This window comes from Bifidobacterium choerinum, assembly GCF_002761235.1.
In the GTDB taxonomy this organism is placed as follows: domain Bacteria; phylum Actinomycetota; class Actinomycetes; order Actinomycetales; family Bifidobacteriaceae; genus Bifidobacterium; species Bifidobacterium choerinum.
This window is the reverse complement of the sequence record NZ_CP018044.1, coordinates 1,095,447-1,153,117: the sequence shown is the minus strand read 5'-3', so window position 1 is coordinate 1,153,117 and position 57,671 is coordinate 1,095,447. Positions and strand designations below refer to the sequence as shown.

Sequence of the window (57,671 nt, the reverse complement as noted above, 5' to 3'; positions counted from 1 at the left end):
GCCAAGCTCGCGTTCGCGCAGAACGGTGTACATCCTGGCGATGTCGTGCTTGACCGCCTTGAGGCGAGCGGTGTTCTCAAGCTGACCGGTCGCGTGCTGGAAGCGCAGGTTGAACAGCTCTTCCTTGGACTTCTTGAGGAAGCCCTCGATCTCCGCGTTGGTCTTCTCGTTGAGATTCTTCATCGTGTATTCTTCGGATCCGACTGCCATCAGATGTCACCGCCTTCACGAGCAATCACACGGCACTTCATGGGGAGCTTGTCGATTGCGCGGCGCAGGGCCTCGCGAGCGACATCCTCGGAGACGCCGCCGATCTCGAACATAACGCGTCCGGGATGGACGTTGGCGATCCAGAATTCCGGGGTACCCTTACCGGAACCCATTCGGGCACCGAGCGGGTGCTTGGTGAGCGGACGATCCGGGAAGATCGTGATCCACACCTTGCCGCCACGCTTGATGTAACGGGTCATCGCGATACGGGCCGCCTCGATCTGGCGGTTGGTGACATAGGCCGGAGCCATTGCCTGGATGGCGAAATCACCGAAGTTGATCTCGTTGCCGCCCTTGGACATGCCATGGCGATCCGGGCGGTGCTGCTTACGGTATTTGGTCCTCTTTGGGATAAGCATCTTCAGCTCACTCCTTAGTTTCCGATGCCGGTGCAGCGGTGGCGTCCTGCGCGACCGGGGCTTCGATCGGCTGATCGGCGCCGGTCTTCACCTGGTTCTGCTGGTTGCCGCGCTGACCATTGCGCTGGCCACGGCGCGGGCGGCGATCGCCGCGGCGGCCGTTGCGGTTGTTGCCCTGCTGCGCCTGCTGCTCTTCGAACTCACGCTCGGTCATGTCGCCCTTGTAGATCCACACCTTGACGCCAATGCGGCCGTAGGTGGTCTTGGCCTCGAAGAAGCCGTAATCGATGAGGGCGCGGAGCGTCTGCAGCGGGACGCGGCCTTCGCGGTAGAACTCCGAGCGGCTCATTTCGGCGCCGCCGAGACGGCCCGAGAGCTTGATGCGGATACCCTTGGCGCCGGCGCGCATGGCGTCCTGCTGAGCCTTGCGCATCGCGCGACGGAAGGTCACGCGGTTCGTCAGCTGCTCGGCGATGCCCTGAGCGACGAGCTGGGCGTCGATGGCCGGGTTCTTCACTTCGAAGATGTTGAGCTGGACCTGCTTGCCGGTGAGCTTCTCGAGCTTGGCGCGGACGCGCTCGGCCTCGGCGCCGCGGCGACCGATGACGATGCCCGGGCGGGCCGTGTGGATGTCCACACGCACGCGGTCGCGGGTGCGCTCGATGACGATGCGGGACACGCCTGCACGCTCGAGATCCTTCGTCATCTCCTTGCGGATGGCGTCGTCTTCGAGCACGAAGTCACGGTAGCGTTCGCCAGCCTTGTTGGAATCGGAGAACCACTTCGAACGATGGTCCTCAGTAATGCCCAGGCGATAGCCAAAGGGATTAATCTTCTGACCCATCTTTAGCGGGCTCCTTCCTTGGTGGCGACGACGACCGTGATGTGGCTCGTACGCTTGTTGATACGAGCCGCACGGCCCTGTGCACGAGCGCGGAAACGCTTGAGCGTCACGCCTTCGTCCACATAGGTCTCCTTGATGTACAGGTCGTTCTCGCGGAACGGCTCGCCGGCCTTGTCGGCCTTCACGCGAGCGTTGGCGATGGCGCTCTCAAGGACCTTGAGCACCGGGGTGCTCGCGTCCTGCGGAGCGAACTTGAGGATGGTGATTGCATCTGCCGCCTTCTTGCCTCGGATGAGGTTGACCATACGGCGAGCCTTGCGCGGCGTCACGCGGACGTGACGGGCGATTGCTTTAGCTTCCATGTGTCCTTACTCTCCTACTTTCAGCGGCGCGACTTCTTGTCGTCCTTGACGTGACCCTTGAAGGTGCGCGTCGGGGCGAACTCACCGAGCTTGTGACCGACCATGGCCTCGGTGACGAACACCGGGACGTGCTTACGGCCATCGTGAACTGCGAAGGTGTGTCCGATGAAGTCAGGGGTGATCATCGAACGGCGCGACCACGTCTTGATGACGTTGTGCGTGCCCTTCTCATTCTGCTCGTCGACTTTCTTCTGCAGGTGGGCGTCGACGAATGGGCCCTTCTTGATGCTACGAGTCATCTGTTCGACACTCCCTTACTTACGGTTCTTGCCATTAGGACGACGACGAACGATCATCTTGTTCGAAGCCTTCTTAGGACGGCGAGTACGAACCTCACCCTTGCCCCACGGGGAGACCGGCGGCTTGCCGCCACGGGTACGACCACCATGCGGGTGATCGACAGGGTTCATGGATTCACCACGGGTGATCGGGCGCTTGCCCATCCAACGTGCACGACCTGCCTTGCCGAGCTGGATGTTGGCGTGGTCGGAGTTGCCGACCTCGCCGACCGTCGCGCGGCAGCGGGCGTCCACGTTGCGGATCTCGCCGGACGGCATACGCAGCTGGGCGTAGGCGCCGTCCTTCGCGACGAGCTGCACGGCGGCACCGGCGGAGCGGGCGATCTTCGCGCCGCCGAGCGGGCGGAGCTCGATCGCGTGGACCACGGTACCGGTCGGGATGTTGCGCAGCGGGAGGTTGTTGCCCGGCTTGATGTCGGCCTTGGCGCCGGTCTCGATGCGGTCGCCCTGCTTGACGCCTTCCGGAGCGATGATGTAGCGCTTCTCGCCGTCGGCGTAGTGCAGCAGCGCGATGCGGGCGGAACGGTTCGGATCGTACTCGATCTCGGCAACCGTCGCCGGCACGCCGTCCTTGTCCCAACGCTTGAAGTCGATGAGACGGTACTGGCGCTTGTGGCCGCCGCCGCGATGGCGGGAGGTCATGCGGCCGTACGAGTTGCGGCCGCCAGTCTTGCTGTTCTTGCGTACGAGCGACTTCTCAGGCGTGCGGCGCGTGAGGTCGGAGAAGTCCGACACGGACGCGTTGCGACGGCCAGGAGTGGTCGGCTTATAAACGCGGATAGCCATAATCTAGTTCTTCCTTTAACTTTTGTCGGCTAACCTTCAGTTACCGAAGATGTCGATCGACTGGCCCTCGGCGACGGTCACGATCGCGCGCTTCTCATTGACGCGGCGGCCGTAGCCGGTGCGGGTGCGCGTGCGCTTGCCTGCACGGTTGAGGGTGTTGACGTTCGTCACCTTGACCTTGAAGATCTCCTCGATGGCCTGCTTGATCTGCACCTTGTTCGAGTCCGGGGCAACCACGAAGGTGTACTGACCCATATCGGACAGGGCGTAGCTCTTTTCGGAGACGACAGGCTTGAGGATGATATCGTGAGCTGGCTTGTGAACTGCGACCATGAAAATCAGGCCTCCTTTTCTGCCGGCTTCTTCGCCTCGAGGAACGCTTCGTAGCCTTCCTTCGAGAACACCACGTACTGGGCGGTCACCACGTCGTAGGTGTTGAGCTGATCGGCGAAGATCGGATGAACGGTCGGGATGTTGCGCACGGAGAGCCACTCGTTGATGTTGTCGCGGGACAGCACGATGGTCGTGAAACCGTCGCCGACGATCGGCGTGAGCGCGGAGATCGCGGTCTTGGTCGACGGCTCGGTGATGCCGAAGTCGATGACGGCGACGCGGCCGTTGTTCGCGCGGTCGGACAGCACGTACTTGAGCGCTGCGGCCTTCATCTTCTTCGGGGTGCGCTGGCTGTAGTCACGCGGAACCGGTCCGTGGACGACGCCGCCGTGGTACCACTGCGGAGCGCGGATCGAGCCCTGACGAGCGCGGCCGGTGCCCTTCTGCTTCCACGGCTTGCGGCCGCCGCCGGAGACCTTGGCGCGGTTCTTGACCGCGTGGGTGCCCTGACGCGCGGCGGCGAGCTGCGCGACGACGACCTGGTGGATCAGCGGGACGTGCTGCTCGACCTCTTCGGCGGTGAAGCCGAAGAAATCAGCGGGCGCCTCGATCGAGCCAGCGGCCTGGCCTTTGTTGTCGGTGACGTTCAGAGTAACGTTTGCCATGATCTATCAGGCTCCCTTCACTGCAGAACGGACGAGCACGATGCCACCCTTCGGGCCCGGGATGGCGCCCTTGATGGCGATGACGCCGTTCTCAACGTCCGAGGAGACCACGGTGAGGTTGAGGACGGTGTTCGTGGCGTGGCCCATGCGGCCAGCCATGCGCTTGCCCTTGAGGATACGGCTCGGAGTCGCGCATGCGCCGACCGAACCCGGACGGCGTTCGTTCTTGTGGGAACCGTGCGTGCGGCGATAGGACTTGAAGCCCCAGCGCTTGATGGTGCCGGCGAAGCCCTTGCCCTTGGTCGTGCCGGTCACGTCGACCTGCGCGCCCTCCGGGAAGAGTTCGGCGGTGAGTTCCTGACCCGGCTGGAAATCCTCGACGTTGTCGGTGCGGATCTCAGCGAGGTGACGGCGCGGCGTGACGCCGGCCTTCGCGAAATGTCCGGCGAGCGGCTTGGTGACCTTGCGCGGGTCGACCTGGCCGTAGCCGAGCTGGACGGCCTTGTAGCCGTCGGTCTCGTCGTTCTTGACTGCGGTCACGACGTTCGTGGAGACGTCCACGAGGGTGACGGGGACGAAGAATCCGTTCTCGTCCCAAACCTGCGACATACCGAGCTTCTTGCCCAGCAGTGCGGTGCGCTTGGCGTTCGACATAGCGATTCCTCCTCCCTTACAGCTTGATCTCGATGTTGACGTCCGCAGGCAGATCAATATGCATGAGGGAGTCCACAGCCTTGGGGGTGGGATCCACAATATCGATGAGACGCTTGTGAGTGCGCATCTCGAAATGCTCGCGGGAATCCTTGTACTTATGCGGAGAACGGATAACGCAGTATACGTTCTTCTCCGTCGGGAGCGGAACCGGGCCAACCACAGTTGCACCCGCGTTCGTCACCGTTTCGACGATCTTCTTCGCCGATTGGTCGATGACCTCATGGTCATAGGACTTAAGCCTGATGCGGATTTTCTGTCCCGCCATTGCCTTCCGCCCTTTCCTAGCGATTCGTTGACTATTTACCACTAACCTGCTCAGGGCACCGGCGAAGAACACCCAAGAGGCATACGCCTCCCGGCTGATCCACATCAGTGCATGGCCACGATGTCCGTCCCTTGCGGAATGACCCGCGCCACACTCGCTTTTTTGAATTCCAATTATGCGAGCCCTCTTCAGGCAACTGTTATATTCAAGCACCAGCCCCCTACATGACGCAGCCCGGGCGTGTCGCACATGTTCCGCGCATATCCCGAAGCGAAATCCGCCGCCGCCTCTGGCGTGCCGGTGCCCGCCAATCTAGGCTTGGGGCCATGCCCAAGACTTCCCACTCCCCCGCATCCATGCCCGGCCCCCCGACCGGCGCGAGTCCACGACGCGGCAGGCGCCGTTCGCTTCGCGACTGGACCTCGACCGAACCCGGCGCATGGTCGATCGTCCTGTTCCCGTCGCTCGCCGCATGGGCCGCGACCGGCCCGACCTGGACCTCGACGTGGCTCGTCGCGCTGTGGGCGGTTTGCTACTGCGTGCAGTTCACGGCCTCCCGCTGGTGCAAGTCGCGCTTCCGCCGCCGCTATCTGACGCCGATGCTGACCTACGCGCTCATATTGGCGGCCGCCGGCGTCCCGTTCCTCGTGCTGCATCCGGCGATCCTGTGGTGGGCGCCGATCTACGCCGTGCTGTGCGGCGTCTCGCTGCTCGCCTCGTGGATGCGACGCGAGCGGAGCCTGTGGTCGAATCTGGCCGCCGTGCTCGCCTCGTCGGCGATGGCGGTCGTCGTCGCGCCCTTCGGCTCGCGATGCCCCGCGCCGTCGGCGACCGATCGGCTGACGTGGCCGGTCGCCCCGGCGCTGTTCCCGGGCGTCGGCGTCGAAATCGCCGTCAGTTTCGCCCTCGCATTGTTCGGTTCGGTGCTGTTCGTCAAGACGATGATCCGGGAACGCGGCCGCCGTGGCTATCTGCATGCGAGCTGGACCTACCATGCGGTCCTCGTCGCAGTCGGTTTCCTGTGCGACGTGCTCTATGGCGTGCTCGCGCTCGCGCTGTTTGCGCGCGCCGTCGCGCTGCCGCTCGTCGCGCGCCGCCGTCCGGTGCCGGTCAAGGCCGTCGGCATCACCGAATCGGTCATGAGCCTGCTGATGCTCGTCCTGATTCCGCTGGGCGCCTAAGGCCTGGGAGGCGCCGCGCGACCGCGGAGACTCCCGGCGGCAAGGCGATGCGCATATACCGCATATGGATCGCAATGGCTATGGAGCGGCTCCCGTCCAATCGCTTGGACGGGAGCCGCTCCATAGCCATATGCTCACCCGCGGTTCATCCGGCCGCCGCCACCCAGTGGATCACGGCCGCCGGATCCGCCGGTCAGATGCGCTGCGAGGCCTCCTCGGTCGCGTTGACGCCTTCGCGCTCGACGCGGATCTTGTGGCCCTCCTGCTGCGAGACGCCGTAGTAGGCGGCGATCGCGATGTCCATCATGTCCTGGATCTGCGGGATGCGCGGGTTCGCCGGCGAGCACTGGTCCTCGTAGGCGCGCATGCCGATCTGCTCGAGGATGCTCCAGAAGTAGTCTTCGTCGACGCCGCAGTCCTGGAAGGACTTGTTCATGCCGAGCTTGTTGTCGCGGTAGTCCTCGACGGCCTTCGCGAGGTTCTCGACGCCTTCGGCCGGGGTCTTGCCCGGGTCGATGCCGAGGTTCTTCGCGATCTCCTGATAGCGTTCCGGCGCGATGTACTTGTTGTACTTCGGCCACGACGTCGGCTCCTGCGGGATCTGGCCGTTGTAGCGGATGACGTACGGCAGCAGGATCGAGTTGGTGCGGCCGTGCGCGATGTGGCACAGCGCGCCGATCGTGTGCGCCATCGAGTGGCACATGCCGAGGAACGCGGAGCCGAAGGCCATGCCGGCCATCGTCGCGGCGTTGTGCATCTTTTCCTGCGCCTTCGTCTTCGCGACGCCCGGCTCGCTGTTGACGGACTCGGCGAGGTTGTCCCAGATCAGCTTGGCCGCATGCAGCGCCATGCCGTCGGTGAAGTCGTTCGCGTAGACGGAGACATAGGCCTCCATCGAGTGCGTCAGCGCGTCGAAACCCGCGTCGGAGGCGAGGCGGCGCGGCTGCGTGCGCGCCAGCACCGGGTCGACGATCGCGACGGACGGCGTGAGCGCGTAGTCGGTGATCGGGTACTTGTAGCCGGTCTTGTGGTCGGTGATGACGGCGAACGGCGTGACCTCGGAGCCGGTGCCCGACGATGTCGGAATGCACACGAGCTTCGCCTTCTTGCCCAGCGGCGGGATCTTGAACGCGCGCTTGCGGATGTCGAAGAACTTCTCGCGCACGTCGGAGAACGCAATCTCCGGGTGCTCGTAGAGCAGCCACATGATCTTCGCGGCGTCCATCGGCGAGCCGCCGCCGACGGCGATGATCGTGTCCGGCTCGAACTCGTCGCGCATCATCGCGGCGCCGCGCTCGACGGTCTCGACGCTCGGCTCCGGCTCGACGTAGTCGACGATGCGGAAGGTGACGCGGTTGGAACGCGCGCGCAGCTGGTCGATGACCTTGTCGACGACGCCGAGCTGCTCCATGACCTTGTCGCAGACGATGACGGCGCGTTCGATGCCGTACATGTCACGCAGATACTTGATCGCGTTCGGCTCGAAGTAGGTCTTCGACGGGATCTTGAACCACTGCATGTTGTTGTTCCTTCGGGCGATGCGCTTGATGTTGAGCAGATTGATGGCCTGGACGTTGCCCGAGACCGAGTTGCCGCCGTAGGAGCCGCATCCGAGCGTCAGCGACGGCGCGATCGCGTTGTAGATGTCGCCGATGCCGCCGAGCGAGCTCGGCTGGTTCCAGATGATGCGGCACGCGTGCATGCGCAGGCCGTACTCGCGCACGAGGTCGTCGTTGTTCGTGTGGATCGCCGCGGTGTGTCCGGCGCCGTGCTTGAGCATCTCCTCGCACATCTCGAAGCCCTGCTCCTGGTCGTCGAACCTGAGCACGGCGTGCACCGGGGCGAGCTTCTCCATCGTCAGCGGCTCCATCTCACCGACCTCGGCGCATTCGGCCGCGAGGATCGTCGCGTCCTCGGGGATCTCGAATCCGGCCTCGTGCGCGATGAACTGCGGCGACTTGCCCGGGACGACCGAGTTGAGCTTCGGCGTCTTGCCGGAGTAGGCGGTGCAGCCGAACATGTACTGCTCGAGCTTCGCCTTCTCCTCGTCGTTGACGAAGTAGGCCTTGCGGCGCTTGAGTTCCTTGACGAGCGGATCGTAGATGTCCTTGTGCGCGATGATCGCCTGCTCGGTCGCGCAGATCATACCGTAGTCGAAGTGCTTCGACAGAATCAGGTCGTTCGCGACGCGCTGGACGTCGACGTTGGCGTCGATGTAGGCCGGGGCATTGCCCGCGCCGACGCCGAGCGCCGGCTTGCCGGAGGAGTATGCGGCCTTGACCATGCCCGGACCGCCGGTCGCGAGGATCGTCGCGATGCCGGGGTGCCTCATCAGCGCGCCGGTCGCCTCGATCGACGGATGCTCGATCCACTGGATGCAGTTCTCCGGGGCGCCGGCCTCGATCGCCGCGTCGCGCACGATGCGCGCCGCCGCGACGGAGCTCTGCTGCGCGCCCGGGTGGAAGCCGAAGACGATTGGGCAGCGGGTCTTGAGCGCGATGAGCGACTTGAAGATCGCCGTGGAGGTCGGGTTCGTGACCGGGGTGACGCCGGCGACGACGCCGACCGGCTCGGCCACTTCGTCGATGCCGAGCACGTCGTCCTCGCGGATGACGCCGACGGTCTTCTGTCCGGCCATGTAGTTCGTGACATGCTCGCAGGCGAAGATGTTCTTCGTGGCCTTGTCCTCGACGAGACCACGGCCGGTCTCGTCGACGGCCATCTTGGCGAGCACGAGGTGCTTGTTGAGCGCGGCGACGGACGCCTTCGCGACGATGCGGTCCACCGTCTCCTGATCGAGCTTCTCGAATTCGTCGAGCGCCTGCTTCGCCTTGGCGACGAGCGCGTCGACCTCGGCCTGGGCGGCCGCCTCCTTGTCCACAACAGGCGTCGCGGCCGGTGCGTGCTTCGCGGCTTCCTTCACATCCTGTGCAGGGGCCTTCTGCGCATCGTCCTTGCGTGCTTCTGCCATGCGATCCTCCTATAGAATCTGCTTGTCGTGCGTTGGTCCCAACGCATTGCCGTCCGCATCACGGGGGCGTGACCGCCACCGCGACGTGGTGATGTACCCAATCTATCGAACATCCGTCAACTTGTCAGCATGTACCGTGTCGATGCAAACATGTTCGATTCCGTTTGTTTTTTGTGCGTTGTTCTTTCGATATTGACAGTTTTCGCACGGATTTTCCATCAAATGGAACATTTTGTGCGTTTTTCCACCCATCTGAACAACGTCGTCGTCACCATGCGCCGCCAACTTTTACAAAATCTCTTTACAAATGTCTCGACAAATCAAAAACTTCTGTAAAATCGATTTATCAAACTGGACATGCGGCCGCGCCGCCAAACGGTCACAGCGGCCGGCGACGCGCCACCGAACGCGCGGCACAACACACAGCGAGCAAAGGACACCGATGCCCCACGACGACCACATCCCTGCGCTGCCCGACGGCGCCGACGAGATCCTCGCGCTGCTCTACCACGGCGAGCCGATCGCCAAACGCGGCATCGCCGACGCGCTGCACATCAGCGCGCCGACGCTCAACGCGCGCCTGAGCACGCTCGAAGACGCCGGACTGATCGTCGCCGCCGGGCACCGCCAATCGACGGGCGGCCGCCGCGCGCTCACCTACGCCTTCAACTACCGCAGACACTGCGCGATCGGCGTCACGATCCGCTCGACCGAGATCGTCTGCATCGCCGTCGACCTCGACGGCGTGACAATCGACGAACGGCACACGACAATCGCCGCGCACGCCGACGTCACGTTCTACGGCAGGGCGGCGCGCATCATCGACGACTTCGCCGAGCAGGTCGCAGCCGCCGGCACGCCGCCGCTCGGCGTCGGCCTCGCCGTCCCGACGCACATCAACACGGCGAATAGCCTCGACTACGCGGCGATCGCCGAGCGCATCACGCTGCCGGTGACGGCGACCGAACGCTACTGCGCGTACGCGCTCGCCGAGCTGCGCGCGCGCCCCGCGCTGCGCGACGCCGTGTGCCTGTTCCTCGGCAACCACATCGGCAGCGCCGTGCTGCAGGACGGCCGCCCCCACACCGGCGCCGTCGAGCACATGCCGCTCGACCCGGACGGTCCGCGCTGCGAATGCGGCAATGCCGGCTGCCTCAACGTCTACTGCTCGTCGGCGAACCTCACCGAGGAAGGCGAAAGCCTGCCCGGATTCTTCGGCGTGCTCGAACAGGGCGAAATCCACCACCGTGACCGCATGCGCGACTGGCTGCATTCGCTCGCGCACGCAATCGTCGACATCCGCGCCGTCTTCGCCGCCGACGTGCTGCTGTGCGGACCGATCGCCGGATTCCTCGACGACGCCGAGATCGCACATCTCGACCGGCTCGTCGCCGGGCATCCCGCCGCCTCACGCACGGCCGCCGGCGACGACGGCGGCACCGCGGCGCCGCGCATCACGCGCGGGCTGTGCGACGTCTATCAGGACGCCGACGGCGCCGCCTACGCGATCGTGCGCGACCATCTGCGCGCGCTCGCGCTGCCGTGCTGAACACGGCCCGCACACGTCGGCGCGGACGATGTCCATATTCCCGGCATCGCACGGGACGCACGACCTTCGACTGTCTACAATGTTGCCATGCAACTGCCCGAACTTCATCGTTACGCGACGCGCCCAGGACTGTTCTTCACCGACGACGACGGCGCCGACGGCGCCTGGGACCCGCGCCACGGTCTGCGCTTCAATCCGTACAAGTTCCTGCTCGACCCCTACGCGAAAGGCGTCGAAGGCTCGATGACGCTCGACCCGGCCGCCTTCGCCTATGACTGCACGCTGAAGAACGGCCTGATCAAAGGCTCGGCATGGGGCGCGATGAACCGCCTCGACTCGTTGGGCAAAGTGCCGATCTCGGTCGCGATCGACGATCGCGACGTGACGAAGCACGACGCCGATCCGTCGCATCCGCATATGCCGTGGAGCCGCACCGTCATCTACGAGCTGCACGTCAAAGGCTTCACGGCGTAGGTGCCGCGCAGCTCCTCGGGCAGCCACGGCGCCTACGCGGGACTCGCGCATCCGACGACGCTCGCGTATCTGCAAGGCCTCGGCGTCACGTCGATCGAACTGCTGCCGATCATGGCGAAGCAGTCGGAGGTCTTCCTGCAGGAACGCGACCGTACGAACTACTGGGGGTATTCAACGCTCAGCTTCTTCTCCCCCGAACCGTCGTACGCGACGCGCGCCGCACAGCTGCACGGTGCCGACGCGGTGCGTCACGAGGTCATCGACATGGTGCGCGCGCTGCACAGCGCCGGCTTCGAAGTGATCATGGACGTCGTCTTCAACCACACCTGCGAAGGCGGCAACGCCGGTCCGTCGGTGTGCTGGCGCGGCCTCGACAATCTCACGTTCTACCGGCAGCAGCATCAGGGCGGTGAACTCGAGGACACGACCGGCTGCGGCAACACGATCGACTTCACCGACACGCACAACATCACCTTCGCCGTCGATGCTCTCAGCTACTGGGCGAAGCGAATCGGCATCGACGGCTTCCGATTCGACCTCGGCGTCAGCCTCGCGCGGCTCAATGGGTCGTTCACGCCGTACCATCCGTTCCTGTACGCGCTGCGTTCGGAACCGATGCTCGGCAACCTCAAGCTGATCATGGAGCCATGGGATCTGGGCGAGCAGGGATGGCGCACCGGCCAGTTCCTCTCCCCCTTCGCCGAATGGAACGACCGTTTCCGCGACGCGACGCGCAGATTCTGGGTGTGCGAGGTCAACGACGGCGCGCGCGAGGGCGTCGGCATGCAGGAGATGGCGACGCGGCTGTGCGGCTCAGCGGACCTGTTCGCGACCGATCCGGGACGCGGCGCGACGTCGTCGATCAACTTCGTGACGGCGCACGACGGTTTCACGCTCGCCGACCTCACGCAGTACTCGACGAAGCACAACGAGGCGAACGGCGAACACAACAACGACGGCGCGAACACCAACAACTGCGCGAACTTCGGCGTCGAGGGGCCTTGCGACGACCCGCATGTGGCACTGCTGCGCGAACGCGCGCGCATGAACGTGCTCGGCACGCTGATGCTCTCGCTCGGCACGCCGATGATGCTCGCCGGCGACGAATTCAACAACTCGCAGGGCGGCAACAACAACGCGTACTGCCAGGACAACGACATCACCTGGCTCGACTGGGATTGGATCCTGCCCGAGACGAAGACGCCCGAATACATGCGGATGGAGTCGATCTCGCGACTCATCGCGGTGCGCAAGTCGCTCGACATCTACAACCACGAGGACTTCTTCACGCGCCTCAGTCAGCTGGGGCTGCTCAAGCCATCGAGTCGCATCCAATGGCTGCTGCCGGACGGCACGACGCCGATGGAACGCGACTGGTTCGACACGTCGATCCGCTCGTTCACGATGCGCCTGCTGAGCAAGGACGAACTCGACGTCGCGATCGTCGTCAACGGCGGCGACAAACCGCTGCACTTCCACATGCCCCCGGACGCGCATTGGGACGTGCTGTGGTCGTCGGCGGAGACGACCGGTGAGTGGCCGTGCCCAGGCATGCATGAGGAGCGGTTCACTGTCCCGCTCGAGAAGTCGTTCTGGGTCGACCGTGCGATGCGCCGGCAAGGCGACGCCGACGAGACCTTCACACAGATGATGGAGCAGGCGCAGCGCAACGCGGCCGATGCGGCGGCGCGGGACGGCACGACCGTCGCGAGCGGCGCGGCCAGATCGGGTCAATATGTACCGAAATCGGCGCGCATAAGCGCCTCGAACTGGGTGATGCGCGCGACCAGCCGCGGGGACGCAGATCCGACGACGCTCGGACTGCCGAGGATCGGGCACGCGATTCGCAAGAACGTGGCCGATTCGGCGACGCCGTCGTCGCCGATCGGCCACGTCGATGCCGGCCGCCACGGCGCTCAGGCGGACGCCAACGGCGTCGGAACCCACATCTGGACCTTCCCCGCGCTGAGCATCAGCATCCTCATGCAGCAAAACCCTTTCGGCAACGAATAATGGCGATGCTTCACTGAGTGAAAATCTCAGGATACATCGGAACATGGTTCTGGGGGCCATCGACTATGATGCCGAGCGCTTCAGTCGACCATTTGATGGCATCGACTTGTCGTTGCTTGAGTTCTCTGGACATTGTATAGGATCTGATTATCCCAGCGATTTGGTTTCCTATAAAGGGTGATAAGGCTTCAGATTTCTGCTCATCATAGTATTGGTCTATATTGAAAGGCTCCGGTGCATCAAGGCGTCTCAGTTTCTCTTGAACTTCTTGCGGCTGTTCGGCAATCAGATCCTTGACATAGTTGACGCAATGACCAACCTGATCCATTTTTTGTGCATCATGAGATAATAGACTATATTCAATGCAGGAAATGCCGAGCAATATAATCCATGCACAACAGTAACCCAATATCACTACAACCATTTTCGAGATCAAGGTGCTTCGAGTTGTGCAAATCCGAGGGGTATCCTCATCTGTCTTCTCTACATGATGCTCGCTCAACACACACTCCTGTTATATAAAAATACGTCAAATGTTTATGTTCATCATGAAGGAGTTTGCAACACACATCAAACACATATACTACTATTTGACATATTAAATATACCGCAACATTACTTCGTTTCTAAATTATTCTTAATATCTCAACTGCAAACCATACCATTTTGCACCAGGAGCATCTTTAAGAGTATTTTGAAAATCCCAATCATGCCTATTCACTGATTTCTGGCAAATAATAGGGTATGCGTCTACCACCCTCCCATTATCATCTCTTATGACTTTACTGCCCACAACAACCATTGCATGATCGATATGCCCGTCATTCTTCCCTTCTTCCTGCCAGTCGGCATATATTAACGAACCTGCACCAAGACGGTGATAGTTGTTCTCCACATCAAAAATATTTGAATAATTCTTCATATAACGATAATTATTATCAGCGGCACCCCACGTAAAGGAAGTGAAATAATTATGAGGCTGCTTCTTAAATCCCCATCGGTCATCACTTTTGTAATTATGTATGTCTATATCGGTTGCAGGTAAGCCTCCTACATGCAAAACTTGAGAGACAAAATACGTGCATTGAGCACCAGTACAAAATGGTCCAGCAGGATCACTTGGATATTCAGGATTCGTACAATTGCTACCATTTTCTGTCCATTTTTCAGCGTACGTCACAGCTGTGAGATAATCAAACCCTGCCTTTGACTCCATTGCCGCAGAAGGTGCCGCGCTCTCCTCAGTCTGTAGGATAAAAGGAGCATTGTGTGAAACCATTTTAATATCTACCTGTGAGTCCGCAGCTCCAATGATTTCATCTGAAATAATCCGATAACCTGTTTGAACATTTACATCTTTTGCGAGTGTGAGCCTGTGCATATCAGTTGCAGAACTATCTAACACATCACGCTCTTCGTCACCAATAGTAATAGTAACGTTTTTGTTTGGCCTTTGATGTAGAATCGTAGTGATGTCAGCCACGACAGAGTACTCGCCATCATGATCTTCGGCTTTTAATATATTTGCCTTAACTTCCGCACTATCAATTGTCATTGTATCAGGTGTCGCAAACTTATTATAACCATTTTCTTCAGCGAGTTTTTGTTGCGTCGAAGACTCTGACCGAAGCCTTGACCGACTAAACGAATAGGTGCTCTGTATCTGACTGGTGTATAGGTTGACGGTTTGTTCTATTTTTTCTTCAGTATCAGCGAAGGCCTCAGCCGGAGTATAGATAGTGAACATAATTACACCTACGGCAAGACAGAATCTGAAAGCCTTTCTACTTGGCATTATACCCCTTCCCTTGTTTTATACGATAGCATGATTATACTATAGGATATATCCACTATAGATTATTCATATTCCATATACTGAGATAAGAACATAACTGTGTCCCTTGAATCAATATATAGCAATATCTTTCATACGATATACTTTTATTAGGGTTATACGCCAAAAGATGTGTCTTTAATCTGAGCTGATGCCTTTTGCCGATTGGCGTGTCGGGGTGTTCATGATGTGTCCGGTCATTATGGCGCCCGGCCGTTTCGTGTGTCCGAAATGATTCCGGAGCTGTTCTCCCGCTTGGTGTCCGCGTCGGTTCATGATCGCGTTGGTCGACTGGTGCCATGCAACGACCGAAATGTTCGTCCCGCGGAAGGACGATGAAGAAGAACGGCAGGACCTCCGGCGGCAAGATCAGGTACCGGTGCGCGGGCTGCGGCGCGAGTACAAGCGCGAACCCGGACAACGAAGGCCAAGGACCCGTGCACCGCGCTGGACCGGCTCATGTCCAAGGACGCACTCGAGACGCATCATCTGCCGGCGCGTACGCCGCAACGCAAGTGCGAGCCGATGTGGAGCCTGATACCGCCCGTACCCAGAGACGGCGTCGTGCATGCCGCGCCGCACCTCGACGGCATCCATCCGGGTCGCGACGCGGTCGCGCCCATCGCCGTCGACGAGACCTCGCACGTGGCGGGACGGCATGTCGCGCGCAGCGAGACGTCCGCCGCATGGAAACGCCTCCTGCCGCGTCCGGCGCCGCCCGACACGGTCGTGTGCGACGGAGGCGGCGGACCGCTCAAGGCACTGCACGAGACATGGCCCGAGACGCCCGTGCAGCGCCGCCTGTTCCACATCTGCATGAACATCACCCGACCGGCCGGCAGGCATCCCCGCTACGAGCCGTCCAAGCAGCTGCGGAATCCGGCGATCGCACCATCGAAGGCGCACGACCGGGAAACGGTCGACGAGTGGGGCAGGAACCGGCCGAGATGGGAGGCCGCATGCAACACGTCCATCGACGAACACCGCCGCAACGCCGACGGGCGCGAACACGACGCACATGAGCGTCTCGCCAAAGCCAGGCGCATGCCGCGCAGGCTCGTCGTCAAGGACCAGATGCTCACCTTCCCAGGATCGGGGACATCCCCACGACCAACAACCGCATCGAAAGCATGAACTCACTGATCCGCGCCATGCCGCGCCGGCACGGAGGCCTGAGTCCGGAACGTCGGATCAGGGCCGTGTGCCGGTGGCGCCACCGGCACACCATCTGCCCCGAAAGCCGCGAATGGCTCGTCAAGCATGCCGTCACCGACGAACAGCTCGACCAGTGGTACGAGAACGCATGGCAGAACGATCCCCGGACCTTGCACGACCAGACCGGCATGCCGCAGCGATACGGCACAGGCATCGAACGGAACGACCTCCACAAGAACACACCGTGGCAGGACAACAACTAATCAAAGAGGACACACATTTTGGCGTTTAACTCTTTTATTATTTGGCTATGTCACAACAAACAGTTGATAAATAGCCATTTTTATAGGGGAGTATCAGAACTCCCCTACAAACTGTTATTTGCAGTTATCTATACTCATTTGGAATTTCGATATGAAATGTCTCACACAATAACTTCACATCATGTGCATCATTTTCATCAAACTCGTATCCCAGATGGAACATTACTTGACTATATGGTTCAATACAGGAAACCTCTATTTCCTCAATTCTTCCTTTACCCGAAAAAGTTTCTACCGGAAAACAATCCCCATCATAAAGAATTTCACCTTCGTCCGTATATTCAAAACAATGCAAATCAATAATTCTGTTTTTCAAATCTTCCCATACAGTATGGTTCAATGTTGTATATTCCATCTTAATCTCATAAAAGCCATTAGCTTTCATTATTTCTATAAAGTTCTGATAATCGTTCTTTTCTACAAAAATGTCAATATCATTATGGGCTCTTGACTGATATCCAAGAAGAGCATCTACACCCCAGCCACCATCAAGAAAGACTTTAATCTCCGCATCTATTGCAAATTGAAGAATCTGTTTTACATCTGTTATATTGACCATCTTATCATCTCCACAAATTCTAATTAGGCGACCAGAGGAACTGCTGGTCTGTTTGATAAATCTCTGCATTTAGCAGTTTTCAATGTTGCCAAAACAAAAGTTAAGAAGATGTTCCTTTTCTCCATGTCGCTTTCTTTGGCGTAATTTACAAGGTTATTCCACACAAGATAGTTGTTCAGATACTTGGTAGAAACACCGTTAAAGCCACGCATAAACCTCTTTAGCTGACTATGGTAGCTATTGATATGTTGGATATTATAAATGCCTTTCTTGGCTTTGCCAGTCTTTAACTGCACAAGGTCAATACCATTGGCATTTGTAAATCTCACATAGGAGTTCATCTTGTCCGTAACAAGAGTGGAATTGGTCTTAATCCTACCATCATAAATATGATGTAAATCTCTTGTAGAAACTCTACCAGTATTCGTAATCTTGGAGATAGACAAGCCATTCCTATTAACCGCACAAGGAACACATACCTTTTCTTGGGACAAGCCTCTGATATGTGTAGAATGACCACGCTTATGAGCCTTGCGTGGCATAGCAAATGTCTTACTCTTGCTATGATTGCCCTTGTACGAGATGGCGAAAAAAGTTTCGTCAGCCTCAATAATGCCGTCAAGGGTAACATCGTCTGCCATATTCTGAAGTGCATCCAAAATCTTGTGTCTCCAAAGGAATGCGGTGTTTCTGTGAATCCCACAAGCAACAGCAGTCTTACGAATGGATAAGCCATTCATCATACAATCAATGTACTGCTCCCACACGGACAAGTCTTTTCTTGTACCAGACACAATGGAGTTCGTAGCAATCACGAAGGACTTGCCACAATCCTTACATACATATCGCTGTGTGCCATCTTTACGATGACCATTGCGAACCACATGGATACAGCCACAAAGAGGGCATACACGACCATTTGCAAAGCGTTCCTTTGCTACGAAATCTTCAATATTCAAAGACTTTACAAAGGCAGGACTTAAAAGCATTGTTTTAAGGCTTTCCTGCTCTGCGACAGTCAACTTACCGATAATATCTAATGCGTCTTTGATAGTAGGCATATCCAATTACCTCCTTCGGTGGTACTGTTTCTTACTATTATTATACGATATTTCTCGTCAAAAATCAACCATTTGTTGTGACAGAGCCTTTTAAGAAACTGATATATGGGGGAACATATCGAAGCAATCAATAATGCACATTAACAACTAGTCTTTGTTATATTTAAACTATTCGAAAAGGTAATTGGATATTAAGGGAAGACTCTATAGACTTTTTCATATGATTAACGAGTTCAGCCACCTCAGATTCCATTCCTTCCCACTTGTCAACACACTCTCCTAAATAAGCCTCTCTCGCTTTGTTGAGTAAAGTAGCATGCTCATCGGGTAATTGAGGTATCGCCCATTCAGCTGCCAGATCTTTTGAGCGAATTTCACCAGTAGATGCTGTCAGCCACATTCTGGCTAAAGTTAAAATCACATTGCGTTCGTCACCGTTAATGCTAGCTATCAACCCGGGCAACGATTCTTTAATTGCTTTTCGAATATCTGTCATTGGCACAGGCTCAATTACTTCTGTTGCCTTTGGTCCCAAAAGGTTAATACTATTTTTTCTTAGTTGTGCTAAAAGTATTGCTAAATCCGGATCATAAGTCGACTCAGGAATTTCTCCCTTTTCAAACTGCTCTCTTAGCCACTCGCCATACATAAATTCATATTTGGGGGGGAAATGCCAAGGGACAATATCCTTTTGATTTATGACCGTAACTTCAAGAGGCCTCATATCTTTTATGTTTCCTATTTTCCCAGATATAAGCATTAACCTATTTGTAAGATTCCTTCGAGTTTTTTCAGATAAACTTTGATTTGTTATTACCAAAATATCTACATCGCTATTCATACGTAAACCACCCATTACTGCCGAACCATACAAATACACCCCAATTAACATATTATCAAGTAGTTCCGCTATAGTTTTTAATGCTTGAATTGCTTCTTTCGGAATTTTTTTGTTACTTAAATCTATACTCAACTTCGATCTCCTTTCGTCTGAAAACTGTTTTTTAACGCCTCTTAAAATTTATAAAAAAAGAGTAAACATCTTTCGTTGTATTGTAAATTAACGCCATCCAAAATTTTGATTCAAGATTTTCTTTCGGTTTATTATATGTTTGAGCCAATATAAGCTACAAAACTGCTGTCTATCCATTTTTGAGTAACCTCATTTATATCAATCCCAATAGTAGCCAACCCAATAATGCTGCAATCCAATTTCTCTACGAATGGATAAGCCATTCATCATACAATCAATGTACTGCTCCCACACGGACAAGTCTTTTCTTGTACCAGACACAATGGAGTTCGTAGCAATCACGAAGGACTTGCCACAATCCTTACATACATATCGCTGTGTGCCATCTTTACGATGACCATTGCGAACCACATGGATACAGCCACAAAGAGGGCATACACGACCATTTGCAAAGCGTTCCTTTGCTACGAAATCTTCAATATTCAAAGACTTTACAAAGGCAGGACTTAAAAGCATTGTTTTAAGGCTTTCCTGCTCTGCGACAGTCAACTTACCGATAATATCTAATGCGTCTTTGATAGTAGGCATATCCAATTACCTCCTTCGGTGGTACTGTTTCTTACTATTATTATACGCTATTTCTCGTCAAAAATCAACCATTTGTTGTGACAGAGCCTATTATTTATAGACTGAAAGAGTTGATACTCTATATACTCACGATTATTCTCAATACTGTAGCTAAATGATGATGCGCCGGTAAGCTCCATGTGCCATGCTAGAAATCATTACCGCCAGATGTTTCGACGCGTTCCATATAGTTCTCGGTGCACGATTCCGCACTGTTGATTGCATACGCCTGCAGTTGTAGAACTATCCTCCAATGGCGCTGTATGCTCTCTGTGCCACTTGTATTGTAGAGGTTCTCTGACTCGTCCAGCAACAACCACCGCCGCTTCGCAAATCGGTACCCCGCATATACAGCAAGCAGGCCACCCGCTATGCGGATGGCCTGCAGGATTGCGAGCAATGGAACGCACAAATTAACGCTTCGAGAACTGCGGCGCACGACGAGCCTTGTGCAGACCCGCCTTCTTGCGCTCGACGACGCGCGCGTCGCGCGTCAGGAAGCCGGCCTTCTTCAGGGCCGGACGGTTCGCGTCACGGTCGATCGCGTTGAGCGCGCGTGCGACGCCGAGGCGGATCGCGCCGGCCTGACCGGTGGTGCCGCCGCCGTCGACGAGGACGATGACGTCGAACTTGTTCTCAAGCTTGAGCAGGACGATCGGCGAGTTGACTTCACGCTGCTGCAGCTTCGACGGGAAGTACTCCTCGAGCGTACGGCCGTTGATCGTCCACTTGCCGGTGCCCGGAACCAGACGCACGCGGGCGACGGCTTCCTTGCGACGGCCGGTGCCGTAACCCGGGGCGATCGCGGAGGTGCCGGTGCCGGCGCCGGAGTTGGTCTCGGTCGTGAAGGCGACGGTGTTCTCAGCCTCGGTTTCCTGAACCGGGGAGTTGTTGGTGTTCTCAGCCATGATATCTATCTCCTAACGGTTCACTTTGCCTGCTGCGAGACCTGTTCGATCTCGAAGACCTGCGGCTGCTGGCCGGCGTACGGATGCTCCTCGCCAGCGAAGACGCGCAGACGGGTCAGCTGGACCTTGGCGAGCTTGTTCTTCGGCAGCATGCCCTTGACGGCGTGCATGATGATGCGCTCCGGCTTGTTCTTGAGCAGCTCGGCATAGCTGTCGCGGCGCAGACCGCCGGGACGACCGGAGTGGGAGTAGAGTTCCTTGTCCATCTTGTCACCGGTCAACGCGATCTTGTCGGCGTTGATGATGATGACGTAGTTGCCGGAATCGGCGTGCGGAGCGAAGGACGGCTTGTTCTTGCCGCGCAGCAGGTTCGCCGCGGCGACGGAAAGACGACCAAGCACGACGTCGGAGGCGTCGATGATGTACCAGTCGTGAGTCAGATCAGCTGGCTTCGGTGTGAAAGTTTTCACGATATACCTTTTCTTTATATTGTGTTCCGGACTTCCCGGACATGCTTGGTTAGGGCGGCGTCCGTTCGGTCTCATTACCGTGGGCTCCCTGAAAGTCCTTATGGCGAGTGGGAAAGCGCTTTGAAGGACCCCGTAGGGAAACACAACAATCCTCTAGTATATCGGCTGGCTTGACAATGACGGACATGCGACGCGCCGGGATATGCGACGAAACATCGACGACGGGACAAAACCGCGATGTTGAGTGATCATGGATCTGAACCATGTTGGGGACATCGATCAATGGAGGTCGTCATGAACATAGATTCAACCAGTCTGGCTCTCTCAAAGATTCTGACGATGGAGAGCCGGGAGTACTACCATATTCCGCCATATCAGCGGCCATACTCATGGAAGAAGGAACAGATCGATCAGCTGTTCCAGGATATCTATGAGGAGGCGAGCGGATACTATATCGGAAACGTCCTCGTCACCGAGCATAAGTCAAAGGACGATGCCTCCGAGATAGTCTACGAGGTCATCGATGGGCAACAGCGCCTCACGACCTTGTCCCTGCTCCTGCTGGCGCTCTGGGAGATCTGCATCGAACGCAGGGATGACGCCGAACTTCCGGTAGAGGACCAGCATATCGCATCGGATCTGCTCAACGACATCAAGCGACGTATCATCGTGAACCGCAAGGTATCGGATCCGCGCCTGCAACTGCTCAGCGACGATGCGACGATCTACAAGGAACTCATCCGTGCCATCGACAGCAGCACCTCGGCTAAGAAAGAGGAGCCTCACGTCAAAAAGAACCGCGTATTCGTGAAACGATACAACCATATCCTCGATACGTTGAAGGATGCGGAGACGTTCCCCGACATGCAGTCGTTGTCCGACTTCTACGACAAGCTCATCAACGTGATGATCCTGCGAATCACGGCGGAGAGTATCGGGGACGCCTTCAGCATCTTCTCCTCGCTCAACTCGAAGGGCCTGCCGCTGACGCTCGTGGATCTGCTCAAGAGTGAGTTCCTGAGCATGGACAGCAACCAAAGCGACGCAGCACAGGAATCCACGCTGGGGAACGACTGGGAGAAACTTGCCAAGATCTTCACGAACGCCGACGGCGATGTGGATACGAAGGCGTTTACGCAGTTCTTCCTCAACAATTACGACGCCTTCGAAAGCAGCGCGAGGGGATCGATCACGAAAAGCAAAGCGCTGTACCGGTATCAGGATGTGCTCAAGCGCAAGCAGACCGCATCTCGCTTGGGCGGATACGACTATATGCAGGAGATGATCAACCGTGCATGCGCATACACCGTCATCATCCAACTCTCCAGCAAGTCCGGCGAATCGAGCGGCAACGCGCTGCTCGACGATCAGGAGATCCGTCAGCTACTGCAGGGTCTCAAGCAGCTGGAATCGACGCAGGCCTATCCGCTGCTGCTGTTCCTGTTCGTCAAGGCCGATGAACTGCAGCTCGATAAGGACCAGCTCGCCGAGATCCTGCGCGCGTTCGTGACGTTCTATGTGCGCCGCAACATCGTGGAGTATCCGAAATCGTCGAACATTCGTTCCAGGCTCATCGGCGTCATCCGCACCATCGACGGCACGGACGACGCGTTGCGCGGCGAGGACACGTGCACACCCTCGTACTCGCGCTGAAGAAGATGAGTGCGGACGACGAGACCCTCGGCAAGGAGATCCTCAAGCGCCCGATCTACGATCAGAACGCGAAGACCACGCGTTTCGTGCTCATCGATCTGGAACTCGGACTGCAGCAGCGCAACCACGCCAGCTTCTCCACGAAGGCACGGCCCCTCGATCTCGACGACAGGCTCGACAATGGCAAGCCTCGCTGGACGATCGAGCACATTCTCCCCGAAGGCAAAAACCTGCCCGAATATTGGAAGAAGCAGATCTCTCCGAACAATCTGTCCGCCGCAGGCGAGCTCCAGACAGAGTACATGCACCGTTTCGGCAACCTGACGCTCACGCCGTACAACGAGAATCTGCAGCAGAAGCCCTTCGCCGTCCCCGAACATCCGGTCTCCGACAACGACGCGCATTACGACCTGTCGAAGCGCGACTACAAGGACAACGGTGAATTCGTCGGCATACGTCTGCCGCTGCAGATCAACGCGAGCATCCCGGAGGAAGGCGAATCCATCGAGGACAAGGAATCCTGGACGATCGACGATATCAAGCGTCGTTCTGAATGGTTCCGCGACGAGATGCTCAAACGTTACCGCTTCCCCGACGCCCCAGAGGTCCCAGACGTCCCAGACGCCAACTGAGCATCGCCTGAGTCATAACGACGCGACGCGTCCCGCCTACTCGGCAGGGCGCGTCGCGTCGTATCAGCGTTCTTCCAGCATGATCCCGATCCGATCGCAGCGGCGGCCGCTTAGCTGACCACGACGGACGACATATGGACGGGAACGAAAAAAATGTTCGGCGAACTCGACGAAATCGAATTCGGCGTCATCATCCGGCACATACTGCGCATCGCACGCGGCAGCGAAAGCCACACATGGTTCGTCGAGAAGGACGATTTCGCGTCGGACGCGTTCGACGACGGCGACTGGGTGCAGCTGCTGCACGACGTGGCACGGATGGCCACGCGACATCATGTGGCGAATCTCGGTCATCTCATCGAGATTCCAGCACTCGACTGGCGCGACTCCCCGGACTATGCGGCCGCATTCTACGGCGATTTCGTGCTGCTGTTCGACCTACTGACGCCAATCGACCCGTTCAATGACGAGGACGGCGATGACTTGTCATGGGCACAGCGCGCGCGTCATCATCAGCTGGTCGTGCCGCAGACGGCGGTCACGCTGACGTATCAGCAGCGGAGGGAGCACTGAGACCGCCGTAAATCGAATCAACGACGAGACGGCGCTCCTCTACGGCAAGGGGCCCGACGCTTGTATCAAGCGTCGGGCCCCTATGCACGCAACGGCGGAAATCAGGCATTCATGATCTTCGTGATGCTCTGCAGCAGGTCGCCGCGGAACAGATCCTCGAGCATGACCGCATCGCCGGCCGCGTCAGCGAGCGGAACGCGCCAGTTCGGATACTCGTTGTCGGTGCCCGGCTGGTTCTGTGCGCGCTTCTCGCCGACGGCGTCGACGATGGACGCGGCGAGCAGCTTGCACGGCGATCCCTTGAGGCCGCGGTACAGCGCCTCGACGATCTCGGTCTCGTGCGCGGTTTCGTCCTGCAGCACCGACGGATCCAGATACCCCTCGTCGGTGAGCATCTGCAGCATCGCGTTGTGCTCCGCGCGGGCGCTCGCCTCGAAGGCCTCGGCACCCTCCTCGAGCAGGCCGAGACGTTCGCGGATCTTGACGTGCTCGTACTCGAGGTAGCCGGCCGCCGGCGGCATGTCGTGCGTGTTGACCGACGCGAGCGCGTACGGACGCCAATGCTTCGGCGGCGTGAAGACGCCGTCCATCTGCTCGAACCATTCGACGGCGCATCCGAGGATGCCGTGGTCGGACAGCGACTTCTGCACATAGTCGGGCACGACGCCGAGGTCCTCGCCGACGATGATGCCGCCGACGCGGCTCGCCTCAATCGCGAGGATGCCGAGCATGACGTCGTGGTCGTAGTAGACGTAGGTGCCGTCGACGGCCGTGTGGCCCTCCGGGATCCACCACAGACGGAACAGGCCGAGGATGTGGTCGATGCGCACGGCGCCGGCGCAGTCGAACATGCCGCGCACCATCTCACGGTAGGACAGGTACCCGGTGTTCCTGAGCGCGAGCGGGCTGAGCGGCGGCTGGCTCCAGTTCTGGCCCTGCTGGTTGAACATGTCCGGCGGCGCGCCGACGGTGGCGCCCTTCGCAAAGCGCTCCGGGTTCCACCACACCTCGGAGCCGAGCGGATGCACGCCCACGGCCATGTCGGACATGATGCCGATCTTCATGCCGGCGGTGCGCGCCGCCTCCTGGGCGAGGTGCAGCTGCTGCGTCGCCGTCCACTCGAGCCAACGGTAGAACTCGAGCACGTCGGCGTGCTTCTCGCGCAGTTCGATGACCTCCGGCGACTGCTTGTCCATCGCACGCACCCAGTTGTCCGGCTTGTCCTCCGGCGCGCCCCACATCTCGTAGCACAGGCACCAGGTGGCGTAGGCCTCGAGGTCCTCGCCGCAGCGGGCCTTGTACTCGTCGAACTCACGCTGGCGTTCCTGGGACAGGCCCGCATTGAAGATCTCGCGCAGCGCCGACTTCTTCTCGAGCCACATCGCGTCACGGTCGATGAGCTTCGGATCGTTGTTGAACCCCTCTACCTTCGCGTGCGCGGCCTTGACGGCCGCCTTCGCGTCGTCGTCGAGCGTGTTGTATTCGGGGATGTCCTCGGGACGGATGTAGGTGAAGTTCACGAAGCGGCGCGACACCGGCAGATACGGCGACGGCGTGAGCGGCACGACCGGCTCGGCGGCGTGCAGCGGATTCACGAGCAGGAAATCGGCGTCCGTGTAGCGCTTGCCGTCGGTGAGCAGCGTGCGCAGGTCGGTGTAGTCGCCGACGCCCCACGAATCGGCCGAGCGAATCGAGTACAGCTGCGCCATCCAGCCCCACAGCGATCCGTTCTTCATCGGATCGAGCATCTCGATGCGTTCCGGCGCGCTGATGAGCGTCGCATCCTCGGAACGCTCGCCGCTCTCGACGTGCAGCGTGTGGTAGCCGACCGGGAGCTCGGCGGGGAGGACGAGTTCGGATTCGGCGATGAACTTGCCGTCGATCTCATGCACCTTGGCTTCCGGCATCGCGTTGAGCCTGAGCTCGCCTTCGAAATGCTCGCCGTTCTCGAGGATCAGCGTGACCTGCGCCGGCTCGGTGATGCCGGTGCGCAGCGTGACATGCGTCTCCTTGCCGACCGTGTGCAGCACGGTCGGATCGATGAGACGCAGATGTCGCTCACGCGTGATGTCGGCGATCGCCTTCTCAATCGCCTCGTCGGAGGTCGCGTCGATGCCGAGCGCACCAAGGATCGCGACGAGCGTCTCGTCGGAGATCTCATGGAAATCGCGCGACAGACCGGTGTAACTAGTTGCAACGCCCATCATGGACGCCAGACACACGAGAGGGCGTGCGAGGCGCTCCGGGCTTTCTTCCATTTGCTCTGCCATAGTTCCCTAGTGTAGGGCAACAAACGTTGTCAAAACACCGCGACGCGCGCATTTCCCACAGTTTTGCCACAGAACGCGGATTCATTGGCCGAGGCGGCGACGCGCGGCATGCACGACCTCGTCGCTCGAATCGGCGCTCAGTCTTTCGAGAATCTCCTGTGACGCGTTAGGGTTAAGCGCTACAGCGCGGCGCACCATCGACGACAATACAACGTTCGCATCCGGCTCGAGCTCCGCACCGAGACGGGAGAGGAAATCGAGCGTCTCGACATCCATATCCGGGTCCTGCGCACCCTCGAGACGCATCTTCCACGACGTGCGCTTGTTGTGCAGCGCCTTGTCGCGCACGGCGGGCACGTCGTCCTTCGTGAGCCTGCCGACGAGCCAGTTCTTGTCGTCGGCGTTCGCGGCGACGGCCTCGCGCACCGTCGGCGACGCATCCTCGGACAGCTTGACGAGCACGTTCGGGAACGGCATCGTGCTCGCGAGGAACACACGGTCCTCCTCGGGCGTGTGCGGATTGCCGGCGACCGCCTCGAGCAACGCCGTCGCTCGCGAGAACGCCGCCTGCTCGCCGCGGTCCGGCAGCGGACGGCGCGCGAACTCGTGCAGCTCGGCCGCGTCCGTCGAATGCCGCAGCCGCTCGTAGGTCGCCGTCAGCGGCTCGATATGGGGCGCGTCGGCGCCGTCGGACTCGTCTGTATCGTTGGTGTCGATTGCGTCGGCGGCTTCCGTTGCCGCCGCATGCGCCGCGGCGTCGGCGTCCGCCGGCATGGTCGCGTCCGTCGCATCCCCCATGTTCGCGACGTTCGTCGCGTTCTGAGCATCCGTCTGCGCGTCCGCCACAGGCTGGTCGTTCGTCGTCGACGTGGCGTCGTCGCCCATCGTTCCGCCATTCATCGTCTCATCGGTCATCGTCCCACCTCTGTCCGTAGATCGCTCCGCCGCATATGTGCGCGGTCGCATGCACATGCCCGTCCACTCTAGCAACGGCCGTTGCGCGCGACGTCCGCCGCGCACGCCGCGGCCGCGCGTCGGCGCGCGTGTCGCCGCGCGTCGCGCATACGCCACGGCCGGCGCTCGTACGCGCCCGGCTATCGTTCCTCGACGGGCCGTGCGACGAGGCCGAGCGGTTCCGGCACGACGGTCGCGTTGAAGGTCTCGCGCACGCGGTCGGCGAATCGGCCCTCCATATCGGTCGGCACGGCGCAGTCGACCTCGACGTGGTCGGTGAACGCGGCGTCGAGCTGCGCGCCGTCGACGGTCGCGAGCAGCTGCTGGAAGCCGCCGAGCTGCGCGTAGTCGAGGCGGACGTGGAAGCGTCGGCACTGCACGATGCGCGCCTTGCGCGCCGCCTTCACGGCGAGCGACGCGCCGGTCGAATACGCGCGGATCAGACCGCCCGAACCAAGCAGGATGCCGCCGAAGTATCTGGTGACGGCGACGACGCAGTCGGTCAGGTCGTTCGCGCGCAGCACATCGAGGATCGGTTTGCCGGCGGTGCCCGACGGTTCGCCGTCGTCGCTCATGCGTTCCATGACGCGCCCCGTCCCGTCGGTGACGATCGCCGCGTATGCGACGTGCCGCGACTTCGGATGCATCTCGCGGATCGTCTCGACGAAGGCGAGCGCGGCGTCGAGGTCGTCGATGTGGCACGCGTCGCCGATGAACTCGGATTTCTTCTCGACGAACGCGTCATGCGCCGGATTCGCGGCGTCGTCGAGGATCGTGCGCGTCGTCATTTCGTCTCCGGATCGACGACGACGTTCATCTTGCCGCCGGAGAGGAAGGCGACGACGTCTTCGACGCATTGCCGTGTGAGATTGCGGTTCGCGCCGTCGGAGCGCCATGCGACGTGCGGCGTGAGCACGAGGCCGTCGATCGCGAGCAGCGGACTGTCCATAGGCAGCGGCTCCTGGTAGTAGACGTCGAGCGCCGCCGGGATGTCGCCGCGTTCGAGACGCCTGACGAGCGCGCCGGGGGCGATGATCTCCGCGCGCGCCGTGTTGATGAACATCGTACCCGGGCGCAGCGCATCGAGTTCGGCATCGCCGATCATGCCGCGCGTGCCATCGACGAGCGGCATGTGGATCGACACGACATCGGCGCCGGCAAACAGCGCCTTCATGTCCGCGACCGGCGTCACACCATGTTCGGCATGGCGTTCGCGCGGACCACGTCCCGAATCCCAGACGGTCACCTGCATACCGAAGCCGTGGGCGATGCGCGCGACCGTCTGTCCGATGCCGCCGAAACCGACGATCGCGAGCGTCTTGCCGGCGAGTTCGACGCTGCTCATGCCGTCCCAATCGCCGGCGCGCAGTTCGCGGTCGAGCTCGCCGACGCGGCGGGCGAGCTCCAGAATCAACGCGAAGGTGAACTCGGCGACGGCCGCGTCGCCGTAGTGGCGCACGTTGCAGATGCGCACGCCGAGTTCGCGCGCCAGATCGAAGTTCACGTAGCTCGCGACGCCGGTGCCGCCGAATGCGAGGCAGCGCGCCGTCTTCGCAAGGCGACGCAGCATGTCGTCGGAGATGTGCACGCCGATGACGATGACGGCGTCGGCACCCTGCGCGCGCTCGACGAAGAGGTCCTCGTCGAACGTGTAGTCCTCGAACAGACGCACCCGCGCGATGCCGTCAAGCATCGGCAGCGCGGCCTTGAGCGGGGCGATCATGTCCTCGAACACGCATGGGATGGTCACGAGCGGAAGATCGGCGCGGTCGGGCTGGGGGTGGGAGGAGTGCGGTCGGGAAGAGTGCGGTCGGGAAGAGTGCGGTCGGGAAGAGTGAGCGGAGGTGGGGATGACGGGAGTCGCGTCCGCCCGGGTGACTTCGTCCGCAGGTGTCGTGTCTGCGGGTGTGGTGGGTGCAGGCGTGGTGGGTGCGGACGGGGTGGGTGTGGTTGGTGCAGGCGTCGTGTCTGCAGGCGTGGTGGAAGCTGATGTGAAGCTCATGGAAGCGGCAACGGTCGGGCTGGCCGGAGTGGTCGGGATGGCCGAGTGGTTTGGACTGGCCGGGCTGGCTGAACTGGTCGAGTGGGACGGGATAGCCAAGTTGGTCGGATCAAAGGGGCCGGCGGGCAGCGTTTCGGGCGTGCGCATGGTCGCCGGTTCACCGTGTGAGACAGTCGTCGCCGGTTCCGTAGGTTCGATGTGTTCCGTCATGGGTTCCACTGTAGCGCCGCTTCTGTTTCCACCGCACATCGAGCGTCCTGCGTCCCCATCCATCGACCAGTTCGACGGAACGGGACGCAACGGGACCGGTTTCCGGGAGCTTCCATCGACAGGCCCGACGGGTCGGGACGCAACCGGGCCTATCCGCGGGTGCTTTCATCGACAGGCCCGACGGAACGGGACGAAGCGGGCGGTTCTGTCGACCGGCCCGACGGGTCGGGACGCAACCGGACCCGTCCGCGGGCGCTTCCATCGACAGGCCCGACGAAACGGGATGCCAGCAGGCTGGTTTCCGGGCGGAACCATCAGCCAGTCCGACGGAACGGGACACAACCGGACCCGTCCGCGGGCGCCTCCATCGACCGGCCCGACAAAACGGGACGCAACCGGCGGATACGTCAATCGCCCGATATGAAGCCATATCAGGCGACACATCAGACTTGGATCAGCCGATGAACATGCTTGCAGGCATGTGAGCGAATCGTTGCATACATGTCTCATCAATGCATACATGTCTCATGAAACTGTCCATGAAAACGTTTCATGATTTGCAGGGATTTGCAGAACGTACTACAGTGATGCATCGAGGCTGTGGACAAAGGCGTACCGCGGCTTCACCTTTCAGCAAACCAACCATTCGCCCCAATCCAGCAATCCGCGGCAATGAGAAAGCCGGAACCGCAATGCGATTCCGGCTTAAGCTGGCGGAGTCAGAGGGATTCGAACCCTCGAGCCGCTAACGCGACTAACACCTTAGCAGGGTGCCCCTTTCGGCCACTCAGGCATGACTCCACGCCGCACTTCATAAGTGCAACAGGTTACAAGCATAGCAGCCATCCCCGACCAGCACAAATCGTCATCACCGTGCGTGTCCCGCACCCTCCCGAATCCCCTACGCGCCACCCATTCGTCAGCTTTCATGCCCCTACCCTCAGATAAGCTCCCATTGCGTCCCGATTCGTCGGCCGGTTCGACAATCCCACCCGCTCCGTCCCGCCTCATCGACCAGTCCGACGAAACCACCCGCAGACAGGCCCCATTGCGTCCCATTCCATCGACCGGTTCGACAATCCCACCCGCTCCGTCCCGTTTCATCGGGCCGGCCGACGAAAGCACCCGCAGACAGGCCCCATTGCATCCCGTTCCATCGACCATGCCGACGAATCGGGACGCGGATCAGGCCACCAGCGGCCTGTTCCATCGAACCAGTCGATGACCCCACCCGCAAACAGCCCCCAGCCGCGCCCAGATCCACCCCACCCACTTCCATTCGAACAAATGTTCCACTAGACTATCGGTTATGAGCACCGCACCACGCATCGCCGCCGCCAAACGCGACTGGGGCCACGACGAACGTGGCTGCACGGTGCTGCACATCGACATGGACGCGTTCTTCGCGTCACTCGAAATCGCGCGGCATCCCGAACTCGCGAACAAGCCGGTCATCATCGGCACCGGCAACCGCGCCGTCGTGTCGGCGGCGAACTACGAGGCACGCAAATACGGCATCAACTCGGCGATGCCGGCGTCACGCGCGCATCAGCTATGCCCGGGCGGCGTCTTCCTGCCCGTCGACCACCACTACTACAGCCAAATCTCGCGTGACATCTTCGGCACGATCTTCAGTCGCGTGACCGACCAGATCGAACAGGTCTCGGTCGACGAATGCTATATGGACGTCGCCGGCGCGCTGCTCGAATGGGGTTCGCCGCTGCGCATCGGCGCATGGCTGCGCGAACAGGTCCGTGCACGCCACGGCATCACCTGCTCAGTCGGCATTGCCTCGAACAAGCTCGTCGCGAAGATGGCGTCGACGAACGCGAAACCCGACGGCATGCTGCTCATCCCGGTCGCCAGACAGGCCGAATTCGTGCAGATGATGCCGTTGCGCGGCATCCCCGGCATCGGTCCGGCGCTCGAACGCCGTCTGGACGAGCACGGCATCGACTCGGTGAAGGCGCTCGCCGAGATCGATCTGCCGCTGCTCGAAAGCATCGCGGGCTCACGCATCACCGCCGAACGCCTCTACAATGCGGCGCGCGGACTCGACGCGCGGCCAATCGTCACGCATGCGCCGGAGAAGTCGATCGGCGCCGAGCACACGTTCCCGCAGGACGTAAGCGACGCGGCGAGCGTGTGCGGACTGTTGCGGCGCTGCTGCGACGACGTCGCGTCGACGCTGCGACGCAAAGGGTTCGTCGCGCGCACCGTCACCGTGAAACTGCGATTCCCCGACCTGAGCGTCACGACGAAATCGCTGACGATCGAACAGCCGGCCGATTCCGCGAGCGCACTGCTGCCGGTGACGCTCCGACTGCTGCGCGCGATGCTCGACATTCCGGCCGACGCGACGCCGACGCGACTGCCGCGCGCGATCCGCCTCGCCGGCATGTCGGTGAGCGGCCTGAGCGACCGTGCGACGACGGTCATCCAGCCGACGCTCGACGACGTGCTCGCCGAAAGCGGCGCCGACGGCCACGTCTCGACGACGCAGACGCGGCTGCGCGGCGCCGAGGAGGCGCTCGACGCGATCCGCGGCCGTTTCGGTTCCGGCAGCGCGCAGCTCGGCATCTGAATAATTGCGCGGACGCTCATGCGTGCCCGCGCGACGGCGCGCATACGACGGCTGTGCGATTACGAAACCGCGGCCGCCGCATCACCGCATTCGGCCATCGCCGCGCGACGCGCCGCCGTGGCCGCGGCGCGTCGCAACCGCAGCCACGGCGGCACGCACACTCATACAGTCACCGTCGCACAACCGTCACGCAGTCGTCACTCGCCGACCGCGGCCGCCGCGCGCAGTCGGCCGACGGCGGCCGCGATGTCCTCGTCGCTCACCGTCGACGAGAAGCGCAGATGGGAGCCGTCGCCGTAGAACTCGCCGGGGCTCGCGATGACGCCGATCGACGCGAGATCTTCCATGTCCTGCCAGCAGTCGCCGGACTTCGCCTTCACCCACACGTACAGCGCGCCCTGCGGCATCGACGCGTTGTATCCATAGGCGCGCAGTCCTTCGACGAGCGCCTTGAGCCGCGCATGGTAGCGGTTGTGCTGCAGGCGCACCGCGTCGGTCGAGCGCAGTCCCGCCGTCATCGCCGCCTGCACCGGACCGGGGACGATGAGGCCGAGCTGCTTGCGCAGGTTCGTCATGTCGTGCACGATCGCGGCGTCGCCGGCGATGCACGCGGTGCGGTAGCCGGCCATGTTCGACTGTTTGCTCAGCGAGTACAGCACGAGGATGCCGCGGGCGTCGCCGTCGCAGACGTCGGCACGCAGCATGCACGGCGATCCCTCGAGATCCTGCTCGAGCATGCCTTCGCCGTCGTTGTCGTCGTTCCACGCCATCATCGCGTAGCATTCGTCGGACAGCACGACGGCGTCGATCGCGCGCGCCGCCTCCACGATGCGCCGCAGCTGCTCCGCGTCGAGCGTCGCGCCGGTCGGATTGTTCGGCGAGTTCACCCACACGGCCTTGACGCCGGGCACGTCCTTCCACGACGCGACGTCGGCGACGTCGTCCACCTTGTGCACGGTGGCGCCGGCGACCTGCGTGCCGATTTCGTAGGTCGGATAGGACACGCGCGGCTGGACAACGACGTCGCCGGCGCCGAGGTGCAGCAGCGACGCCATCATCGCGACGGCCTCCTTCGAGCCGACCGTCGGCACGACGTCGGCGCCGATCTGCGCAAGTTCGACGTCGCGGCAGTCGCGGAACCATTCGTGCAATGCGGCGCGCAGTTCGGCGGTGCCGACCGTCGCCGGATAGCCGTAGCCGTTCGCGGCGCTCGCGGCGTCGGCGAGCGCGACGCGCACGGCCTCGGGCACATCGTCCACCGGCGAGCCGATCGACAGGTCGATCATGCCCCCGGCGAACTCACGCGCGCGATCCTTGTACTGCGCGATGCGCGACCAGTCGTACGGCGACGAAAAATCATGGAATCCCATCTCATGCTCCTTCTGTCTGCACGATGCATGCGTTATGCGATGCATGTGCCTTATCCGATGCATTGTTGTTCCTGCTCGGTGACTCGGCTACTGCTGACGATTATCGTTTCCCGCATTGACCGGCGTCGCCCGGCGCGTATGCGCACGCAGCGCGAGACGCCAGAACACGCGCCAGCGTCACACGTAGCGTACGCGTACGCAGTGCGAGACGCGCACAGTGCACGGAACAACGCGGATGGCCCGCGCACACCCCGGATAGGGGCATGCACGGGCCATTCCGACGCGGATCGCGCAGACACAATCACACGTGGCAATCACGTGGCGGTCACGCGCCGTTCTGCGGCGGCAGTTCGGCGACGCGCTTCGGGTCCTTGCCGATCGGGCCGGCGGCCTGTGCGCCGCCGAGGTCGCCGACTTCGGCGAAAAATTCGATCGCCGCGTCCTTGTACCACTCCCACTGCGGCGGCAGATCGTCCTCATAGAAGATCGCCTCGGTCGGGCAGACCGGCTCGCAGGCGCCGCAGTCGACGCACTCGTTCGGGTTGATGTACAGCGAACGCTTGCCTTCGTAGATGCAGTCGACCGGGCATTCGTCGACACATGCCTTGTCTTTGACGTCCACGCAGGGCTGGGCAATCACATAGGCCATCTGTGTCCTCCTTAAGACTCCGTTCCAGACTACCGCGCGCCCGCCGCCGAGCAAAGTCGACGCGCGCGGCGATGCGGCGTCGAGTCAGCGTTCCTCGCGCCGGCGTTCGTCCTTCGCGGCGGCCTTCGCCTTCGCTTCGGCCGTCTCGCGCGCCGTCTCCTTGAGCTGGCTGATGCGCTGCTCCTTGTCGAACCGCTCGAGTTCGGCGTCGAGCTCGCCGGTGCCGAGCCGCGCATGGTTGTAGCTGTAGGAGAAGTAGATGGCGAAGCCGACGACGAGCCACACGAGGAAGCGAATCCACGTGAGCACGGTCAGGTTGAGCATGAGCCAGAAGTTCGCGAGCGCGACGAGGATCGGCACCCACGGGTTGCCGGGGATGCGGAAGGTGCGCGGCAGGTCGGGGCGCTTCTTGCGCATGATCGGGATCGCGAGCGCGACGAGCGTGAACGCCGAGAGTGTGCCGATGTTCACCATGTCGGACAATACGTCGATGTTGAAGCAGGCGGCGACGAGCGCGACGACGACGCCGACGACGATCTGCAGCCTCGCCGGCGTGCCGTGTTTGCCGGTGCGCGAGATGCCGCGCGGCAGCAGGCCGTCGCGGCTCATCGCGAAGACGACGCGCGTCAGGCCGAGCAGCAGCACCATGACGACAGTCGCGAGTCCGAGCACGATCGCGAAGCTGATGATCTTGGCCGCCCAGTCGGCGCCGACGAGTTCGAACGCGGTCGCGAGCGACGGGCTGTCGACCTGCGCAAGCTTCTTGTAGGAGACCATGCCGGTCGTGACGATCGCGACAAGCACGTACATGACGATGACGAGCAGCATGCCGACGCCGATGCCGAGCGGCACGTTGCGCTTCGGGTTCTTCGTCTCCTCGGAGGCGGTGGCGACGACGTCGAATCCGATGAAAGCGAAGAACACGAGCGCGGCGCCGGAGAGGACGCCCGACCATCCGTAGACGGTCGGCTGCATGTGCGTGAGCCACTGCCACAGCGGCTGCGCCATGCTGCCGCCGAGCTCGCCGTGCCGCACGACGTCCGCCGGTTCGCTCGGCGGCACGAACGGCGTGTAGTTCGCGGCTTTCACGTAGAAGAAGCCGACGACGACGACGAAGACGACGATTGCGATCTTGAGGATCGTCATCGCGCCGTCGACGCGCGCGCCGATCTTCGTGCCGAAGACGAGCAGCACCGTGAAGAATCCGACGATGATGATCGGCGCGATATCGAGGTGGAAGGAGCCGAAGGTGAGGTTCGTATTCCAGTTCAGGCCCATCAGCCGCATGAAGTCGTTGAGGTAGACGCCCCAGTATTTGGAGATGACGGAGCCGGCCATCAGCATCTCGAGGATGAGGTCCCATCCGATGATCCACGCCATGATCTCGCCGATCGTCGCGTAGGTGAAGGTGTATGCGGAGCCGGCGACCGGCATGATCGACGCGAATTCGGCGTAGCACATGACGGCCGCGCCGCAGACGATGCCGGCGATGATGAAGCTGATGATGACGGCGGGGCCGGCGTGGAAGGCCGCCGCCTGCGCGCCCACCGAGAAGATGCCGGCGCCGACGGCCACGGCGACGCCCATGACGGCGAGGTCCCACCATCCGAGGCTGCGTTTGAGTGAATGGCCGGTTTCGTTCGTTTCGGCTATGGTTTGTTCGACTGATTTCGTCCTGAATATCTGCACGTTGCCACCTGGTCCGCGTTCTTACTCTCTTATATGCAGCTGGCGCTCATGAGCTTTTGGCGTGACCTGCGAACAGGCGATGTGCCAGATACGCAGCCCAAGTGTAGGACGTACCCCGGCGCATCGTTCACTGTGAGCAAGATTGCGCCGTCGCGCGCCGCGCATCCCCGTGTTTTTCCGTGCAGATATGCGCGATGTGAGGGAAAAGGATCCGCCGGCCGCGATTGTGCGGCCGGCGGATCGGGGTCGTCTTCTGTGCGACCGTCGTGCGATCGCCGTCAGGACAGCCTCGTGTTGACCATGACCGGCTCGGGCACGAGCGTCACGTTGAACTGCTTGCGCACGCCGTCGCGGATCGCCGACGCGAGCGCGACGATGTCGTCGCAGGCCGCGCCGCCGCGGTTCGTGATCGCGAGCGTGTGCATGTCGGACAGCGCGGCGCGCGCATCCGGCGACACGCGGTAGCCCTTGTGGAAGCCGGCGTGGTCGATGAGCCACGCCGCGGACAGCTTGACGCCGGTCGAGCCGTCGGGCAGCGTCGCCGGGTACTTCGGCGAGTCGTCGGGCAGTGCGGCGGCCACCGTCGAGTCGACGATCGGGTTCATGAAGAAGCTGCCGCAGCTGTGGCGGTTGTAGTCCTCGTTCTCACCGACCGTCGCCTGTATATGCTCGTCGACGACGTCGGCGGGCGCGTCGTGCCGCGTCACGAAGCGCTGCTGGTCGCGAATCGCACGTTCGACCGCGTCCGGCCGCTTCTCGTCGACCATGACGGGCAGACGGTAGCGCGTCGCGTCCTCGAGCATCGCCTTCGACGCGCGCACGTCGAGCACGGCGTCGCGCAGACGGGCGATCGGGATGCGGTCGGAGAGGTTGACGTGCAGCGCCTGCGCGAGCTGCGGATAGTTGACGGTGCCGCTTTCGGTGTGCGTGAGCGCGAAAGTCACCGACAACACGATGTAGCGCGGCGACGGATAGTATTCCTCGTTCGGCACGCCCGGCGCCTTGTACATGCTTGTCTTGAGCAGGCTCGAACGGTAGCCGAACTGCATTTCGACGTTCGACAACGTCTTCGTCTTGCGGTCCTCGCGGTCCCACACCTCGACCGATTCGACGCTCGTCGCGACCTCCTGGCCGTAGGCGCCGATGTTCTGCACGACGCTCGCGCCGACGTTGCCGGGGATGCCGGAGAGCCCCTCGATGCCCTCGAGGCCGCGTTCGACGCAGAACTCGACGAGGTCGTCCCAGTTGCAGCCGGCTTCGGCGGTCACATGCACGGTGTTGTCTCCGTTCTCGACCGGGTCGGCTTCGTCGGGCACGGTGATCAGGCGGCGCGCGTCGCGCAGCACGAGGCCGTGGAAGTCGTCGTCGGAGGCGAGCAGGTTCGAGCCACCGCCGATGACGCACACGGGGATGCCGTGCGTGTCCGCGTGTTCGATCTCTTCGATGATGCTCGCGCGTGTCGTCGGTTCCATGAAATGATCGATATTGCCACCTACGCCGATGGTGGTGAGCTCTGCAAAAGTTGTCATAGCTCCCACAGTAACAAAAATCGTCGGCGCCGGGCCGGGTTCAGCTGCCACAATATCGACTGCGCGCGGACGGAACGATGGATGGCTGGCGTGGCGACGCAGCGGAGGCGGCAGCGACGATAGCGCCGTGGCGGTGCGGCGCGCGTACGTGGCGACGATGCACGGCGGCACGGCGGAAAACGAAAGGAGCCCGACCTTTCGGTCGGGCTCCTGCAAAGAATCTATGCTCAGCGGGTCTCGCGATGAAGCGTCTGCTTGCCGCAGCGCGGGCAGAACTTCTTCAGTTCGAGACGATCGGGCGTGTTACGACGATTCTTCGTCGTGATGTAGTTACGCTCTTTGCACTCGGTGCATGCCAGCGTGATGCCCGGACGAATGTCTGCGCTCTTGCTTGCCATTTGGTTCACCTCTTGTTGTCGAATATGTGGGCCGGTTTCCCGGCCCTTATAGTAGCGAGAAAGAGACTCGAACTCTTGACCTTACGATTATGAGTCGTACGCTCTAGCCAGCTGAGCTATCCCGCCAGAGAGCCTCGAGTGAGAATCGGACTCACGACCTCTTCCTTACCAAGGAAGTGCTCTACCACTGAGCTATCGAGGCGTGGCGGATAGTGGATTCGAACCACTGAAGCACGAAGCGCCTGATTTACAGTCAGGTCCCTTTGACCGCTTGGGAAATCCGCCATCGTTTTCGGTTGAGGTTCAACCGGCAACTTGGCTAGTATGCCACGGGAAGGTAACTTTCCGCAAATCTCGGCGTGTCGCGTTGCCGTTCCTCGATTTTCACCCATCGGCGCAACAGCCTTCTCGCGTGCGGCCGCCGGCCGCACATACGGGTCAACAGCAATCCGCCGCCGCTATTCCCGCCCCACGCACAGGCGTGCCGCGGCGTGCGCGACGCCAGACCGCACTCCGGTCGTAGGCGCTCCGCGACCCATGCACAGCGTCCCGCATTGCGCATCAGCACGCCCAGCACACTCCACCGGCGTCGCACACTGCGCACCCATACGCCGGATGAGACGCTTAGCACCCCGCCAGCGTCCCGTACCGCGCACGCGTACGCACACCGAGGCGGCCTGCGCCCAGATCACGACCCACGCTGCGCACGCATACGCAGATCGAGACGCTTAGCCCGCCAGCCGCGACCCACACTGCGCGCATATACGCCAGCCACGTCATCCCCGCACGCCGGATATGCGAAGGCCCCGCGTGTCGGGATGACACGCGGGGCCTTCGTCAACGTGTGGTGCGTGATTCACGCGCCGAATCGAGAATCAGGCGAGGATCGCGAGCACGTCGCGCGCGGCCACGATGAGGTAGTCCTCACCCTGGTAGTGCACTTCGGTACCGCCGTACTTCGAGTACAGGATCTTGTCGCCGACCTTGACATCCATCGGGATGCGCTCTCCCTTCTCATCGCGGCGGCCCGGGCCGACGGCGAGGACTTCGCCCTGCTGCGGCTTCTCCTTGGCGTTGTCCGGGATGAACAGGCCCGAAGCGGTCTGCGTCTCGGCCTCAGCCTGCTTGACGATGATCTTGTCTTCCAGTGGAATGAGTGGGAACGACACGACGTACCTCCTCTTTCTGCATTGCTGCATGCGAACAATCGTTACGGTTTCGCTCGGGAACGAATACGTCAGGCGGCTGACGATTCACTTGCCGCACCCTTTCCGTCGCGCTAGTTGCCTATCCTAGCGCGACCGGTAGCACTCTGCCAACTCGAGTGCTAACGCTGTGAGAGAAAACGTTGCGAATCAACGAAAAACGCCGACCGAAAGAATCGGTCGGCGTCTCAAAACGTGGCATGTCGCGGAGCGGAAACGCCCTGCGACGGCGATGGTCAGTTGCCGCGGCGCGCGAGAATCGATTCGAGGTTCGTTCCGAGCGAATCGCTCGTCTCGTCGGGCGCCTCGACAGCGGCGTTCCGTTCGCTCTCGTGGAACGCGACGGAATCGTTGATCGGCGACGGAGCGGCGGTCTCCGCGTTCGGCGTATCGTCCGCGGAGGATTCGGCGTCCGCAGGCGCGTCACCGGATGCATCCGCTGCGGCGGAGTCGTCGGCGACTGCCTTCGGCTCGGCCTTCGCGACCTGCTTCGTCGACTTGATCTCACGGCTTTCGGGAGCCTGCTGCGGATGGTCGACGCCGTTGCGCGGCGCACCGAGCGAGAAGGAGATCAGATCCTGGTTGATCGCCATGTCGAAGGCGTCGACGGCGGACGCCGGCGAGATCTCGGACAGTTCGTTCGTCTCGTCCGGCGGATAGGCGTTCGCCTCCTCGCGTACGACGAGCTGTGCGTGCACACGCTCGTCCTCGCCGGACGCGGCCGCCTCGATCTGCTCTGCAGCCTCCCCCGGCTGCGGCTCGGCCGTCTCCTGCTGCGCGGCCTGACGGCGCGCGAGCGCCTGCGCCTGCTCGACGCGCGCCTGATGCAGCGCTCGGCGAATCTCACGCTGTTCCATGACGTCGGTGCGCGTCTCCTCGGGCGCCTGCTGCGCCGCGTCGGCGTTCGTCGACGGGGACTGTGCGGCGGCGACGGCCGCGTCGGCCTGACGCTTGACGACCTTCGGGCGCATCCGCTGCCTGCGACGATGCTCCTGTTCCTTCGCGGCGACCTTCGCCTCCCATGCGCGCGCCTGCTTGGACGCGTGGATGCCGAGGCCGCAGACGAGCGCGAGCAGTCCCGCCGGGATGAGCGTGTACCACGGGCTGAAGTGCAGCACGAAGGCGAGGACGAGGACGACGACGGTCGCGGTGAGCAGCGCGCCGGCGATCAGCTTGCGGCGATGCGCGGCGGCACGGCGAAGCTTACGTACGTTGGCCACATACTCGCGGTATTCGCGGTACGCACCGTGTTCCTTCTGCGTCGCTGGCATTATCGCCCCTTTCGTCTTCGGCGAATCGACATCGTTGAACGTCGTGCCGCTTTGCTCATCCACCAGATGCAGCGAAGTGGAGTATCGGTCCGAACGATGCTTCATCACTGTTTTCATGCCGTCGACCGTCTTGCGTGGCAGCCATATCGCCATGATGATTCCGACCATCACCAAGACCACGATCGTGCTCAGTGATTCGTAACCCATAGTTCCTAAGAATAAAAGAATTTAGGACAATGAGGAAACGCGTTCGCCGGGCGTGTCGCCAATCAGACGGCGGGTGAAGCCGTCGGGGGCGTCCTCGGCGAGCAGGCTGTACGATTCGTGGTCGCGCCAGTGCCCATTAATGTACATATATTTTCGTCGGATTCCCTCATATTTCGCACCGATCTTCTGCACGACGCGCCGCGAACGCTCGTTCTGCGGCACGAGGTCGATCTCCACGCGATGCAGCCGCGGTCCGTCCGGATCGAGCATCGCCCAGTCGGCGAGCATCGTCACGGCGAGCGGCGTGAATCCCCTGCCAGCGTAATCCTGATCGATCCAATAGCCGATGATGCCGCTGCGCATCGCCCCGAACATGACCGCGCCGAGCGAGATCTGCCCGACGATGCGGCCGTCGTATTCGATGACGAAGACGATCGCCGACCCCGAGCGTTCGTCACGCCGCTGCATATGTATCCATTGCGGGAACGTGACCGAGCGATGACGCTCGGGGTCGTTGGAATCCCACGGTTCGAGCCATGCCGCGTTGCTTATGCGCACCTGATCCCATTCGTCCTCGTCGGCCGCCGTCATCGTGCGCAGACGGATCGCCGGCGCATCCGCGGGCGCGAGCAGCGTCAGCGGCGTATGGAAGGCGTTCGGGTCGTCGCGTCGCATCCGGTCGCGCAGGGTTCGCAAAATCGTCACGCCCCCATTGTCGCACGCAGCGGCGCGCACGCCGTCTGCATGCAGCCCACGCACGGCCCGCACGGCACATGACGATCTCCATGCCCGGATCATATGCATCCCGCCGAAACCATGGGCAGCTCGCATGCGGTCAGACGCATCCCGCGCACAATCCACATGCAGCCCATACGCAACGCGACCACGCGCGCGATCCATATGCAGTCATACGCGTCCCGTGGGCCATCGCGCAACCGCGCGCCGTCCATCCAAGACCGTATGCAAGCATGTGCAGATCCGCACGCCGTCCCATCCCGCGGTCGGCGCAGCGCCGCCGAGGCCGCGGCGTGGTAGAACCGTGACCATGTCTACGAACCAGCCGAATCCGAACCCGCCGATCGATGCACGCAAACGCGAGCTCCGCCATGAGCTGCTCGCGCAGCGCCGCCACACGACGGACGCCGAACGCGCCGCCGCCGGCGAACGCTGCGCCGCCTCGCTGTTCGCGCTTCCGCTGTTCTCCAAACCGCGCACGACGCCGCTGACGATGGCCTGCCATGTGTCGATGGGCACCGAGATCAGCACATTGCCGATCCTCAACGAGGCGGCGTCGCGCGGCATCGAACTGCTCGTGCCGCGGCTCGGTTCGGGCAGGGAGATCGGCTGGTCCCGGCTGACGTCGCCCGACGAGGTCACCGCGCTGCACCACGAACATGCCGCCGGCGACGGGCATATGCCGCGTCCCGACGAGCCCGACACCGGGACGCTGCCGGCCGAGGCGCTCGCCGACGCCGACATCATCGTGCTGCCGGCGCTCGCCGTCGACCACGGCGGCGGCCGACTCGGACGCGGCGCCGGATGGTACGACCACGCGCTCGAATACGCACGTCCCGCCGCGCCGCGCATCGCGATGTGCTGGAGCTGCGAATTCGTCGTCACGCCGCTGCCGACGCAGCCGCACGACATGCCGGTCGACGCCGTGCTCACGCCGCAACATCTCGTCTTCATCCAGTGACTGCGGCAGTCACCCAGTGACCGCCGCAACCATCCGGCCGCCGCCGCATGATCTTCGCGATCCGACGACGCGCATGCGACGATGCCCAGACCGCGGCGCCGTCACGGCGCGACCGCACCGCGACCACATCGCCGACGGCCTACGCCCACGGTGGATGACCGTAGCCGCTCATGCACACATGTGAGTAGTCTCTGGGGATTAGAACAAGTATGCGCTCGCGCGAACGCGCCCACCCGAAAGGAGCATCATGCCCGTCTACCATTACCGCTGCAAGAACTGCGGCTACGACTTCACCGAACACCAGTCCTTCGACGACGAACCGATCACCGTCTGCCCCAAGTGCGGCGAGCCGACCGTCCACAAGGTGTATTCGGCCGTCCCGATCACCTTCAAGGGCAGCGGCTTCTACCGCACCGACAAAGGCTCGAAGTAAGAGGTTTCCGCGTTCTCCGCATCGGCAAAGGCCACCGCGCGGCCCATCAGGGTCCGGTGGCCTTTGCGCTGTCCACAGTCGTCTGATGGACGTTGTGGATAGGCTATTCGTTCATCCACATCGATGTGGATACGATGTGGACTGAGAGCGAACAATCTTCACAATCCACAGCTTTTCACGGCGTGTCGTCCACATTTGGCCGACGACACACCCTTCCGGTCACATACCCCGCCCGGGCTGGACTCAGCCGACCGCCGGGACGCATTATGCTGCCATGATGCATTTGTTCGACTTTGGTTCCCGCTCCAGACGCGGCGACTCGGCACAGTCCGGCCATCCGCGCACGCCGTGCGGCCGCCGGCTCGACCGCCGCGCGCGCAAATTGCTCGCGGCCTGCTGTGCCGCGCTCGCCGTGCTGTGCACGCTCGAATGCGTCGTCACGGCGACGGCGACGCGCAGAGTGCTCACCGCCGCGCATCAGATCCAGGCCGGCGACGCCGTCGTCACCGCCGATTTCACGATGACGGCGCTGCCGGCGAGCGATGCATTGTCCGACGCCGTCGACGCGCTCGATGACGAGACGGCCTACGCGCTCATCGACATCCGCGAAGGCGACGTGCTGCTGCCGACGATGCTCGGCCGCGTACCGGCCGTCGCGCCGGGGCACACCGTCATCGACGTGCGTCTCGGCGAGCTCAGCCGCCCCTTCTCCCCCGGCACGCATATCAGACTGACGGCGGCGACCGGCTGCTCCCCTCCTGCAGCGGAGACGGCCGGCAACGGTGACGCCGCCGATGCGGCAGGTGCGGCAAACGAGTCGGGTGCGGACGATGCAGCCGGCACGGACAGCGGAGGTGCATCCGGCAGAGGTGCAGCCAGCAAAGATGCAGCCGGCAGAACGGACACTGGCGGCAGAACGGACACGGTCAGCAGAACGACGGACGCAGACGGCAGATCAGGTGCAGTCGGCAAACAGGCAGGTGCACACGGCAAGCCGGACACGGACGGCACAACGGCGGATGCCGACGACGCAACAGCCGTCGGCGCAACGGCGGATGTGAATGCCGGAGCAGCCGTCGGCGCAAACGCACGCGCAGCAGCCGACACCAATCCGGAAGCCGATGCGGCCGCCGATGCCACGATCGTCGCGGACGGGCTGTGCACGGTCAGCGACGACGCGATCGTCATGGGGCCGCCGCGCGACGACGTGGCGGGTGACGGCCATCTGACGCCGGTCGCGATGAGCGCGGCCGACGCGATGCGCACGTTGCAGGCGCAGACGAACGGGCCGATCCTCGCCGTACGCGCAGACGACTAGCGGCCGCGCTCTTGGAAGACGCCCCAATGCGGCGGCAGCTCGCCGAGGATGCGGCGGTCGTCGTCGGCCGCCTGCTGCTCGCGCGTGCGCATGTCGCCGGCCTCAAGCTTGACGCCGTCGGCGTCGAAACGCTCGGTGCCCTTCATGACGACGCGACGATGGCGCCGCGGCGTGCGTCGCTCGGCGCTGTACGCCGGCGCATGTGCAGCATTCGCGGCGGGCGCATCGTCCACGGCGGCGGCGTCCGCGCCGGCATTGCCGGCAGCGTCCACGGAGGCATCGCCGGCAGCGGCGGCGGCAGAGCTATCGACGGCAGTGACGTCGGCAGCGGCGACGGCGACCGTGTCATCGGCGCCGTCGCCGCTGCCGTCGAAGACGCGGATGACGGCGGCGCTCATCGCTGCGACTCCCGGTACAGCGAGTCGAGCTGCGCGACGACGCGGTCGACCTCCTTGTCCGGATTGACGAAGGCGGCGACGCTCCAGATCGTCATGACCGACCAGCCGAGGCCCTCGGTGTCCTGTTCGAGGATGCGATGGCGCTCGCGCGTCGACTGGATGCCCATGAACTGGGCGTCGTCGGTGAACACGGCGAGTGCATACGGCTTGTCCTTGCGACCGACGACCATCGGCAGCCGCACGCCGCCGTCATAGCCGTAGTCGACGGCCACGTCGAGACCGCGCTCGCGGATGCGGGCGGCCAGATCGGTGAGCAGCACATTGTCTGCGTCGGGCCTACCGGCCGCCTCGACCGGCGTCTCGTTGCCAAGCCGCTGCGCCCAGACAAGCAGCGTCTTGAGCATCTTCGGGCCGGCGTGGTGCAGACGGTCGTCCTCGAGGTCGTCGGCGTTGAACGCGCTGACGATGTCGATGTTGTGGTCGGCGAGCGCGAGCGCATCGAGCAGCATGCCCCTGCCGCCGTCGCTCTCGAGCGCGCCGAACTGCTGCAGCAGACGGCCGTGCGACGTCTTCGCGTAGCTCATCGACAGGATGACGTCGGTCGCGTGCGCGCCGGCGACGTCGGTGATGTCGATGATACGCACGTGCCGCAGGAAGCGTCCCATCGGCTCGTTGCGCGTCGCGAGCGCCTTGAGTTCGGCGCCCAGACGGGTGCGGAAGGTCGGCGTCATGCACACGACGGTCAGGATGTAGCTCGCCGGCACGGCGGTGAAGGTCTGCGCGCGGCGGGTGATGAGGGAGACGATCTCGTCGATCTCGCCCTGGCTGCTTTCGACGAGGCCGCTTGCCATGATCGGCACGCCGGTCGCTTCGATCTGGTGGAAGACGAGGTTCCCCTGCACGCCGTCGCGCGCCACGTCGTGGCTGACCTTGCCGTAGCCCTGCGCTTCGAGGAAGCGGTTGACGCGCGGGTCGCGGCGAGTCGGATGCGGCGCGACGGTGACGTGCGGTAGCAGCGAGACGAGCGTGCGCACGCTGTCGGAGGTGATCGTCTGCTCGTGGGCGAGGACGACGACCTGACGGGCGCGGCACAGGATGTTGAGCAGCAGGATCGACGGCAGATGCGCGGCCGCGTCGACGATGACGACGTCGGCGATCGGCGTCGGCTTCGTGACCGACGCGAGCGTCGCCGGCGTGCTCATGATGACCGGCTTCGCGGCGGCGAGGATCTCGGGATGGTCATGGTGGATGCGGCTCAGCGAGATGCCGTTCGAGCCGGCGAGCACCGTGTGCAGCATGTTCGCCTCCTGCGTGCGGGCGAACAGCAGGTCGCACAGCCGGTGCATCGACTCCTGCATGATCATCGGGCCGACCGAGCGCACATGCTCGGTGTCGACCTGCACGAAGCGGTCGGAGGCGCTCTGCAGCGCCGAGCCGTCCTGATTCGAGATGATCGCCGACGAATGCACGATGTCGTCGAAGACGGTCGTCCACCAGGCGAGGCGCAGCTCGTCGCACACGGCGTCGACGGCCACGTGGCGGTTGTGCAGGTCTTCGACGAGCTCGCTCAGGCCGGCGGCGTCGAGCTCACGTTCGAGCGTAGCGCGTTCGGGCAATGTGTCGAGCGCCTTGCGGTCGTCGAGCAGCGCCTTGAGCCGCTCCTCGACGGCGTTGAAGTCGGTCGACTGCAGGTCGCCTCCGTCGGGCGTCGTCGCGAGCACCGTGCCAAGCGCCGTCATGTTGGAGACGAGTTCGTCCTGCGTCGTGATGATGTCGTCGAGCTTCGGCGGCAGCACCGGCCAGCCGCCGTGCGGCACGAACAGGCGCCACTGTTCGGCCTGACGCTGCACGACGCATAGCGCGTCGTGCAGGTTCTCGACCTGCGCGCCGACGCGCAGCAGGCTCTTCGCCTCCTTGACGTGACGGCGGCGTTCCCAGAAGCCCATCGTCGAGCCGTCGGACTTACGGTCCTGCTTCGGCTTCGTCGCCTCGATCATCAGGTCGATGTCGCGTTCGAAGATCTCCGGCTGGAACACGTCGAGTACGCGCCGCAGGTTCTTGAGCACGGTGACCTGGCGTCCCCATTCCTGCGCCGTCGTCGGCACCGAGAATCCGCAGGTCTTCACGGTGTTCGTCACCTGCTCTCGTGTCGCCGGCAGCAACGTGCGCAGCATCGTGACGACGCGCTGGTAGGCGCCGATCGCCTCGTCCTCGCTGTAGAGGGAGGCCTTGTACCACGCGGTGTCCTTCGCGTCGATCGTGTATTCGCCGAGTTCGCCGGCGCGGTCGAGCTTGGCCGCCCAGTCGTCGAGTGACGGGCCGATCGCCTGCGCGACCTCCTTCGACAGGCGCACATGCGTCGACGGATGCGTCGGCAGTTCGGCGATGCTCGCGAGATTCTGGATCGTCTGGTAGGCGGAGACGCCCCACGTCTTGTTGACGCCGTGCAGGTCGCCGAGGTAGCGTGTCAGCCTTGAGCGCACGCCGACGAGTTCGTCGGCGAGCTGTTCGAAGCGCGACGTCGCGACGCCCTGCTGGTATCCGACGGCGCGGATGAGCTGATGGTCGATTGCCGCGTTCGCGTTCGGGTCGGCCACGTCGAGCACCTGGCCGCCGAGTTCGTTCGCGCGCATGATCGACAGGAAACGACGCTTCTGATCGGTCACGCACGGCACATACAGCACGGAACGACCAGCCATGATGCAGCGCGAGGCGATCGCCGCGGCCTGTTCGGCCGTGTCGGTGTCCTCGGTGCCGTCGACGAACAGCGAATGCCCAGCGGCGGCCATGTTCGCGGCGTAGCGCACGGTGTTGTCGACGTCGCCGATCTCGTATTCGGAATGCGGGTCGCCGTCGAACGGGCTGAAGGCGGGCATCTGCTCGTTGCTCAGCGATCCGCGCGCCTCCGGGTAGCCAGCGAGCGCGTCGAGCATGACATTGCCGCTCGGCCCCTTCGCGAGGTGGTCGATGATCATCTGGCTTTCGACGAGGATCTGCGTCGACGGGTCCATGAAGCAGCCGAGGATGATCTGACGCTCGATCAAGAAGTCGGGGAAGACCTGCTGCGCGGCCTTCGAGATCGCGGCGAAGACGGCGGCCGTCTCCGGCGTGCCGGACGCGTAGTTCGAGCCGTCGAACAGCTGGCGTTCATCGAGGCGCACGCCGTGTTCGCGCATCGCGGCGAGGAAGGACGCGTTGAGCCGCACATGGCCGGTGAAGCTGATCGTCGTGTGGTGTTCGACCGGATTGCCGTCGCGCACCACCTCGACCGGGTAGAGCAGCACCGGCATCATGTTGCCCTTCCATGTGGCCACGCCGACGACGAGCGACAGTTCGGCGACGCCGCTGATGCGCCGCTTCGCGCCCTGGTCGTCGAGCACGCGTTCGACGCGGCGCGCGGCCGTGCGCAGCATGCCGCTGTCGCGGAACAGCGAATGCAGCGGCGCGCTGCCGCGGGCGAACAGCTGGGAGATGCCCGACGGGTGCGCGTGCGTGAGGTCGACCTGCGCGGTCAGCTGCGCCACGTCCTCGAGCGGCGAAGGCACAAGGTTCGCCTTGAACTCCTCTCGCCACCGGCGCAACTCGTTGAGCGCACCGCTCGTCTGGGTGGAATTGTCCGTCATCTGCTCGCTCACTTTCCTACTGCCTTGCGGTAGTCCTCATATCCCGGATTGCGGCTCAGCGCCTCGTCGATGTCCGCGTTCGACTGCGCGGCGAGCCATTCGTACAGGTCATCGTACAGCGTCGGGTTCATCGCGAGGAACGGCAGCAGCTCCGCATGGCGCGCCATCTCGAACTGTTCGGTGAAGTCGTCGGAACGGCGTGCGTCGTCGGAGGTGTAGCCGCCGACCTCGATGATTTCCTTCGGCTTGTCGAAGTCGCCGTTCGCGACGCGTTCGAACACCGATCCCGGCTCGAACGCCGGCGTGAAGGTCTGCGTCGCATCGAGCGGCTGCTCGTCGTCGTCATCGTGACGGCGGAAGCGGCTGTAGTCGTCGTCCTCGCGCTGTGCGGCGGCATCGGTAGGCGACGCCGATGCGGCGTCCTGCCCGGCCGGCTGCGCTGTCGTCTGACCGACCGTCGATTCGGTCGTTTCGGCGACGAAGTTCGTCTGATGGGTCGGCGCGGCGACCTCGATCGGCACGGTCGTGTCGGCCGTCGCATGCGCCGCCGCGTCCGGTCCCTGCAGCGTCGATTCGATGACGTCGAAATGCAGCGCGTTGCGCTGTTCGGCGAAGGCATCGGAAGACGTCGGCTGCTGCATCGCCGGCTGCGGCTGCATCGGCTGCTGCGACGGCGACGCGCCACGTGGCATCTCGACGTTGGCGAGCGGCTGCTGCGCCGCAGCCGACTGCACGGCCGGCTGCGGCGACTGCGTGTTCATCGGCTGCCGCATATTCGGCTGCTGCATCGCCGGCTGCGACGACTGCGCCGCCGCATCGTACTGCGGCTGCGCCATCGGCTGCCGCACCGGCTGTGCGGACTGCTCGGATGGCTGCTGCTCGGCCGGCTTCGGCTGCATCGCGACGCCCGTATGCATCGACGTCTGCCACACGCTCGGCTGCTTCGGACGCGACGGCTGCGTCGGATTCTGCGCCGACGCATCGGCGTTCTGCTGCGGGCGCATCGTCGTCGAGATCGACGGCTCGCCGTTTGCGGACGACGTCGGCGATATGGTCGGCGAAATCGGCTCGCGCGTCGCGCCGACGACCGGCTCCTGCGCGACGTTGAGGGATGGGATCGGACGATGCTGCTGCGCGAGTTCGGAGACGCTGACGAGACTGTCGGCGTTGCGATGGTCGGCGTGACGCGGACCGTCGTGCATGCGCGGCACGAACTCCTCCTTCTTCGCGGCCGGTTCGTCGATCTTGCCGGCGGCGACGTCGTGCGCGTCGGCGAACAGGTCGCGCGGCGCCGCGTCCTGCGCGTCATCGTCGTTCGCGTCGTTCACGGCGAGCGGATTGAGCGGCGACGAGAACGGCGCGAAGGTCTGCCGTTCCGCCTGACGCAGCTCCTTCGCGCGCGAGCGCACCTGACCGGCGTTGAAGATGTCGGTCGGCTCGCCGGCGCGCAGGTTGAGGATGTCGTCGATCGACATGTCGGCGACCTCCGGTTCGCTCGGCTGGTTGTCGAGCGCGTAGTCGAAGAGGTTGACGACGTCATCGTCGTCCTTCGTCGTCGTATCGTCGTCGATGAAGCGCACGAAATCGACGGGCACGTCGCCGAACTGCAGACGCACCGTGTCATCGTTCATCGCGAAGTCGGAGCCGCCAGGCAGACGCACGAGTTCGTCGCCGGGACGCACGAGAAAGGTGCCGTTCGTCGAGTTGAGGTCGCGCAGGATCGCATTGCCGTCCGACTTCACCGAGAATTCCGCATGCCGCTTCGACATCGAACGGGTGTCGTCGAGGATCTCGATGCGGCGCATGCCTCCGCTCGGCACCGGACGTAGCGGCTTGCGGCCGATTTCCACGGTTTGCCCTGCTTCGACGCTGGCCAGATTCGAACCATCAACACGTATCATCCATTTCGTTGTCGTTCGTTGATCTCCGCTCACCGTGGGACCTTCCTTTCGCCGTTGTCCGCTCGATGCGCCGCGCGCGCGACGGTGCTTCACCGAGAAGTACGCATACTGAACGACATTTTACGCGGTAGTTCAACAAATCGCCCGATTCCCGCCCAACTCGCCACCATTATCGCACAGAGCTGCAACCGCATCCCGTCTATCTGACTCGCAGCGTCCCATTCCATCGGCCAACTCGACAACCCCACCCGCAAACCAGCCCGTTTGCGTCCCGATTCATCGAACACGCCGATGATCACACCCGCAGCGTCCCAATCCATCGCCCAGCTCGACAACCCCACCCGCAAACCGGACCGTTTACGTCCCACCCCATCGAACCCGCCGACAATCCCACCCGCAAGCACCCGTATCCAGTCCGCACAGCCGTACTCCTACGCGGCCGGCTGCATCATCGGCACGCCGGCGTCGGCGAGCTTCTGCGTCAGCGCCCAGCGATCGGCGAGGTCCTCCATCCTGATACGGATCACCGTCGTCACCCCCGCGCGCAGCAATCCTTCCGTTCGTTCGCGCTCATCGTCGATGGCACCGGCCAGCGTACGCCCCTGCATCATCGCCGGATCCGTATACTTCACCAACCCGTCGAGCTCTACGACGATGAGCCTGCCGTCGGCCGTCCGCCACAGATAATCGACGCGATATCGGCGCCCCGTCTGCGGATCGACGAACTCCACCTGCTGCGCAGGCGGCACGAATCCGCATTCGATGAACACCGCCAGGGTCTTCGCCTCCCCTCCGTTCTCCGCATTCGCGTTCGCATACTGCAGCACCTTGCGCAGGACGTCGTTCATCAGGCTGTTCTCCACCGCGCACATCATGATCATCTCCGCGCGTATTCCTTTGCGCAGTGCGCAGCATGCCAGCGTCATGCCGTCGACGAACGACATCGAGGCGGTGCATTCGGCGACCGTCTGCGCAAGCGACGTCACCCGAACGCCGTCGACGACCACGCTGTGTACTCCCGAACGACATCGCCTATCGATATAGGTACTGCTGCAATGGGTGCCCTCCGGCTTGCTGATGACGGTGACCGAAAGCGCATGCAACGCCTGACGTACAACCCGGTATTCGATCCACAATCCATGCATGCATGCCGCAGCCACGCCGCCAAAGACCCAATCCGGATGCCAATGTGCAAGTGCGCGCACTATATATTTGAACTGGTCGACCAGACCGAGCGATCTCCATAATTGAGCGCGAATGAACAACCCTGGCATCGGCGTTTCGATTTCACCTGTTCGTACTCGTCGCAGCAACGCCTTGCGCACGGGATCGCCCGACGGATGCAGGCATCGGCGTTCCCGTTCGGCTTCATCCAGTTGACGGCTCATTTCGGCGTGATCTCGCATGGGCCAACTCCTTTGTTTGTCTTGTAATGATTCCCGACCCAACCCACGCTACATATGTCGTCTGCGCCTGCACCAGCCTTGATGACCTCTGTGTACGGACGCCCCGGTTATCCACATTTCGCAGTCAGCCGACATTGGCCACTGCCTTGTGGCGTCATAGCAGGCGAAATCCGCCATCCCCCAGTGCCTTGCACCCTGATTCGTTACTCCCGCCGCTGAAATTCCCCATACGCATCGGCATTTCCGTCCCAATCCGTCGATCATTTCGACGATCCCACCCGCATCTGCCCATGTTTGCGTCCCGACCCATCGACACCACCGACAACCCCACCCGCTACGTCCCAACCCATCGGGCGACTCGACGAACCCACCCGCAAACCGACCCATTTGCGTCCCGAACCATCGACACCACCGATGAGCCCACCCGCAAGCGGGTACTTCCGCGCGCAATCTGGCAGGCCGCCGGCCTGCCCGCCCGCCCAGCCAACCCCCGCCTACAGCCAGCCACGGGTTAGACCTGCAGTCCATCCCTCCAGTCCATCATCCCCGACCATCCCCCGAACGCAGGAATCCCCTGCAGTCCGCGGACTGCAGGGGATTCCCACAAAGCGTTCGTGATGTGCGGCTTGAAGCCGCGCGAATCACTTGAGCTCGACGGTGGCGCCAGCTTCTTCGAGCTGAGCCTTGGCCTTCTCGGCATCTTCCTTCTTGGCGTGCTCGAGAACCGGCTTCGGAGCGCCGTCAACGAGAGCCTTCGCCTCAGCCAGGCCGAGGTTGGTGATGGCGCGGACAGCCTTGATGACCTGGATCTTCTTGTCGCCAACGGCGGAGAGGATGACGTCGAACTCATCCTTCTCTTCCTCGGCCGGGGCAGCGCCCGGAGCGGCGGCGGCAGCAACGGCGACCGGAGCGGTGGCTTCGACGTCGAACTTCTCTTCGAAGGCCTTGACGAACTCGGAGAGCTCGACGAGGGTCATTTCACCGAAAGCTTCGAGGAGCTCATCCTGGGTGAACTTAGCCATTATGGCTTCCTTTCAATCGTGGCACGCAGTGTTGTTGGTCGTGTTCCGCGCACCTGAAATTTATTGTTTTCCGTTTTTCCGAACCGATTGCTATGCGGCGAACCGCAGGGCGATCAGGCGGCCTTCTCCTGCTTCTCGCGCAGGGCGTCGATCGTACGAACGACCTTCGTCGGCAGCGCGTTGAACAGGCGGGCGGCCTTGGACATCGTGCCCTTGAGCGCGCCGGCCATTTCGGCAAGCAGTTCCGGACGAGACTTGAGGTCTGCGAGCTGCTTGGCACCCTCGGCGTCGTACACGGTTCCGTCTGCGTAACCGCCCTTGACGATGAGGGCCTTGTTGGTCTTGGCGAAGTCACGCAGCGTCTTCGCAGCCTCGATGAAGTCTCCCTGAACGAAGACAACCGCGGACGGGCCCTTGAGCATCTCGTCGAGACCCTCAATGCCCGCTTCCTTGGCGGCGATGCGGAACAGCGTGTTCTTAGCCACAGTGTAGGAAGTATCGCGGCCTAGCTTTTCGCGCAGATCGGAGATCTGCGGAACGGTAAGCCCGCGGTACTCGGTCAGGTAGACCGCGTCAGCGTTACGGAAAGCTTCCGTAAGCTCGGCGACCACCACTTCCTTTTCGGGCCTCTTCATGGCGTTCCTTCCTAAGTCGGCCGTCGATTGTGAGGCGGAATACCAAGTCGGGCAATAAAAAAGCCCTGCACACAGGCAGAGCAGCATCCATCCTTGAATACTCAAGGAACTATGTTTCTCAACCTGCGCTGGCCTGGCGAACCAAACTTCGTGAAGCCGTGAACGACTTCCAACCAACGGTCTGTGGTTTACAAGAGTGATAATCTACCGACCCCTCGCGACACGCCCCTCCCTCCGGCGTGTCGCAATCATCCCATCCCATCGACCACGCCGACAACCCCGCCCGCAAACAGGCCCGCCTCCGTCCCGAACCATCGACCACGCCGGCAACCCCACCCGCTCCGGCCCAACCCATCGACCAACACGACGAATCCACCCGCAAAACAGCCCGTTTCCGGCCCAACCCATCGACCACGCCGACAACCCCACCCGCGTTCGCCAGCGCGCGTTCGCGCGCCACACCGAACAGACCCCTTATTGCGAATGATTCTCAATTGATGCTACAGTGGACACCAACCAACCATCAATCCGGCCGTTAATGTACGCCGGCGCCCATGTCCGCCATAGGCCTCCGCGGTCTTGGCCCCGGCCGGTCCCGGCCGGCACCAGCGGCAACCAGCGTCATCCGACGCCAGCCGCAGCCAACGGCACAGCGGACGGCAAGTAAAGCCCCGGCGCGACCGAGGGCAACCACACCGACCAACAGAAACGAGGACCCATATGAAGAAACTGATGCGCGCCGTGATCGCGACGTTCGCCGGCGTCATGACCGTCGCCGCCGTGAGCGCCTGCTCGACCACCGGCGGCGCGAACGCCGACAATGCCAACAGCGAAGGCGGCAACGGCAGCGCCGTCATCACCGTCATCGCGTCGAGCAACCAGTGGGGTTCGCTCGCGAAGGACCTCGGCGGCAAATACGTCGACGTGACGAGCATCCTCAACAACACCGGCACCGACGCGCACGACTACGAGCCGACGACGAACGACATCTCGAAGATCCAGAACGCGCAGATCGCGATTGTCAACGGCGCCGGATACGACGACTGGGCGCTCAAGGCCGCGCAGCAGTCGTCGAAGACGCTCGTCGTCGACGCCGCCGACGCCAGCGGCGTCAAGACCGGCGACAATCCGCATATCTGGTTCTCCGCGAACGCGCGCATCAAAACAGCCGACGCGATCACGAAGGACTACATCAAGCTGCAGCCGGAGCACAAGGCGCAGTTCGAGCAGCTGCACAAGACGTGGCTCGAAGAGGAGCAGCAGCTCGACAAGGACCTCAAGGAACTCGCGAAGGACAAGGGCAGCAAGAACTACGCGGCCGTCGAATCGGTCGCGCAGTACCTCGCCGAGGACATGGGACTGACCGACGTGACGCCGAAGGGCTACAAGCAGGCGGCGGCGAACGAGTCGGAGCCGACTCCGGCGGACATCAAGGCCTTCACCGACCTGCTCAAGAAGGGCGACATGCGCATGCTCATCACGAATTCGCAGGAGCCGAGCAAGATGAACGACCAGCTCGTCGCCGCCGCCGATTCCGGCAATGTGCCGGTCGTCGACGTGACCGAGCAGATGCCCGAGCAGTACAAGTCGCTGCACGAGTGGATGCGTGCGCTCGCCAAGCAGATCCAGGAGACGGACGGCGGCTCGAAGAGCGATAAGTAGTCGCCGTCGCGATCATCGCGAGAATTCCTGATGATCGTGCGGATCGACGGCATCGCATACGGCAGGGCCCGCGCCACCGAACAACGGTGGCGCGGGCCCTGCCGTATGTAATTCATATGTGCGACTGTGTGTGCGAACCTGTCCGCGCGACTGCGCGTCCAGCCGCGTATGCGATGCTGCGATTCCGCGCACATGCGGCATCCGCACACGCGCGTGCCGTACGCATCCGCGCGATGCATACGCGACCGCGGCTCACGCGGTCATCGCGCTACAGGATCGCCATGCATGCGAAGTCGAGGATGAACAGCGCGGAGACGATCCAGACGATCGGATGGACCTCGGACGCCTTCTTCTTGCAGACCTTGACGATGCAGTAGGTGATGAAGCCCGCGGCGATGCCGTAGGAGATCGAGTACGCGAAGGCCATGAACACCGACGCGAAGAACGCCGGGATCGCCTCGGAGATGTCGTCCCAGCGCACCTCCTTGAGGGAGGCCGCCATCATGCAGCCGACGATGACGAGGACGCCCGCCGTCGCCGCGCTCGGCACGGCCGAGATGACCGGCGCGAAGAAGATCGACAGCGCGAAGCAGCAGGCGACGACGACCGAGGTCAGGCCGGTGCGGCCGCCCGCGGCGATGCCGGCCGAGGATTCGACGTAGGTCGTCGTGTTCGACGTGCCGAAGATCGAGCCGATCGACGTCGCGATCGAATCTGCGAACAGCGCCTTGTCCATCTTCGACGAGAAGCCGTGGCCGTTCTCGAGCGATTCTTCGTCGGCCTTCGAGAAGATGCCGGTGCGGCGGCCGGTGCCGATGAAGGTGCCGAGCGTGTCGAAGGTGTCGGACATCGAGAACGCGAAGATCGTCACGAGGACGAGCGGCAGCTTCGCCGGGTCGGAGAACAATGTGCCGAAGCCCTCATGGGAGAACAGCGCGCCGAAGGTCTGCGGAAGCTGACCGAAGGCGTCACCGATCGAAATGCTGTTGTTCATCGTCGTCAGTCCCATCGGGATGCCGATGACGGCGGTCAGCACGATCGCAAGCAGCATGCCTCCCTTGACCTTGAGGATCGTGAAGACGATGACGAGCAGCAGACCGATCAGGAACAGCCACAGCGTCGGCGTGTTGAGCGTCGCCATGCCCGGCACGGCGGAGACGGCGCCGCCCTGCGCGGCTGCCTTCGGGTCGTTTGGCGTGAACGTGACGGCGGCCACGTTGAGCAGGCCGACGTAGGCGACGAACAGGCCGATGCCGCCGCCGATCGCATGCTGCAGCGATTCCGGGATCGCCTTGATGATCATCTTGCGCACCTTGGTGACGGTGATCAGGATGTTGATCAGGCCGCACAGGAAGACCATGCACAGCGCCTGCTGCCAGGTGAAGCCGAGGCCGAAGCACACGGTGTAGGTGAAGAACGCGTTGAGGCCCATGCCCGGCGCCTGCGCGTACGGGACGTTCGCGAACAGGCCCATGACGAGCGTGCCGATGATCGCGGCGATGATCGTCGCGAGGAAGACGCCGCCCCATGGCATGCCGGTCTGCTGCAGGATCTGCGGATTGACGATGATGATATAGGACATTGCGAAGAACGTCGTCAGACCGGCCATGCATTCCCTGCCGACCGTCGTGCCGCTCTCCTTGAGGTGGAAGAACTTCTCCATGTAATACCCTGATTCTTCTCGTGGACTCTTGACTGCCGCCCCGTCCCGAAAGACAGGACAGCCCTCAAGCTAGCACGGCCATGTAAAACCGTTCCGTTACATGGCGTTCGCCCACCGAGGAATCGTGCGGGAAACGTCCGGGAATCGCCGACGCCTTCCGCTCCCCCGTTTCCGCATGCTCCCGCGTGCTCCCCGCTCAGCCGAAGCGGCCCGAGATGTACCGCTCGGCCTCCTCGTTCTGCGGATCGTTGAACATCGTCGACGTGTCGGCGAAGTACTCGAGATGCCCCGGCTGGCCGACGGCCTTGAGGTTGAAGAACGCCGTGTAGTCCGCCACGCGCGCCGCCTGCTGCATGTTGTGCGTGACGATGACGATCGTATAGTCCCGTTTGAGTTCGTTGATCAGGTCCTCGACGGCGAGCGTCGAGATCGGGTCGAGCGCCGAGCATGGCTCGTCCATCAACAGCACCGACGGGTGCACGGCGACGGCGCGCGCGATGCACAGCCTTTGCTGCTGGCCGCCCGACAATCCCACACCCGGCTTGTCGAGGCGGTCCTTGACCTCGTTCCACAGATTCGCGCCGCGCAACGCCCACTCCACCAGATCGTCGGCGTCCGACTTCGCGATCTTCTTGTTGTTGAGCCGCACGCCGGCGAGCACGTTCTGCCGGATCGACATCGTCGGGAACGGGTTCGGCCGCTGGAACACCATGCCGATGTCACGGCGCACGGCGACCGGGTCGACGTCCTTTCCATACAGATTGCGCCCTTCGAGCAGGACCTCGCCGGTCACGTGCGCGCCCGGCGTGATCTCGTGCATGCGGTTGAGCGAACGCAGCACCGTCGACTTGCCGCAGCCCGACGGCCCGATGAACGCGGTCACCTGATTCGCGGCGATGTGCAGGTTGACGTCCTCGACGGCGAGGAAGTCGCCGTAGTAGACGTTGAGATGACGGACATCGATTTGCTGTCCCATATTCGTTGACGTTTCCTTTCAGCGTTCGGCGTCGACGGCGAAGACCTTCGCGACGACCCTGCCGATGAGATTGAGGATGAGCACGACGCCGATGAGCACGAGCGCCGCCGACCACGCGCGCTCCATCGGGATCGTCGGCACGCACGCGGCGCCGGCGTTCGCCGGACAGTTCGCGCTGAGCTTCGAGTATTCCTGGTAGACGTACACCGGCAATGTCGTCATCTGCCCGGAGAAGAGATTGACGTTCGTCGTGACGACGTAGCCGGCCGTCATCAGCAGCGGCGCCGTCTCGCCGATGACGCGCGCGATCGCGAGGATCGACCCCGACACGATGCCGGGCAGCGCGGTGCGCAGCACGACCTTCGTGATCATGCGCTGCTTCGTGACGCCGAGCGCGAGCGCCGCCTCATGCAGATCGTGCGGGACGACCTTGAGCATCTCCTCCGACGATCTGCAGACGGTCGGGATCATCAGCAGCGCCAACGCGACCGATCCCTCAAGGCCGTTGAAGGTGCCCGGACCGAAGATCATCGAGAACAGCGACAGCGCGAACAGGCCGGCGACAATCGACGGGATGCCGCTCATGACGTCGACGAGCAGCCGGATCGTCCTCGCCATTGCGCCGCCGCGCGCGTATTCGATCAGGTAGACGGCGCACATGACGCCGATCGGAATCGAGATGACCAT

At 62.3% G+C, this 57,671-nt stretch carries 51 protein-coding genes, 4 tRNA genes and 2 pseudogenes (2 of these 57 cut by a window edge); 13 read left to right on the top strand and 44 right to left on the bottom strand.

Annotation, left to right across the window (positions count from 1 at the left end; translation table 11 throughout):
* The 10 genes in view from rpmC to rpsJ are tightly spaced (at most 36 nt apart) and all read right to left on the bottom strand, a layout consistent with a single transcriptional unit that may run on beyond the window.
* Window positions 1-210 carry the 5' portion of a 50S ribosomal protein L29 gene (rpmC, locus tag BcFMB_RS04480; RefSeq protein ID WP_024540967.1) on the bottom strand. The gene continues 48 nt to the left of window position 1, outside the view, so the window shows 210 of its 258 coding nt (coding positions 1-210); the start codon lies at window positions 208-210; its stop codon lies off the left edge, out of view.
* On the bottom strand, window positions 210-629 hold the full coding sequence (gene rplP, locus BcFMB_RS04475) for a 50S ribosomal protein L16 (RefSeq protein ID WP_022858220.1): 420 nt from the start codon (window positions 627-629) through the stop codon (window positions 210-212). The genes rpmC and rplP overlap by 1 nt, the downstream gene beginning before the upstream one ends.
* Before the next feature lie 7 nt (window positions 630-636).
* A complete protein-coding gene (gene rpsC, locus BcFMB_RS04470; protein ID WP_024540968.1) occupies window positions 637-1,473 on the bottom strand; it encodes a 30S ribosomal protein S3 in 837 nt (278 codons plus the stop codon).
* A gap of 2 nt (window positions 1,474-1,475) precedes the next feature.
* Window positions 1,476-1,835 carry a 50S ribosomal protein L22 gene (rplV, locus tag BcFMB_RS04465; protein WP_024540969.1) on the bottom strand — a complete coding sequence of 120 codons (360 nt, stop codon included), beginning with the start codon at window positions 1,833-1,835 and terminating at the stop codon, window positions 1,476-1,478.
* A gap of 20 nt (window positions 1,836-1,855) precedes the next feature.
* The gene (gene rpsS, locus BcFMB_RS04460) at window positions 1,856-2,134 is read right to left on the bottom strand and encodes a 30S ribosomal protein S19 (protein ID WP_022858217.1); all 279 of its coding nucleotides are present in this window, start codon (window positions 2,132-2,134) and stop codon (window positions 1,856-1,858) included.
* 15 nt (window positions 2,135-2,149) lie between these two features.
* On the bottom strand, window positions 2,150-2,980 hold the full coding sequence (rplB, locus tag BcFMB_RS04455) for a 50S ribosomal protein L2 (protein ID WP_024540970.1): 831 nt from the start codon (window positions 2,978-2,980) through the stop codon (window positions 2,150-2,152).
* A gap of 36 nt (window positions 2,981-3,016) precedes the next feature.
* A complete protein-coding gene (gene rplW, locus BcFMB_RS04450) occupies window positions 3,017-3,313 on the bottom strand; it encodes a 50S ribosomal protein L23 (protein ID WP_024540971.1) in 297 nt (98 codons plus the stop codon).
* 5 nt (window positions 3,314-3,318) lie between these two features.
* A complete protein-coding gene (gene rplD / locus BcFMB_RS04445; protein ID WP_024540972.1) occupies window positions 3,319-3,978 on the bottom strand; it encodes a 50S ribosomal protein L4 in 660 nt (219 codons plus the stop codon).
* Window positions 3,979-3,984: 6 nt separating this feature from the next.
* Window positions 3,985-4,632: a 50S ribosomal protein L3 gene (rplC, locus tag BcFMB_RS04440; protein WP_024540973.1), complete on the bottom strand. Its 648-nt coding sequence runs from the start codon at window positions 4,630-4,632 to the stop codon at window positions 3,985-3,987.
* Window positions 4,633-4,648: 16 nt separating this feature from the next.
* Window positions 4,649-4,957, bottom strand: a complete 309-nt coding sequence (rpsJ, locus tag BcFMB_RS04435) for a 30S ribosomal protein S10 (RefSeq protein ID WP_004268570.1) — start codon at window positions 4,955-4,957, stop codon at window positions 4,649-4,651.
* Between the two features lie 326 nt (window positions 4,958-5,283).
* On the opposite strand from rpsJ, the gene BcFMB_RS04430 reads away from it, so the two are divergent.
* Complete coding sequence (locus BcFMB_RS04430) at window positions 5,284-6,138, top strand: YwiC-like family protein (RefSeq protein WP_232513742.1); 855 nt, start codon at window positions 5,284-5,286, stop codon at window positions 6,136-6,138.
* A 193-nt stretch (window positions 6,139-6,331) separates the two neighbouring features.
* On the opposite strand, the gene adhE is transcribed toward BcFMB_RS04430, so the two are convergent.
* Window positions 6,332-9,061 (bottom strand): bifunctional acetaldehyde-CoA/alcohol dehydrogenase, encoded by a 2,730-nt coding sequence (gene adhE / locus BcFMB_RS04425; RefSeq protein ID WP_029675471.1) that lies wholly within the window; start codon window positions 9,059-9,061, stop codon window positions 6,332-6,334.
* Window positions 9,062-9,551: 490 nt separating this feature from the next.
* Between adhE and BcFMB_RS04420 the strand changes: the two genes are divergently transcribed.
* Both BcFMB_RS04420 and BcFMB_RS04415 read left to right on the top strand, forming a co-directional pair.
* Complete coding sequence (locus tag BcFMB_RS04420; protein ID WP_198405392.1) at window positions 9,552-10,658, top strand: ROK family transcriptional regulator; 1,107 nt, start codon at window positions 9,552-9,554, stop codon at window positions 10,656-10,658.
* A gap of 87 nt (window positions 10,659-10,745) precedes the next feature.
* Window positions 10,746-13,145: pseudogene (locus BcFMB_RS04415) on the top strand (glycogen debranching protein).
* A gap of 10 nt (window positions 13,146-13,155) precedes the next feature.
* Here the strand turns inward: BcFMB_RS04415 and BcFMB_RS09520 are convergent.
* Both BcFMB_RS09520 and BcFMB_RS04410 read right to left on the bottom strand, forming a co-directional pair.
* Complete coding sequence (locus BcFMB_RS09520) at window positions 13,156-13,647, bottom strand: hypothetical protein (protein ID WP_133064567.1); 492 nt, start codon at window positions 13,645-13,647, stop codon at window positions 13,156-13,158.
* Window positions 13,648-13,782: 135 nt separating this feature from the next.
* Window positions 13,783-14,892 (bottom strand): amidase domain-containing protein, encoded by a 1,110-nt coding sequence (locus BcFMB_RS04410; RefSeq protein WP_157775095.1) that lies wholly within the window; start codon window positions 14,890-14,892, stop codon window positions 13,783-13,785.
* A 546-nt stretch (window positions 14,893-15,438) separates the two neighbouring features.
* Between BcFMB_RS04410 and BcFMB_RS04405 the strand changes: the two genes are divergently transcribed.
* Complete coding sequence (locus tag BcFMB_RS04405) at window positions 15,439-16,113, top strand: hypothetical protein (RefSeq protein ID WP_051198364.1); 675 nt, start codon at window positions 15,439-15,441, stop codon at window positions 16,111-16,113.
* Window positions 16,110-16,397, top strand: coding sequence for a hypothetical protein (locus BcFMB_RS04400; RefSeq protein ID WP_051198366.1), 288 nt, complete (start codon window positions 16,110-16,112; stop codon window positions 16,395-16,397). Before BcFMB_RS04405 ends, BcFMB_RS04400 begins: the two co-directional genes overlap by 4 nt.
* Window positions 16,398-16,521: 124 nt before the next feature.
* Here the strand turns inward: BcFMB_RS04400 and lnu(C) are convergent, their stop codons facing one another.
* The 6 genes and pseudogenes from lnu(C) to rplM form a co-directional block, all read right to left on the bottom strand.
* On the bottom strand, window positions 16,522-17,016 hold the full coding sequence (gene lnu(C) / locus BcFMB_RS04395; RefSeq protein ID WP_002837187.1) for a lincosamide nucleotidyltransferase Lnu(C): 495 nt from the start codon (window positions 17,014-17,016) through the stop codon (window positions 16,522-16,524).
* Window positions 17,017-17,039: 23 nt separating this feature from the next.
* On the bottom strand, window positions 17,040-18,077 hold the full coding sequence (locus tag BcFMB_RS04390) for an IS1595-like element ISSag10 family transposase (protein ID WP_002837184.1): 1,038 nt from the start codon (window positions 18,075-18,077) through the stop codon (window positions 17,040-17,042).
* Window positions 18,078-18,240: 163 nt separating this feature from the next.
* A complete protein-coding gene (locus BcFMB_RS04385) occupies window positions 18,241-19,050 on the bottom strand; it encodes an ANT(9) family aminoglycoside nucleotidyltransferase Spw (protein WP_002294509.1) in 810 nt (269 codons plus the stop codon).
* Window positions 19,051-19,293: 243 nt separating this feature from the next.
* A pseudogene (locus BcFMB_RS04375) lies at window positions 19,294-19,638 on the bottom strand (transposase); the annotation flags it as partial.
* Window positions 19,639-20,090: 452 nt separating this feature from the next.
* Window positions 20,091-20,585, bottom strand: a complete 495-nt coding sequence (gene rpsI, locus BcFMB_RS04370; RefSeq protein ID WP_024540977.1) for a 30S ribosomal protein S9 — start codon at window positions 20,583-20,585, stop codon at window positions 20,091-20,093.
* A 20-nt stretch (window positions 20,586-20,605) separates the two neighbouring features.
* Complete coding sequence (gene rplM, locus BcFMB_RS04365; protein ID WP_024540978.1) at window positions 20,606-21,055, bottom strand: 50S ribosomal protein L13; 450 nt, start codon at window positions 21,053-21,055, stop codon at window positions 20,606-20,608.
* A gap of 294 nt (window positions 21,056-21,349) precedes the next feature.
* Between rplM and BcFMB_RS04360 the strand changes: the two genes are divergently transcribed.
* From BcFMB_RS04360 to BcFMB_RS04350, 3 genes are all read left to right on the top strand, one after another.
* Complete coding sequence (locus BcFMB_RS04360; protein ID WP_157775092.1) at window positions 21,350-22,708, top strand: DUF262 domain-containing protein; 1,359 nt, start codon at window positions 21,350-21,352, stop codon at window positions 22,706-22,708.
* Entirely contained in the window at window positions 22,684-23,340 is a 657-nt protein-coding gene (locus BcFMB_RS04355) for a GmrSD restriction endonuclease domain-containing protein (protein ID WP_099721149.1), read from the top strand. The genes BcFMB_RS04360 and BcFMB_RS04355 overlap by 25 nt, the downstream gene beginning before the upstream one ends.
* A 153-nt stretch (window positions 23,341-23,493) precedes the next feature.
* On the top strand, window positions 23,494-23,913 hold the full coding sequence (locus tag BcFMB_RS04350; RefSeq protein ID WP_024540980.1) for a hypothetical protein: 420 nt from the start codon (window positions 23,494-23,496) through the stop codon (window positions 23,911-23,913).
* A gap of 101 nt (window positions 23,914-24,014) precedes the next feature.
* Here BcFMB_RS04350 and malQ read toward each other — a convergent pair whose 3' ends face one another.
* From malQ to BcFMB_RS04325, 5 genes are all read right to left on the bottom strand, one after another.
* On the bottom strand, window positions 24,015-26,183 hold the full coding sequence (gene malQ, locus BcFMB_RS04345; protein WP_024540981.1) for a 4-alpha-glucanotransferase: 2,169 nt from the start codon (window positions 26,181-26,183) through the stop codon (window positions 24,015-24,017).
* 81 nt (window positions 26,184-26,264) lie between these two features.
* Window positions 26,265-27,098, bottom strand: a complete 834-nt coding sequence (locus BcFMB_RS04340) for an AbrB family transcriptional regulator (protein WP_024540982.1) — start codon at window positions 27,096-27,098, stop codon at window positions 26,265-26,267.
* 179 nt (window positions 27,099-27,277) lie between these two features.
* Window positions 27,278-27,925 carry an IMPACT family protein gene (locus BcFMB_RS04335; RefSeq protein ID WP_099721148.1) on the bottom strand — a complete coding sequence of 216 codons (648 nt, stop codon included), beginning with the start codon at window positions 27,923-27,925 and terminating at the stop codon, window positions 27,278-27,280.
* The gene (locus BcFMB_RS04330) at window positions 27,922-28,860 is read right to left on the bottom strand and encodes a D-2-hydroxyacid dehydrogenase family protein (protein ID WP_099721147.1); all 939 of its coding nucleotides are present in this window, start codon (window positions 28,858-28,860) and stop codon (window positions 27,922-27,924) included. Before BcFMB_RS04330 ends, BcFMB_RS04335 begins: the two co-directional genes overlap by 4 nt.
* 1,200 nt (window positions 28,861-30,060) lie before the next feature.
* Window positions 30,061-30,150: transfer RNA gene (locus BcFMB_RS04325), tRNA-Ser, on the bottom strand.
* Between the two features lie 508 nt (window positions 30,151-30,658).
* Between BcFMB_RS04325 and dinB the strand changes: the two genes are divergently transcribed.
* Window positions 30,659-31,933, top strand: coding sequence for a DNA polymerase IV (dinB, locus tag BcFMB_RS04320; RefSeq protein WP_099721146.1), 1,275 nt, complete (start codon window positions 30,659-30,661; stop codon window positions 31,931-31,933).
* Between the two features lie 197 nt (window positions 31,934-32,130).
* Here dinB and dapC read toward each other — a convergent pair whose 3' ends face one another.
* The 11 genes from dapC to BcFMB_RS04265 form a co-directional block, all read right to left on the bottom strand.
* Window positions 32,131-33,303, bottom strand: a complete 1,173-nt coding sequence (dapC, locus tag BcFMB_RS04315; protein WP_099721145.1) for a succinyldiaminopimelate transaminase — start codon at window positions 33,301-33,303, stop codon at window positions 32,131-32,133.
* Between the two features lie 325 nt (window positions 33,304-33,628).
* Window positions 33,629-33,952: a ferredoxin gene (fdxA, locus tag BcFMB_RS04310; protein ID WP_024540987.1), complete on the bottom strand. Its 324-nt coding sequence runs from the start codon at window positions 33,950-33,952 to the stop codon at window positions 33,629-33,631.
* Window positions 33,953-34,036: 84 nt separating this feature from the next.
* Window positions 34,037-35,641, bottom strand: coding sequence for an amino acid permease (locus BcFMB_RS04305; protein ID WP_024540988.1), 1,605 nt, complete (start codon window positions 35,639-35,641; stop codon window positions 34,037-34,039).
* Between the two features lie 278 nt (window positions 35,642-35,919).
* Entirely contained in the window at window positions 35,920-37,170 is a 1,251-nt protein-coding gene (locus BcFMB_RS04300; protein ID WP_024540989.1) for an FAD-binding protein, read from the bottom strand.
* 227 nt (window positions 37,171-37,397) lie between these two features.
* Complete coding sequence (gene rpmG / locus BcFMB_RS04295) at window positions 37,398-37,568, bottom strand: 50S ribosomal protein L33 (RefSeq protein ID WP_022858912.1); 171 nt, start codon at window positions 37,566-37,568, stop codon at window positions 37,398-37,400.
* Between the two features lie 52 nt (window positions 37,569-37,620).
* Window positions 37,621-37,694: transfer RNA gene (locus BcFMB_RS04290), tRNA-Met, on the bottom strand.
* Window positions 37,695-37,698: 4 nt separating this feature from the next.
* Window positions 37,699-37,770: transfer RNA gene (locus tag BcFMB_RS04285), tRNA-Thr, on the bottom strand.
* A 1-nt stretch (window position 37,771) separates the two neighbouring features.
* Window positions 37,772-37,853: transfer RNA gene (locus BcFMB_RS04280), tRNA-Tyr, on the bottom strand.
* Window positions 37,854-38,443: 590 nt separating this feature from the next.
* Window positions 38,444-38,737, bottom strand: a complete 294-nt coding sequence (groES, locus tag BcFMB_RS04275; protein WP_024540990.1) for a co-chaperone GroES — start codon at window positions 38,735-38,737, stop codon at window positions 38,444-38,446.
* Between the two features lie 272 nt (window positions 38,738-39,009).
* Window positions 39,010-40,212, bottom strand: a complete 1,203-nt coding sequence (locus tag BcFMB_RS04270; protein WP_418215006.1) for a hypothetical protein — start codon at window positions 40,210-40,212, stop codon at window positions 39,010-39,012.
* 60 nt (window positions 40,213-40,272) lie between these two features.
* Window positions 40,273-40,956, bottom strand: coding sequence for a GNAT family N-acetyltransferase (locus BcFMB_RS04265; RefSeq protein WP_232513883.1), 684 nt, complete (start codon window positions 40,954-40,956; stop codon window positions 40,273-40,275).
* 340 nt (window positions 40,957-41,296) lie between these two features.
* Here BcFMB_RS04265 and BcFMB_RS04260 point away from each other — a divergent pair, with 340 nt between their 5' ends.
* The 3 genes from BcFMB_RS04260 to BcFMB_RS04250 all read left to right on the top strand — a co-directional run bounded on the left by BcFMB_RS04260 (window position 41,297) and on the right by BcFMB_RS04250 (window position 43,698).
* Window positions 41,297-41,947 (top strand): 5-formyltetrahydrofolate cyclo-ligase, encoded by a 651-nt coding sequence (locus BcFMB_RS04260; RefSeq protein WP_051354874.1) that lies wholly within the window; start codon window positions 41,297-41,299, stop codon window positions 41,945-41,947.
* Window positions 41,948-42,194: 247 nt separating this feature from the next.
* Entirely contained in the window at window positions 42,195-42,380 is a 186-nt protein-coding gene (locus tag BcFMB_RS04255) for an FmdB family zinc ribbon protein (protein ID WP_024540994.1), read from the top strand.
* Window positions 42,381-42,654: 274 nt separating this feature from the next.
* Complete coding sequence (locus tag BcFMB_RS04250; protein ID WP_099721142.1) at window positions 42,655-43,698, top strand: SAF domain-containing protein; 1,044 nt, start codon at window positions 42,655-42,657, stop codon at window positions 43,696-43,698.
* Here the strand turns inward: BcFMB_RS04250 and BcFMB_RS10055 are convergent.
* The 6 genes from BcFMB_RS10055 to rplJ form a co-directional block, all read right to left on the bottom strand.
* Window positions 43,695-43,844 (bottom strand): BAG family molecular chaperone regulator 5, encoded by a 150-nt coding sequence (locus tag BcFMB_RS10055; protein ID WP_099721723.1) that lies wholly within the window; start codon window positions 43,842-43,844, stop codon window positions 43,695-43,697. The two genes, BcFMB_RS04250 and BcFMB_RS10055, sit on opposite strands and share 4 nt — an antisense overlap.
* Before the next feature lie 248 nt (window positions 43,845-44,092).
* Window positions 44,093-47,719, bottom strand: coding sequence for a helicase (locus tag BcFMB_RS04240; RefSeq protein ID WP_024540997.1), 3,627 nt, complete (start codon window positions 47,717-47,719; stop codon window positions 44,093-44,095).
* A gap of 8 nt (window positions 47,720-47,727) precedes the next feature.
* The gene (locus tag BcFMB_RS09820) at window positions 47,728-49,620 is read right to left on the bottom strand and encodes an FHA domain-containing protein (RefSeq protein WP_232513882.1); all 1,893 of its coding nucleotides are present in this window, start codon (window positions 49,618-49,620) and stop codon (window positions 47,728-47,730) included.
* A gap of 431 nt (window positions 49,621-50,051) precedes the next feature.
* Complete coding sequence (locus BcFMB_RS09515) at window positions 50,052-51,026, bottom strand: hypothetical protein (RefSeq protein WP_157775089.1); 975 nt, start codon at window positions 51,024-51,026, stop codon at window positions 50,052-50,054.
* A gap of 641 nt (window positions 51,027-51,667) precedes the next feature.
* On the bottom strand, window positions 51,668-52,048 hold the full coding sequence (gene rplL, locus BcFMB_RS04220) for a 50S ribosomal protein L7/L12 (RefSeq protein WP_024541000.1): 381 nt from the start codon (window positions 52,046-52,048) through the stop codon (window positions 51,668-51,670).
* A gap of 113 nt (window positions 52,049-52,161) precedes the next feature.
* Entirely contained in the window at window positions 52,162-52,683 is a 522-nt protein-coding gene (rplJ, locus tag BcFMB_RS04215) for a 50S ribosomal protein L10 (RefSeq protein ID WP_024541001.1), read from the bottom strand.
* 720 nt (window positions 52,684-53,403) lie between these two features.
* Here rplJ and BcFMB_RS04205 point away from each other — a divergent pair.
* Window positions 53,404-54,345, top strand: coding sequence for a metal ABC transporter solute-binding protein, Zn/Mn family (locus tag BcFMB_RS04205; RefSeq protein WP_099721140.1), 942 nt, complete (start codon window positions 53,404-53,406; stop codon window positions 54,343-54,345).
* A gap of 268 nt (window positions 54,346-54,613) precedes the next feature.
* Here the strand turns inward: BcFMB_RS04205 and BcFMB_RS04200 are convergent, their stop codons facing one another.
* From BcFMB_RS04200 to pstA, 3 genes are all read right to left on the bottom strand, one after another.
* On the bottom strand, window positions 54,614-56,008 hold the full coding sequence (locus BcFMB_RS04200; RefSeq protein ID WP_024541003.1) for an NCS2 family permease: 1,395 nt from the start codon (window positions 56,006-56,008) through the stop codon (window positions 54,614-54,616).
* 196 nt (window positions 56,009-56,204) lie between these two features.
* Window positions 56,205-56,984 carry a phosphate ABC transporter ATP-binding protein PstB gene (gene pstB / locus BcFMB_RS04195; RefSeq protein ID WP_099721139.1) on the bottom strand — a complete coding sequence of 260 codons (780 nt, stop codon included), beginning with the start codon at window positions 56,982-56,984 and terminating at the stop codon, window positions 56,205-56,207.
* An 18-nt stretch (window positions 56,985-57,002) separates the two neighbouring features.
* Window positions 57,003-57,671, bottom strand: the 3' portion of a protein-coding gene (pstA, locus tag BcFMB_RS04190) for a phosphate ABC transporter permease PstA (RefSeq protein ID WP_099721138.1). The gene runs 333 nt beyond the window's last position; 669 of the gene's 1,002 nt are visible here — the last part of the coding sequence; the start codon falls outside the window, past its right edge; its stop codon occupies window positions 57,003-57,005.

Coding starts and splice junctions, on each gene's coding strand:
- rpsJ (WP_004268570.1), bottom strand. CDS start 4,957: ATGGCGGGACAGAAAATCCGCATCAGGCTTAAGTCCTATGACCATGAG.
- BcFMB_RS10055 (WP_099721723.1), bottom strand. CDS start 43,844: ATGAAGGGCACCGAGCGTTTCGACGCCGACGGCGTCAAGCTTGAGGCC.
- BcFMB_RS04430 (WP_232513742.1), top strand. CDS start 5,284: ATGCCCAAGACTTCCCACTCCCCCGCATCCATGCCCGGCCCCCCGACC.
- BcFMB_RS04255 (WP_024540994.1), top strand. CDS start 42,195: ATGCCCGTCTACCATTACCGCTGCAAGAACTGCGGCTACGACTTCACC.
- BcFMB_RS09515 (WP_157775089.1), bottom strand. CDS start 51,026: ATGCGAGATCACGCCGAAATGAGCCGTCAACTGGATGAAGCCGAACGG.
- BcFMB_RS04360 (WP_157775092.1), top strand. CDS start 21,350: ATGAACATAGATTCAACCAGTCTGGCTCTCTCAAAGATTCTGACGATG.
- BcFMB_RS04335 (WP_099721148.1), bottom strand. CDS start 27,925: ATGACGACGCGCACGATCCTCGACGACGCCGCGAATCCGGCGCATGAC.
- rplD (WP_024540972.1), bottom strand. CDS start 3,978: ATGGCAAACGTTACTCTGAACGTCACCGACAACAAAGGCCAGGCCGCT.
- BcFMB_RS04330 (WP_099721147.1), bottom strand. CDS start 28,860: ATGATCGCCCCGCTCAAGGCCGCGCTGCCGATGCTTGACGGCATCGCG.
- BcFMB_RS04205 (WP_099721140.1), top strand. CDS start 53,404: ATGAAGAAACTGATGCGCGCCGTGATCGCGACGTTCGCCGGCGTCATG.
- BcFMB_RS04270 (WP_418215006.1), bottom strand. CDS start 40,212: ATGGTCGGAATCATCATGGCGATATGGCTGCCACGCAAGACGGTCGAC.
- BcFMB_RS04240 (WP_024540997.1), bottom strand. CDS start 47,719: ATGACGGACAATTCCACCCAGACGAGCGGTGCGCTCAACGAGTTGCGC.
- rplW (WP_024540971.1), bottom strand. CDS start 3,313: ATGGTCGCAGTTCACAAGCCAGCTCACGATATCATCCTCAAGCCTGTC.
- BcFMB_RS04300 (WP_024540989.1), bottom strand. CDS start 37,170: ATGACAACTTTTGCAGAGCTCACCACCATCGGCGTAGGTGGCAATATC.
- BcFMB_RS04340 (WP_024540982.1), bottom strand. CDS start 27,098: ATGACCGATGAGACGATGAATGGCGGAACGATGGGCGACGACGCCACG.
- malQ (WP_024540981.1), bottom strand. CDS start 26,183: ATGGCAGAGCAAATGGAAGAAAGCCCGGAGCGCCTCGCACGCCCTCTC.
- rpsI (WP_024540977.1), bottom strand. CDS start 20,585: ATGGCTGAGAACACCAACAACTCCCCGGTTCAGGAAACCGAGGCTGAG.
- rplB (WP_024540970.1), bottom strand. CDS start 2,980: ATGGCTATCCGCGTTTATAAGCCGACCACTCCTGGCCGTCGCAACGCG.
- rplC (WP_024540973.1), bottom strand. CDS start 4,632: ATGTCGAACGCCAAGCGCACCGCACTGCTGGGCAAGAAGCTCGGTATG.
- rpmG (WP_022858912.1), bottom strand. CDS start 37,568: ATGGCAAGCAAGAGCGCAGACATTCGTCCGGGCATCACGCTGGCATGC.
- rplL (WP_024541000.1), bottom strand. CDS start 52,048: ATGGCTAAGTTCACCCAGGATGAGCTCCTCGAAGCTTTCGGTGAAATG.
- BcFMB_RS04200 (WP_024541003.1), bottom strand. CDS start 56,008: ATGGAGAAGTTCTTCCACCTCAAGGAGAGCGGCACGACGGTCGGCAGG.
- rplJ (WP_024541001.1), bottom strand. CDS start 52,683: ATGAAGAGGCCCGAAAAGGAAGTGGTGGTCGCCGAGCTTACGGAAGCT.
- BcFMB_RS04420 (WP_198405392.1), top strand. CDS start 9,552: ATGCCCCACGACGACCACATCCCTGCGCTGCCCGACGGCGCCGACGAG.
- BcFMB_RS04390 (WP_002837184.1), bottom strand. CDS start 18,077: ATGCCTACTATCAAAGACGCATTAGATATTATCGGTAAGTTGACTGTC.
- pstB (WP_099721139.1), bottom strand. CDS start 56,984: ATGGGACAGCAAATCGATGTCCGTCATCTCAACGTCTACTACGGCGAC.
- BcFMB_RS04410 (WP_157775095.1), bottom strand. CDS start 14,892: ATGTTCACTATCTATACTCCGGCTGAGGCCTTCGCTGATACTGAAGAA.
- BcFMB_RS04260 (WP_051354874.1), top strand. CDS start 41,297: ATGTCTACGAACCAGCCGAATCCGAACCCGCCGATCGATGCACGCAAA.
- dinB (WP_099721146.1), top strand. CDS start 30,659: ATGAGCACCGCACCACGCATCGCCGCCGCCAAACGCGACTGGGGCCAC.
- BcFMB_RS04250 (WP_099721142.1), top strand. CDS start 42,655: ATGATGCATTTGTTCGACTTTGGTTCCCGCTCCAGACGCGGCGACTCG.
- rpsC (WP_024540968.1), bottom strand. CDS start 1,473: ATGGGTCAGAAGATTAATCCCTTTGGCTATCGCCTGGGCATTACTGAG.
- fdxA (WP_024540987.1), bottom strand. CDS start 33,952: ATGGCCTATGTGATTGCCCAGCCCTGCGTGGACGTCAAAGACAAGGCA.
- rpsS (WP_022858217.1), bottom strand. CDS start 2,134: ATGACTCGTAGCATCAAGAAGGGCCCATTCGTCGACGCCCACCTGCAG.
- rplV (WP_024540969.1), bottom strand. CDS start 1,835: ATGGAAGCTAAAGCAATCGCCCGTCACGTCCGCGTGACGCCGCGCAAG.
- BcFMB_RS09820 (WP_232513882.1), bottom strand. CDS start 49,620: ATGATACGTGTTGATGGTTCGAATCTGGCCAGCGTCGAAGCAGGGCAA.
- dapC (WP_099721145.1), bottom strand. CDS start 33,303: ATGGGATTCCATGATTTTTCGTCGCCGTACGACTGGTCGCGCATCGCG.
- BcFMB_RS04400 (WP_051198366.1), top strand. CDS start 16,110: ATGAACTCACTGATCCGCGCCATGCCGCGCCGGCACGGAGGCCTGAGT.
- rplP (WP_022858220.1), bottom strand. CDS start 629: ATGCTTATCCCAAAGAGGACCAAATACCGTAAGCAGCACCGCCCGGAT.
- BcFMB_RS04350 (WP_024540980.1), top strand. CDS start 23,494: ATGTTCGGCGAACTCGACGAAATCGAATTCGGCGTCATCATCCGGCAC.
- BcFMB_RS04405 (WP_051198364.1), top strand. CDS start 15,439: ATGTCCAAGGACGCACTCGAGACGCATCATCTGCCGGCGCGTACGCCG.